At 71.4% G+C, this 55,534-nt stretch carries 55 protein-coding genes and 1 pseudogene (2 of these 56 only partly in view); 23 read left to right on the top strand and 33 right to left on the bottom strand.

The features are described 5' to 3' along the window. Both ABT137_RS16145 and ABT137_RS16140 read right to left on the bottom strand, forming a co-directional pair. Nucleotides 1-817, bottom strand: partial view of a DUF1259 domain-containing protein gene (locus ABT137_RS16145; RefSeq protein WP_351708680.1) — the 5' portion only. It extends 167 nt beyond the left edge of the window; only the first 817 of its 984 coding nucleotides appear in the window; it begins with the start codon at nt 815-817; its stop codon lies beyond the left edge, outside the window. A 154-nt stretch (nt 818-971) separates the two neighbouring features. Next, complete coding sequence (locus ABT137_RS16140; protein ID WP_351709223.1) at nt 972-2,876, bottom strand: AMP-dependent synthetase/ligase; 1,905 nt, start codon at nt 2,874-2,876, stop codon at nt 972-974. 458 nt (nt 2,877-3,334) lie between these two features. On the opposite strand from ABT137_RS16140, the gene ABT137_RS16135 reads away from it, so the two are divergent. Both ABT137_RS16135 and ABT137_RS16130 read left to right on the top strand, forming a co-directional pair. Then, entirely contained in the window at nt 3,335-4,174 is an 840-nt protein-coding gene (locus ABT137_RS16135) for a MaoC family dehydratase (protein ID WP_502984521.1), read from the top strand. 213 nt (nt 4,175-4,387) lie between these two features. Beyond that, a complete protein-coding gene (locus ABT137_RS16130; protein WP_351708677.1) occupies nt 4,388-5,680 on the top strand; it encodes a DUF6716 putative glycosyltransferase in 1,293 nt (430 codons plus the stop codon). Between the two features lie 13 nt (nt 5,681-5,693). Here ABT137_RS16130 and ABT137_RS16125 read toward each other — a convergent pair whose 3' ends face one another. From ABT137_RS16125 to ABT137_RS16090, 8 genes are all read right to left on the bottom strand, one after another. Beyond that, entirely contained in the window at nt 5,694-6,332 is a 639-nt protein-coding gene (locus ABT137_RS16125) for a TetR/AcrR family transcriptional regulator (RefSeq protein WP_351708674.1), read from the bottom strand. Nucleotides 6,333-6,371: 39 nt separating this feature from the next. Further along, on the bottom strand, nt 6,372-6,671 hold the full coding sequence (locus ABT137_RS16120) for a DUF4229 domain-containing protein (RefSeq protein ID WP_351708671.1): 300 nt from the start codon (nt 6,669-6,671) through the stop codon (nt 6,372-6,374). A gap of 80 nt (nt 6,672-6,751) precedes the next feature. After that, entirely contained in the window at nt 6,752-7,276 is a 525-nt protein-coding gene (locus tag ABT137_RS16115) for a GNAT family N-acetyltransferase (protein WP_351708668.1), read from the bottom strand. 211 nt (nt 7,277-7,487) lie between these two features. Then, the gene (gene mqnE, locus ABT137_RS16110) at nt 7,488-8,651 is read right to left on the bottom strand and encodes an aminofutalosine synthase MqnE (RefSeq protein ID WP_351708665.1); all 1,164 of its coding nucleotides are present in this window, start codon (nt 8,649-8,651) and stop codon (nt 7,488-7,490) included. A 38-nt stretch (nt 8,652-8,689) separates the two neighbouring features. After that, entirely contained in the window at nt 8,690-9,145 is a 456-nt protein-coding gene (locus ABT137_RS16105) for an Lrp/AsnC family transcriptional regulator (RefSeq protein ID WP_089099612.1), read from the bottom strand. 96 nt (nt 9,146-9,241) lie between these two features. After that, complete coding sequence (locus ABT137_RS16100; protein ID WP_351708661.1) at nt 9,242-9,886, bottom strand: UbiX family flavin prenyltransferase; 645 nt, start codon at nt 9,884-9,886, stop codon at nt 9,242-9,244. A gap of 85 nt (nt 9,887-9,971) precedes the next feature. Next, nucleotides 9,972-10,874, bottom strand: coding sequence for a menaquinone biosynthesis prenyltransferase MqnP (gene mqnP / locus ABT137_RS16095; RefSeq protein ID WP_351708658.1), 903 nt, complete (start codon nt 10,872-10,874; stop codon nt 9,972-9,974). Beyond that, entirely contained in the window at nt 10,871-12,322 is a 1,452-nt protein-coding gene (locus tag ABT137_RS16090) for a menaquinone biosynthesis decarboxylase (protein WP_351708655.1), read from the bottom strand. The genes mqnP and ABT137_RS16090 overlap by 4 nt, the downstream gene beginning before the upstream one ends. Nucleotides 12,323-12,385: 63 nt before the next feature. Between ABT137_RS16090 and ABT137_RS16085 the strand changes: the two genes are divergently transcribed. Then, the gene (locus ABT137_RS16085; protein WP_351708652.1) at nt 12,386-12,946 is read left to right on the top strand and encodes a TlpA family protein disulfide reductase; all 561 of its coding nucleotides are present in this window, start codon (nt 12,386-12,388) and stop codon (nt 12,944-12,946) included. Nucleotides 12,947-12,955: 9 nt separating this feature from the next. Here ABT137_RS16085 and ABT137_RS16080 read toward each other — a convergent pair whose 3' ends face one another. Next, nucleotides 12,956-13,420, bottom strand: coding sequence for a DUF3515 family protein (locus ABT137_RS16080; protein WP_351708649.1), 465 nt, complete (start codon nt 13,418-13,420; stop codon nt 12,956-12,958). A 157-nt stretch (nt 13,421-13,577) separates the two neighbouring features. Here ABT137_RS16080 and ABT137_RS16075 point away from each other — a divergent pair, with 157 nt between their 5' ends. Together ABT137_RS16075 and ABT137_RS16070 are read left to right on the top strand one after the other, a co-directional pair. Then, nucleotides 13,578-14,441: a maleylpyruvate isomerase family mycothiol-dependent enzyme gene (locus ABT137_RS16075; protein WP_351708646.1), complete on the top strand. Its 864-nt coding sequence runs from the start codon at nt 13,578-13,580 to the stop codon at nt 14,439-14,441. Between the two features lie 84 nt (nt 14,442-14,525). Beyond that, nucleotides 14,526-14,792, top strand: a complete 267-nt coding sequence (locus tag ABT137_RS16070; RefSeq protein WP_351708643.1) for a PLD nuclease N-terminal domain-containing protein — start codon at nt 14,526-14,528, stop codon at nt 14,790-14,792. Nucleotides 14,793-14,801: 9 nt separating this feature from the next. Here the strand turns inward: ABT137_RS16070 and ABT137_RS16065 are convergent, their stop codons facing one another. Then, nucleotides 14,802-15,749 (bottom strand): SDR family NAD(P)-dependent oxidoreductase, encoded by a 948-nt coding sequence (locus ABT137_RS16065; protein WP_351708640.1) that lies wholly within the window; start codon nt 15,747-15,749, stop codon nt 14,802-14,804. Nucleotides 15,750-15,850: 101 nt separating this feature from the next. Between ABT137_RS16065 and ABT137_RS16060 the strand changes: the two genes are divergently transcribed. Continuing rightward, nucleotides 15,851-16,696 (top strand): helix-turn-helix transcriptional regulator, encoded by an 846-nt coding sequence (locus ABT137_RS16060; protein ID WP_351708637.1) that lies wholly within the window; start codon nt 15,851-15,853, stop codon nt 16,694-16,696. A gap of 10 nt (nt 16,697-16,706) precedes the next feature. On the opposite strand, the gene ABT137_RS16055 is transcribed toward ABT137_RS16060, so the two are convergent. After that, nucleotides 16,707-18,410 carry a protein kinase domain-containing protein gene (locus tag ABT137_RS16055; RefSeq protein ID WP_351708634.1) on the bottom strand — a complete coding sequence of 568 codons (1,704 nt, stop codon included), beginning with the start codon at nt 18,408-18,410 and terminating at the stop codon, nt 16,707-16,709. 165 nt (nt 18,411-18,575) lie between these two features. Then, the gene (locus ABT137_RS16050; protein WP_351708631.1) at nt 18,576-18,926 is read right to left on the bottom strand and encodes a winged helix-turn-helix transcriptional regulator; all 351 of its coding nucleotides are present in this window, start codon (nt 18,924-18,926) and stop codon (nt 18,576-18,578) included. 128 nt (nt 18,927-19,054) lie between these two features. Between ABT137_RS16050 and ABT137_RS16045 the strand changes: the two genes are divergently transcribed. From ABT137_RS16045 to ABT137_RS16030, 4 genes are all read left to right on the top strand, one after another. Next, nucleotides 19,055-19,705 (top strand): FMN-dependent NADH-azoreductase, encoded by a 651-nt coding sequence (locus ABT137_RS16045; protein ID WP_351708628.1) that lies wholly within the window; start codon nt 19,055-19,057, stop codon nt 19,703-19,705. 127 nt (nt 19,706-19,832) lie between these two features. After that, a complete protein-coding gene (locus tag ABT137_RS16040; protein ID WP_351708625.1) occupies nt 19,833-20,075 on the top strand; it encodes a chaplin in 243 nt (80 codons plus the stop codon). A gap of 153 nt (nt 20,076-20,228) precedes the next feature. Beyond that, complete coding sequence (locus ABT137_RS16035) at nt 20,229-21,623, top strand: purine-cytosine permease family protein (RefSeq protein WP_351708622.1); 1,395 nt, start codon at nt 20,229-20,231, stop codon at nt 21,621-21,623. Nucleotides 21,624-21,768: 145 nt separating this feature from the next. Further along, entirely contained in the window at nt 21,769-22,800 is a 1,032-nt protein-coding gene (locus ABT137_RS16030) for an alpha/beta fold hydrolase (RefSeq protein WP_351708619.1), read from the top strand. Nucleotides 22,801-22,864: 64 nt separating this feature from the next. Here ABT137_RS16030 and ABT137_RS16025 read toward each other — a convergent pair whose 3' ends face one another. After that, a complete protein-coding gene (locus ABT137_RS16025; RefSeq protein ID WP_351709218.1) occupies nt 22,865-23,866 on the bottom strand; it encodes a CorA family divalent cation transporter in 1,002 nt (333 codons plus the stop codon). Between the two features lie 117 nt (nt 23,867-23,983). Continuing rightward, complete coding sequence (locus ABT137_RS16020) at nt 23,984-25,258, bottom strand: PucR family transcriptional regulator (protein WP_351708616.1); 1,275 nt, start codon at nt 25,256-25,258, stop codon at nt 23,984-23,986. 111 nt (nt 25,259-25,369) lie between these two features. Here ABT137_RS16020 and ABT137_RS16015 point away from each other — a divergent pair, with 111 nt between their 5' ends. The 4 genes from ABT137_RS16015 (at nt 25,370) to ABT137_RS16000 (ending at nt 30,542) form a co-directional block, all read left to right on the top strand. Further along, nucleotides 25,370-25,828 (top strand): nucleoside deaminase, encoded by a 459-nt coding sequence (locus tag ABT137_RS16015; RefSeq protein ID WP_351708613.1) that lies wholly within the window; start codon nt 25,370-25,372, stop codon nt 25,826-25,828. After that, on the top strand, nt 25,821-26,792 hold the full coding sequence (locus ABT137_RS16010; RefSeq protein ID WP_351708610.1) for an isopenicillin N synthase family dioxygenase: 972 nt from the start codon (nt 25,821-25,823) through the stop codon (nt 26,790-26,792). The genes ABT137_RS16015 and ABT137_RS16010 overlap by 8 nt, the downstream gene beginning before the upstream one ends. Before the next feature lie 94 nt (nt 26,793-26,886). Further along, nucleotides 26,887-28,995, top strand: a complete 2,109-nt coding sequence (locus ABT137_RS16005; protein WP_351708607.1) for a hypothetical protein — start codon at nt 26,887-26,889, stop codon at nt 28,993-28,995. Further along, entirely contained in the window at nt 28,995-30,542 is a 1,548-nt protein-coding gene (locus tag ABT137_RS16000) for a type 1 periplasmic-binding domain-containing protein (RefSeq protein WP_351708604.1), read from the top strand. The genes ABT137_RS16005 and ABT137_RS16000 overlap by 1 nt, the downstream gene beginning before the upstream one ends. A gap of 69 nt (nt 30,543-30,611) precedes the next feature. Here the strand turns inward: ABT137_RS16000 and ABT137_RS15995 are convergent, their stop codons facing one another. The 8 genes from ABT137_RS15995 to hemL all read right to left on the bottom strand — a co-directional run bounded on the left by ABT137_RS15995 (nt 30,612) and on the right by hemL (nt 39,005). Next, nucleotides 30,612-31,010, bottom strand: a complete 399-nt coding sequence (locus tag ABT137_RS15995; protein ID WP_351709216.1) for an SRPBCC family protein — start codon at nt 31,008-31,010, stop codon at nt 30,612-30,614. A 337-nt stretch (nt 31,011-31,347) separates the two neighbouring features. Next, complete coding sequence (ccsB, locus tag ABT137_RS15990) at nt 31,348-32,457, bottom strand: c-type cytochrome biogenesis protein CcsB (RefSeq protein ID WP_351708601.1); 1,110 nt, start codon at nt 32,455-32,457, stop codon at nt 31,348-31,350. Next, nucleotides 32,454-34,166, bottom strand: coding sequence for a cytochrome c biogenesis protein ResB (gene resB, locus ABT137_RS15985; RefSeq protein WP_351708598.1), 1,713 nt, complete (start codon nt 34,164-34,166; stop codon nt 32,454-32,456). Before resB ends, ccsB begins: the two co-directional genes overlap by 4 nt. A gap of 3 nt (nt 34,167-34,169) precedes the next feature. Beyond that, nucleotides 34,170-34,946 carry a cytochrome c biogenesis CcdA family protein gene (locus ABT137_RS15980; protein WP_351708595.1) on the bottom strand — a complete coding sequence of 259 codons (777 nt, stop codon included), beginning with the start codon at nt 34,944-34,946 and terminating at the stop codon, nt 34,170-34,172. A gap of 1 nt (nt 34,947) precedes the next feature. Continuing rightward, the gene (locus tag ABT137_RS15975; RefSeq protein WP_351708592.1) at nt 34,948-35,538 is read right to left on the bottom strand and encodes a TlpA family protein disulfide reductase; all 591 of its coding nucleotides are present in this window, start codon (nt 35,536-35,538) and stop codon (nt 34,948-34,950) included. A 67-nt stretch (nt 35,539-35,605) separates the two neighbouring features. Then, entirely contained in the window at nt 35,606-36,862 is a 1,257-nt protein-coding gene (locus tag ABT137_RS15970; RefSeq protein WP_351708589.1) for a polysaccharide deacetylase family protein, read from the bottom strand. A gap of 125 nt (nt 36,863-36,987) precedes the next feature. After that, nucleotides 36,988-37,680: a histidine phosphatase family protein gene (locus ABT137_RS15965; RefSeq protein WP_351708586.1), complete on the bottom strand. Its 693-nt coding sequence runs from the start codon at nt 37,678-37,680 to the stop codon at nt 36,988-36,990. After that, nucleotides 37,677-39,005, bottom strand: a complete 1,329-nt coding sequence (gene hemL / locus ABT137_RS15960) for a glutamate-1-semialdehyde 2,1-aminomutase (RefSeq protein ID WP_351708584.1) — start codon at nt 39,003-39,005, stop codon at nt 37,677-37,679. Before hemL ends, ABT137_RS15965 begins: the two co-directional genes overlap by 4 nt. A 302-nt stretch (nt 39,006-39,307) precedes the next feature. Between hemL and ABT137_RS15955 the strand changes: the two genes are divergently transcribed. Beyond that, complete coding sequence (locus tag ABT137_RS15955; RefSeq protein WP_351708581.1) at nt 39,308-39,991, top strand: hypothetical protein; 684 nt, start codon at nt 39,308-39,310, stop codon at nt 39,989-39,991. Nucleotides 39,992-40,308: 317 nt separating this feature from the next. On the opposite strand, the gene ABT137_RS15950 is transcribed toward ABT137_RS15955, so the two are convergent. Further along, nucleotides 40,309-41,304 (bottom strand): GNAT family N-acetyltransferase, encoded by a 996-nt coding sequence (locus tag ABT137_RS15950; protein WP_351708578.1) that lies wholly within the window; start codon nt 41,302-41,304, stop codon nt 40,309-40,311. A 304-nt stretch (nt 41,305-41,608) separates the two neighbouring features. Between ABT137_RS15950 and ABT137_RS15945 the strand changes: the two genes are divergently transcribed. Next, nucleotides 41,609-42,142 carry a GNAT family N-acetyltransferase gene (locus ABT137_RS15945; protein WP_351708575.1) on the top strand — a complete coding sequence of 178 codons (534 nt, stop codon included), beginning with the start codon at nt 41,609-41,611 and terminating at the stop codon, nt 42,140-42,142. A 222-nt stretch (nt 42,143-42,364) separates the two neighbouring features. After that, nucleotides 42,365-42,499: pseudogene (locus ABT137_RS15940) on the top strand (sulfite oxidase-like oxidoreductase); the annotation flags it as partial. A gap of 16 nt (nt 42,500-42,515) precedes the next feature. Here the strand turns inward: ABT137_RS15940 and ABT137_RS15935 are convergent. After that, nucleotides 42,516-43,175, bottom strand: a complete 660-nt coding sequence (locus ABT137_RS15935) for an MSMEG_1061 family FMN-dependent PPOX-type flavoprotein (protein ID WP_351708572.1) — start codon at nt 43,173-43,175, stop codon at nt 42,516-42,518. Between the two features lie 132 nt (nt 43,176-43,307). Then, nucleotides 43,308-45,293 carry a heavy metal translocating P-type ATPase gene (locus ABT137_RS15930; protein WP_351708569.1) on the bottom strand — a complete coding sequence of 662 codons (1,986 nt, stop codon included), beginning with the start codon at nt 45,291-45,293 and terminating at the stop codon, nt 43,308-43,310. Nucleotides 45,294-45,448: 155 nt separating this feature from the next. On the opposite strand from ABT137_RS15930, the gene ABT137_RS15925 reads away from it, so the two are divergent. Then, nucleotides 45,449-45,877 (top strand): ArsR/SmtB family transcription factor, encoded by a 429-nt coding sequence (locus tag ABT137_RS15925; RefSeq protein ID WP_351708566.1) that lies wholly within the window; start codon nt 45,449-45,451, stop codon nt 45,875-45,877. Nucleotides 45,878-45,900: 23 nt separating this feature from the next. Here the strand turns inward: ABT137_RS15925 and ABT137_RS15920 are convergent, their stop codons facing one another. From ABT137_RS15920 to ABT137_RS15910, 3 genes are all read right to left on the bottom strand, one after another. After that, nucleotides 45,901-46,689 (bottom strand): SAM-dependent methyltransferase, encoded by a 789-nt coding sequence (locus ABT137_RS15920; protein WP_351708563.1) that lies wholly within the window; start codon nt 46,687-46,689, stop codon nt 45,901-45,903. Between the two features lie 118 nt (nt 46,690-46,807). After that, nucleotides 46,808-47,497 (bottom strand): M24 family metallopeptidase, encoded by a 690-nt coding sequence (locus ABT137_RS15915; protein WP_351708560.1) that lies wholly within the window; start codon nt 47,495-47,497, stop codon nt 46,808-46,810. Beyond that, on the bottom strand, nt 47,487-48,413 hold the full coding sequence (locus ABT137_RS15910) for a winged helix-turn-helix transcriptional regulator (RefSeq protein WP_351708557.1): 927 nt from the start codon (nt 48,411-48,413) through the stop codon (nt 47,487-47,489). The genes ABT137_RS15915 and ABT137_RS15910 overlap by 11 nt, the downstream gene beginning before the upstream one ends. Before the next feature lie 101 nt (nt 48,414-48,514). On the opposite strand from ABT137_RS15910, the gene eno reads away from it, so the two are divergent. Next, the gene (gene eno / locus ABT137_RS15905) at nt 48,515-49,798 is read left to right on the top strand and encodes a phosphopyruvate hydratase (RefSeq protein ID WP_351708554.1); all 1,284 of its coding nucleotides are present in this window, start codon (nt 48,515-48,517) and stop codon (nt 49,796-49,798) included. Nucleotides 49,799-49,848: 50 nt separating this feature from the next. Here the strand turns inward: eno and ABT137_RS15900 are convergent, their stop codons facing one another. After that, entirely contained in the window at nt 49,849-50,946 is a 1,098-nt protein-coding gene (locus ABT137_RS15900) for a Ppx/GppA family phosphatase (RefSeq protein ID WP_351709214.1), read from the bottom strand. Nucleotides 50,947-51,179: 233 nt separating this feature from the next. Here ABT137_RS15900 and ABT137_RS15895 point away from each other — a divergent pair, with 233 nt between their 5' ends. Next, nucleotides 51,180-51,602: a TOBE domain-containing protein gene (locus ABT137_RS15895; RefSeq protein ID WP_351708551.1), complete on the top strand. Its 423-nt coding sequence runs from the start codon at nt 51,180-51,182 to the stop codon at nt 51,600-51,602. 37 nt (nt 51,603-51,639) lie between these two features. Here the strand turns inward: ABT137_RS15895 and ABT137_RS15890 are convergent, their stop codons facing one another. Beyond that, entirely contained in the window at nt 51,640-52,398 is a 759-nt protein-coding gene (locus ABT137_RS15890) for a nuclear transport factor 2 family protein (RefSeq protein WP_351708548.1), read from the bottom strand. Nucleotides 52,399-52,495: 97 nt separating this feature from the next. Between ABT137_RS15890 and ABT137_RS15885 the strand changes: the two genes are divergently transcribed. Next, the gene (locus ABT137_RS15885; protein ID WP_351708545.1) at nt 52,496-53,464 is read left to right on the top strand and encodes an AraC family transcriptional regulator; all 969 of its coding nucleotides are present in this window, start codon (nt 52,496-52,498) and stop codon (nt 53,462-53,464) included. Nucleotides 53,465-53,525: 61 nt separating this feature from the next. Here the strand turns inward: ABT137_RS15885 and ABT137_RS15880 are convergent, their stop codons facing one another. Further along, nucleotides 53,526-54,524 (bottom strand): cytochrome c oxidase assembly protein, encoded by a 999-nt coding sequence (locus ABT137_RS15880; protein WP_351708542.1) that lies wholly within the window; start codon nt 54,522-54,524, stop codon nt 53,526-53,528. 155 nt (nt 54,525-54,679) lie between these two features. Between ABT137_RS15880 and ABT137_RS15875 the strand changes: the two genes are divergently transcribed. Together ABT137_RS15875 and ABT137_RS15870 are read left to right on the top strand one after the other, a co-directional pair. Then, on the top strand, nt 54,680-55,249 hold the full coding sequence (locus ABT137_RS15875) for a hypothetical protein (RefSeq protein ID WP_351708539.1): 570 nt from the start codon (nt 54,680-54,682) through the stop codon (nt 55,247-55,249). A 171-nt stretch (nt 55,250-55,420) separates the two neighbouring features. Then, nucleotides 55,421-55,534, top strand: the 5' end (the start) of a protein-coding gene (locus ABT137_RS15870; RefSeq protein WP_351708536.1) for a hypothetical protein. It continues 549 nt past the right edge of the window; the window shows 114 of its 663 coding nt (coding positions 1-114); its start codon is at nt 55,421-55,423; its stop codon lies beyond the right edge, outside the window.

Genomic DNA, 55,534 nt, shown 5'->3' with positions numbered 1-55,534 from the left:
TCAGGACCGGCTGGATCTCGCCCGCGGTCATCACGAAGTCACCGTTGATCGCGGCCCTTCCCCGGCCGAGCGGCTGGAAGTTGATGGTGGTCACCGAGCCGAGGCCGGTCGGCAGGATCATGTCGCCGTCCACGATCTGCTCCGCGCGCGCCCAGACGCTCTTGTAGGTGCCCTCGTCCTGGGAGCCCTTGCTGCCGAAGGCGTCGTCGATGCCCTTGGTGTCCAGGTCGAGCCTCGGGGTGGTGGGCGGCTGGTCGAGCGGGGTGCCGGTGCGGTCGAAAGCCGCGCGCAGCCCCCTGGCGATGGGTACGGGGTCGTGACTGTGGGCGTGCAGGTGCAGCCACCACAGGGCGGGCTGGTGGGAGAGCAGATGCTTGTGTACGGCGTTGATGGCGATGTCGTGCGCGAGGAGCGCGTCGGTGAAGCCGTCCATTTCGTGCTCGGTGACCACGGCGTCGCCCATCAGCAGATGGCTGCCGTCCTTGTACCGGACGAAGGCGGTGTGGGTGCCGAGGGCCAGCGCGGTCTCGATCCGCACGCCCCGGGAGACCACCTTGAGGTCCCGGCGGGGCAGGCCGGTGTGGTACATGTACCGCTTCATGTCGCCCGGCCGCCCCAGGGCCTTGGTCACGTCCGCCCAGTCGGCGAGCTGGGTCAACTCGGGTTCGACCAGGGTGCGCGGGTGTTCGTGGGAGAGGGCGCGCGCGGGCGGGGTCGCCGCGCCCGCGAGGACGGGGGCCACGGCACCCGCAGCGAGGACGCGGCGACGGGTGGGGGCCGGTCTGGGGTGGGTTTCCTGCTGCCGGTCGTCAACCATGGTGCACCTCCTGGCGCGATGGAATCACGGGTCCCGGGCGGGTCCCGTGATTCCCTCGCGCCAGTGGGGCCAGGTGGACTAACACAAATCACCGGGCACGGAGGCGGACCACTCCGCGTGACGGCCGCGGATCACCTTCCGCGACGGCCGCGGATCACTTCGCGTACAGGCCCTCGATCTCCGTCGCGAAGTCCTTCATGACCGCCTCGCGGCGCAGCTTCATCGAGGGGGTCAGATGCCCGGCCTCCTCGGTGAAGTCGACGGGGAGCATGGCGAAGCGCCGGATGGACTCGGGACGGGAGACGAGCTTGTTGGCCTCGTCGACGGCGCGCTGCAGGACGGCCAGCAGCTCGGCGTCGTCCATGAGGAGTTCCGGCGGCACCGGGTGCTTGCCGTTCATCTGGCGCCAGTGCGTGAGGCCGTCCCGGTCGAGGGTGATGAGGGCGCTGACGTACGGCAGCCCGTCGCCGACCAGCATCACCTGGGAGATGAGGGGGTGCGAGCGCAGCCAGTTCTCCAGCGGGGCGGGGGCGATGGACTTGCCGCCGGCCGTGATCAGCATCTCCTTCTTGCGGCCGGTGATGGTGAGGTAGCCCTCGTCGTCGAGTTCGCCGAGGTCGCCGGTGGCCAGCCAGCCGTCCCGGGTCGTGGGGACGACACCGCCGGCCGCCGGGTCCCAGTAGCCGCGCAGGACGTGGTCGCCGGCGACCAGGATCTCGCCGTCGGCGGCGATCCGGACCTTGGTGCCGGGCATCGGCCAGCCCACCGTGCCGAGGCGGGGCTTGAGGGGCGGGGTGCAGGTGGTGGCCGCCGTGGTCTCGGTCAGGCCGTAGCCCTCGTAGATCTCGATGCCGGCCCCGGCGTAGAACGCGGCGAGGCGGCGGCCCAGCGGGGAGCCGCCGCAGATGATGTGCCGGACGCGGCCGCCCATGGCGGTGCGGATACGGCGGTAGACGAGCGGGTCGTAGAAGGTGCGGGCGGTCTTCAGGGCGCGGCCGGGCCCGCTGCCGGTGCCGGTCTGTTTCGCCTCCAGCGCCTCGCCGTAGCGCTGCGCGACCCCCGTGGCCCGGTCGAAGACGGAGACGCGGCCGCCCGCCTCCGCCTTCGCCCGCGCGGTGTTGAAGACCTTCTCCAGCATGTACGGGATGGTGAGCAGGCAGGTCGGCTTGAACCCGGCGAGGTCCGGGAGCAGGTCCTCGGCCTTGAGGCTGGGGGCGTGGCCGAGGCGGACCCCGGCGCGGACGCAGGCGATCGCCACCATGCGGCCGAAGACGTGGGACATGGGGAGGAAGAGGAGGATGGAGACCTCCTCGGCGTTGCGCGCCTTGAAGATCGGGTAGAGGAGTTCGATCGCGTTGTCGACCTCGGCGAAGAAGTTGCCGTGCGAGAGGGCGCAGCCCTTGGGGCGGCCGGTGGTGCCCGAGGTGTAGATCAGGGTGGCGAGGGTGTCGGGGCCCAGCATGCCCCGCCGTACGCTCACCTCGGCGTCCGGCACCTGCGCACCGGCCTCCGCCAGCCGGTCCACGTGCCCCTTCTCCATCACCCACAGGTGCCTGAGGTCGGGCAGCCGGTCGAGCTCGGGGCCGAGCGCGGCGGCCTGCGCGCTGGTCTCGGTGACCAGGGCGACGGCGCCCGAGTCGTGCATGATCCAGCGGGTCTGGAAGACCGAGGAGGTCGGGTAGACCGGCACAGTCACCAGGCCGGCCGCCCAGGCTCCGAAGTCGAGGAGCGTCCACTCGTACGTCGTCCGGGACATGATCGCGATCCGGTCGCCCGGCATCAGCCCCTCCGCGATCAGCCCTTTGGCCACCGCCAGCACTTGCGCGGCAAACTGAGCGGCCGTCACGTGCTCCCAACGGCCTTCGCCCTCGGCCGACTTGCGGCTGAGCACCACGGCACCCGGCTCCGCCTCCGCGTTCTCGAACGGCAGGTCGGCGAGCGAGCCGTGCCGTACCGGCGGCGCGAACGGCGGTACGTACGCCTCCCGCACCACCCCGTCCAGCCGCTGCACGAGGGGCTCGACCAGGATCGGGTTCCCGTCGTAGTCCGTGGCCTGGATCGCCGCACCCGGGGAGACGGGGGCAGCGTTCGGATAAGAGGACGTGGACACGGGGCGGCTCCTCGGGCGTGCAGCGGTGAACTGCTTGCTGCATGACGTACGTGCCTCGCGCACCGAGGCGTTCACCGGCACCGGGCCTCAGAAAGGGGTTACCGGCGGTTCAGGCTGGAGATCGTACGGGGCCGCTGTGGCGGGCTTGTGGGTTTTCGGGGGTTGTCCGGGGCCGGGCCTGTGCAATCCCGGAGGTTACGTGAGGCTCCTTCACGTTCGGCCCGTTTCCCGGCACTTGACAGCTGTGACATAGACTTACCTACGGTAACCTTACTCCAGAGTCAGGAATCTGGCGACATGGGGGGCGTGGCGGTTGTGGAGCGGGTGCGGGTGCGTGGGGGCTGGTCGCGCAGTTCCCCGCGCCCCTGGCGGGGCGCTTTTGCCGGCGGAGTGGAAAGGCAATCTCTGTGATCGTCCTTGACCGGGCTCCTTCCCTCGGCCCCCTGCTGGCCCTCGGTGCGCTGCGGTCGCCTTTCAAGAAGCCGGGCGCCGATGCCGCGTTCCCCCGCACTCACCTCGTACTACCGGGTGTCCGGCCCGACCTCGAAAAACTCGCCGCCTACGAACGCGTCTGCGGATTCGCCACCGGTGCCGACGGGCTGCCGATCACCTACCCGCACGTGCTCGGGTTTCCGTTGGCCATGCGGCTCATGAGCGCGCGGGAGTTTCCGTTGCCGCTGCTGGGGCTGGTGCACACCTCCATCGAGATCGAGCGGTATACCGAACTCCCGGGAGACGGGACGTACGACATAGCCGTCCACGTCGAGGAGTTGCGTCCGCACCGGCGGGGCACCGAGGCCACCGTCGTGACCGGGGTGCGGGTCGGCGAGGACGTCGTGTGGGAGTCGCGCAGTACGTATCTGGCGCGGCACCGTACGCGGCGCTCCGGCGAGGCGGCCCGGGACGAGCACGGCCGCCCGCTGCCCGTCGTCGAGGAGTGGCGGATCGCCGGGGACGTCGGCCGGCGGTACGGGGCCGCCTCCGGGGACCGCAACCCCATTCACCTGTACCCGCTCACCGCCCGCCTCTTCGGCTTCCCCCGGGCCATCGCGCACGGCATGTGGACCGTGGCCCGGTGTCTGGCCGCGCACGGGGTGCCGACGGCGGCGGACGTGCGGGCGGAGTTCCGGGCGCCGGTGCTGCTGCCGGGCACGGTCGAATACGCCGCCGAGGACGGCCGTTTTCAATTGCGCGGCGGAGACCGGGTGCACGTGGAGGGCAGCGTGCGTCCGCACGTTGCCCTCTGATCTGCCAACGCTGCACAAAGACTGTGTTTCGGCTTTCTGTGCGCCCCCTGTCACCGCTTTGCGAATCCGCAGGTCACAGCCTCACCCGAAGCCTTTCTCACACGGGACACCCAGCCCGCCCAAGGCTCCCTGAAGGAATCCCCCATGCTGCGCTCAGAATGCGTCCTTAATCTCTGCTCACTTTTATGATCCATTGCACGAAGGGCACTGAGCATGCCTCCCAGACGCGTCGCAGTAATCGCCGACTCTGACACCCGTTGGAAATGGGGGGCGTCGGTGGCCCGGCAACTCGCCCCCGACTGCGCGCTGGACGCGTACTTCCTGCGGGGCCGGTCCACGCCCACCGAACGACAGCTCGCCGAGATCGGCATCGAACCCGACAGCCGGCGCGAGGTGCCCGCCGCCGCACTGGTCGACGACGAGGAGCTGGCGAAGGCCGACATCGTGGTGCTGGCGGTCGTCGGCGGCACGGTCCTGGCGCTCGTGCACAGCCTGGGGCGCGCCTGGGAGGGCCGGCTGCACCGGCCGGTCACGGTCAGCGGGTACGTCGGCGTGGTCTACGAGAAGATGGTCGACGGCCTCATGACCCGGGCCGGAACGGACCTCGTGCTCGCCAACTCCGACCACGACAGCCGCCGTTTCCGCTCCGTCTTCGCGAGCGTCGGCGTCGACCCCGGCTCGGTGGTCGAGTGCGCGCTGCCCTTCCTGGGCGGCGCCCCCTACCGGCCGTCCGCCGACCGGCCGTTCACCGTCACCTTCGCGGCCCAGCCCTCCGTGCCCAAGGACCGCGCGTCCCGGCTCCGGCTCCTGGAGCGTGCCGCCGCCCACGCGCGCCTGTATCCGGAGCGGCTCGTGCTGGTCAAGCTGCGCAGCCTGCCCGGCGAACAGACCACCCACGTGGAGTCCGACCCGTACCAGGAACTGGTCGAGACCCTCGCCGAACCCGCGCCCGCGAACCTCCAGCTCGTCTACGGCCACATGGCCGACGTGCTGGACCGCACCGACCTGCTGGTCACGGTGAGTTCGACGGCCGCCCTGGAGTCGATGCACCGGCGGATACCCACCGCGATCCTCACCGACTTCGGCGTCCGCGAGGCCCACGGCAACCACTACTTCGTGCACTCCGGCTGCCTCGCCTCCTGGGACGACATCGACGCGGGCGCGCTCCCGCAGCCCGACCCGGCGTGGGTGGCGGCACAGGGCATCGGCAAGAGCGACCCGTACGCCGCGGCCCGGGCCCGCGTCGCCGCGCTGCGCGCCGCCGGCCCGTTGCAGCCGCTGCGCCCCTATTACACGCCGCAGACCGCCGCCACCTACCTCGCCGGCATCCTCCGCAACAACGGCTTCGACGAGCAGGGCCGCCCCCTGCCCGCGCCGCCGGGCGCCGGCGGCCGGGGGCGGGTGAAGAAGGCCGTACGGAGGGTGGCCGGGCGGGGTGCCAAGAAGTTGTACCGCGTGGGCCACCAGCGGCTGGCGCCCGCCCTGCGCCGCTGGGGTGCCGTGTGACGGACCGGGCCGGTCACGGCGGGGACCACGACCGGCCCTCCATCAGGTTGCCCAGGCCCGCCCAGGCGAAGTTCATCAGGGTCGCGGCCGCCTGACGTGCCGTCACTCCCGGGGTGGCGTTGGCCCAGGCGGCCAGGGACTCGGCGGCGCCCACCAGTGCCTCGGCGAGGCCGGCGACCTCGCCCTCCGGCAGGTCGGGGTCACGGTGGGCCGCGCGGGCGGCGGCGACGATGAGCTGGGTCACGAACGCGACGATCTCCTCGCGCATCGCCGCGACCTCGGAGGCGAACCGCTCGCCGTGCGTACGGGCCTGGAGGTGCAGCACCGACCAGCCGTCGGGGTGTTCGGCGGTGTACGTGAAGAACGCCCTCAGTCCGTCCCAGAGCTGCCGGTCGGCGGGCAGTTCGCGGTCGACACCGGTGCGGACCGCCTCGGTCAGGGCTCTCGCCTCACGGCGGATGCAGGCCGTGAACAGGTCGTCCTTGGAGTTGAGGTACAGGTACACCAACGGCTTGGAGACGCCGGCGAGTTCGGCGATCTCGTCCATCGACGCGGCCATGTAGCCGCGCTGGCCGAAGGTCCGCACGGCGGCGTCCAGCATCTGCTGCTCACGTACCGCGCGCGGCATCCGCTTGGTCTTGACGGTCCCCATGGGACAGAGCCTAGTTGGAGCCGGGGACGCGGGAGTCGCTCAGGAAGAGGTCTGGGCCTGGTCCGCCGCGTCGACCGCCGCGTCCTCCTGGCTGCGGTTGGCCTCGATGTTGGCCTTCATCCGGTCGACCCGCTGCGAGACCTTGACGGAGGCGCGGTCCCGCTCCCTGCGCAGCACGACGAAGCTGATCGGCGCCGACAGGACGAGGGAGAGCAGCAGGACCCACAGAAGGTTGGAGTCGCCGAAGCCACGCGGGAACGCGCCGGCGTAGACGAGGCCCCAGACGACGAGGAGGCAGCCCGCGAAGATACCGAGGCGCATCAGCGTGTAGCGGAGCATCTCAATCCAGTCTTCCGATGACGAAAAGGGGCACCGTCCAGTGAAGCACGCCGTGGGGCCGATCTTGCACCGGGGTCGGGTCAGGTCAGCGGGAGCAGCATGGTGATGTCGTCGCGGTCGTCGCCGGGGGCGACGCGGACCGCGGCGGGGACCCGGCCGACCTCCTTGTAGCCGCAGGAGCCGTAGAAGTTCTCCAGGCCGAGGCCGCCGCGGCAGCTGAGCCGTATGGCGTCGATGCCGTCGAAGCCGCGGGCGGCGTCGGCGGCGGCCGCGAGGAGGTCGCGGCCGTAGCCCTGTCCCTGGTGCCTCGGGTGCACCATCACCGTGTACAGCCACACCCAGTGCGTCATCAGCCGGTGCGTGTTGAAGGAGAAGAAGGCGGTGGCGGCGACCTCGCCGGCCTCGTCGTGCCCGACGAGGAGGCGGTGCCGGCCCTCGGCCATCGCGACGAGATGCCGGACCAGTTCCGGCCGGATCTCCTCGGAGGTCACGGGGGCGACGAAGCCGACGGCTCCGCCGGCGTTGGACACGTCCGTCCACAGGTCGAGGATGCCGTCACGGAGGGCGGGGGTGATGGCGGGGTCGAGGGCGAAGGTAAGGGGCATGGGGGGATCGTATCTATTACGGCGGAGGGTGGGTAGGAGCGATTTCGCCGTGGGGGCCAGGGCCGTTGTCGGGTGCGGGCCGGTGGGGGTTGATCGCGCAGTTCCCCGCGCCCCTGACGGGGCGCACTGCAGCGCCCGTTCTTTTAGGGGCGCGGGGAACTGCGCGACAAGCCCCCACCCACCCGCACCCGACAACGCAACCGGGCCGCCCTCACACCCGCATCGGCTGGGGGGACTCGCGGCGGGCCGGGTCCGGGCCGTCGTACTCGCGGATGATCTCGTAGCGCGTGTTCCGTTCCACCGGGCGGAAGCCCGCGTCGCGGATGAGGTCCAGCAGGTCCTCGCGGGTCAGCTTGTTCGGCGTGCCGTAGTTGTCGGCGTCGTGCGTGATCTTGTACTCGACGACCGAGCCGTCCATGTCGTCCGCGCCGTGCTGGAGGGCCAGTTGCGCCGTCTGCACGCCGTGCATCACCCAGAAGACCTTGACGTGCGGGACGTTGTCGAAGAGGAGACGGGAGACCGCGAAGGTCTTCAGGGCCTCCGCGCCGGTCGCCATCTGGGTCCGGGCCTGGAGCCGGTTGCGTACCTTGCCGTCCTTCACGTCCACGAAGTCGTGCTGGTAGCGGAGCGGGATGAAGACCTGGAAGCCGTTCGTCTCGTCCTGCAGTTCACGGAGGCGCAGGACGTGGTCGACGCGGTGGCGGGGCTCTTCGATGTGGCCGTAGAGCATCGTGCAGGGCGTCTTGAGACCCTTCTCGTGCGCCAGGCGGTGGATCCGGGACCAGTCCTCCCAGTGGGTGCGGTGGTCCACGATGTGCTGGCGGACCTCCCAGTCGAAGATCTCCGCGCCGCCGCCGGTCAACGACTCCAGACCCGCGTCGATCAGCTCGTCGAGGATCTCGGAGGCCGACAGCCCGCTGATCGTCTCGAAGTGGTGGATCTCCGTCGCCGTGAAGGCCTTCAGCGAGACGTTCGGGAGGGCCGCCTTCAGTTCGCGCAGCGACCGCGGGTAGTAGCGCCACGGCAGGTTCGGGTGCAGGCCGTTGACGATGTGGAGTTCCGTGAGGTTCTCGCCCTCCATCGCCTTGGCGAGCTTCACCGCCTCCTCGATGCGCATCGTGTACGCGTCCTTCTCGCCCGGCTTGCGCTGGAACGAGCAGTACGCGCAGGACGCGGTGCACACGTTCGTCATGTTGAGGTGGCGGTTGACGTTGAAGTGGACGACGTCACCGTTCTTCCGCGTCCGCACCTCGTGGGCGAGGCCGCCCAGCCAGGCGAGGTCGTCCGACTCGTACAGCGCGATGCCGTCCTCGCGGGTCAGCCGCTCACCGGCCCTGACCTTCTCCTCCAGCTCACGCTTGAGCCCGACGTCCATGCCCACACCTCTCTACGACGACTCCGACAACCGTACGTCTACGCTTCCTCGGGCAGTTCCCCGACCCGGTTCTCCCACTTCGTGGACAGCACGATCGTGGTACGGGTCCGGGAGACGCCCTTCGTCCCGGAGAGCCGCCGGATGGTCTTCTCCAGGCCGTCCACGTCGGTGGAGCGCACCTTGAGCATGAAGGAGTCGTCGCCGGCGATGAACCAGCAGTCCTCGATCTCCGGCAGGTCCCGCAGCCGCTGTGCCACGTCCTCGTGGTCGGCCGCGTCGGAGAGGGAGATGCCGATGAGGGCGATGACGCCGAGGCCGAGCGAGGCCGCGTTGACGGTGGCGCGGTAGCCGGTGATGACCCCGGCCGCCTCCAGCCGGTTGATGCGGTCGGTGACGCTGGGTCCCGACAGTCCGACGAGGCGGCCCAGCTCAGCGTACGAGGCCCGGCCGTTCTCCCTCAGGGCCTGGATGAGCTGCCTGTCCACGGCGTCCATGCGATCGAAGCCTTCCGCTGAAGATTCCCGAAGTAGATGAGAGGTGGTGCAGAGGTGGTGCAGAGGTGGTGCCGGGGGTGGTGCCGAGGGGTGGTGCTACTTGCTTCCGCCGCCGAGGTCCCCTTCCCAGCGGCGGTAGAGCCGGTGCCCGACGCCCGCCGCGTCCAGCACCCGCCCGGCGACGAAGTCGACCAGGTCCTGGATGTGGGTCGCGCCCGCGTAGAAGGCGGGGGAGGTGGGGACGACGACCGCCCCGAGGTCGTCCAGGGTGACCAGGTGCCGCAGGATCTGGCCGTTCAGCGGGGTCTCGCGGACGGCGACGACGAGCGGCCGGCGCTCTTTCAGGGTGACACTGGCCGCCCGCTGGAGCAGGTCCTTGGAGAGACCGAGCGCGACCCCGGCGACGGCGGCGGTGGACGCCGGCACGATCAGCATGCCCTTCGCCGGGTACGACCCGGAGGACGGCCCCGCGGCGAGGTCCCCGGCGCTCCAGTACCGCACCCGCGCGAGGTCCACCCGGAAGGTCCCCGGCTTGCCGTCGGCCCCCCGCGCCAGCCATTCCCCCAGGTCGTCCTTCCAGTGCGCGTCCCGGAAGGAGATCCCGGTCTCGTCCAGCAGCGTGAGCCGCGAGGCCCGGCTGACCACCAGGTCGACGCTCTCCCCGCCGTCCAGCAGGGCACGCAGCACAGCAGCGGCATACGGCGTTCCGGACGCCCCGGACACCCCCACGATCCAAGGCACGCGCTGCGTTTCTCCTGCGTTCACATCTTGAGCGTACCGGCGCGACCCGGCGAGTTCAGGACGGGTCCGCGGTGACCGACGGTACTCAGACGCTCAGGCCCCGGACCAGCAGGTCCAGCAGCGCGCACACGAAGAGGGCAATCCCGATGAACCCGTTGACGCTGAAGAAGGCGCGGTTCAGGCGGGAGAGGTCGTGCGGGCGGACGATGGAGTGCTCGTAGGCGAAGGCGCCGGCGACGATCACCAGGCCCAGCCAGAAGAACGCGCCGGCGTCGGTGACGACCGCGTACCAGACGAACAGGCCCGTCGTCACCGCGTGGCAGACCCGGGCGCCCCAGATCGCCGCCGGGATGCCGAAGCGGGCCGGGACCGACATCACGCCGATCTCGCGGTCGGTCTCGACGTCCTGGCAGGCGTAGATCAGGTCGAAGCCGCCGATCCAGATGCCGACGGCGAGGCCGAGGATCACCGCGTCCCACGACCACTCGCCGGTGATCGCCAGCCAGCCGCCGATCGGGCCCATGGCCTGGGCGAGGCCGAGGATGGCCTGGGGGAAGTTCGTGAACCGCTTGCCGTAGGGGTAGACCACCATCGGGATCACGGCGACGGGGGCCAGGGCCAGGCAGAGGGGGTTCAGCAGGGCCGCCGAGCCCAGGAACACCGCGACCGCGATCAGCGCGCCGGTCCAGGCGTGCTTGACGCTCATCGCGCCGGTGACCAGTTCGCGGTGGGCGGTGCGCGGGTTCCGGGCGTCGATCTCGCGGTCGATGATCCGGTTGACGGCCATGGCGAAGGTGCGCAGGCCGACCATGCAGATCGTGACCAGGAGCAGCCGGCCCCAGTGGATGTTCCTGTCCAGCTCGAACATCGAGGTCAGCGCGGCGATGTACGCGAAGGGCAGGGCGAAGACCGAGTGCTCGATCATCACCAGACGCAGGAAGGCTTTCGTCCGTCCCGGCTGCGGGAGGGCTGCGGAGGCGGAGCTCACAGGCCGTACTCCTTCCATCGGCGGTCCACGAGAGCCGCCGTATCCGGGTCCGACAGGACCATGTCCGGCCAGCCCCCGTCCCTGGTGTAGCCCTCCTCGGGCCACTTCTTCGTCGCGTCGATGCCCGCCTTGCCGCCCCAGAACTGCTGGTAGGAAGCGTGGTCGAGGTGGTCGACGGGGCCTTCCACGACCGTGAGGTCACGGGCGTAGTCGGTGTTGCCGAGGGCCCGCCAGGCGACCTCGTGCAGGTCGTGGACGTCGCAGTCGGAGTCGACGACCACGATCAGCTTGGTGAGCGACATCATGTGCGCCCCCCAGACCGCGTGCATGACCTTCTGCGCGTGCTTCGGGTACTTCTTGTCGATCGAGACGATCGCACAGTTGTGGAAGCCGCCGGCCTCGGGGAGGTGGTAGTCCACGATGTCCGGGACGATGATCTTCAGGAGGGGCAGGAAGAACCGTTCCGTGGCGCGGCCCAGCGGGCCGTCCTCCGTCGGCGGGCGGCCGACGACGATCGACTGGAGCAGCGGGCGCTTGCGCATCGTCACGCAGTCGATCGTCAGGGCCGGGAACGGCTCCTGCGGGGTGTAGAAGCCGGTGTGGTCGCCGAACGGGCCCTCGGGCAGCATCTCGCCGGGCTCCAGCCAGCCCTCCAGGACGACCTCGGCGTTGGCCGGGACCTGGAGCGGGACCGTCTTGCAGTCGACCATCTCGATCCGCCGGCCCGCGATGAACCCGGCGAACAGGTACTCGTCGATGTCGCCGGGGAGCGGGGCGGTGGAGGCGTAGGTGACGGCGGGCGGGCAGCCGAAAGCGATGGCGACCGGGAGCCGCTCTCCCTTCCGCGCCGCCACCTGGTAGTGGTTGCGGCTGTCCTTGTGGATCTGCCAGTGCATGCCGATGGTGCGCCGGTCGTGGCGCTGGAGCCGGTACAGGCCGAGGTTGCGGATGCCGGTCTCGGGGTCCTTGGTGTGGGTGAGCCCCAGGTTGAAGAAGGAGCCGCCGTCCTGCGGCCAGGTGAAGAGCGCCGGGAGCTGGTCCAGGTCGACGTCGTCGCCCTGGAGGACGACCTCCTGCACCGGAGCCTCTTTGACCTTCTTCGGCGGTACGTGCGTCATCGCGCCGAGCTTCCCGAACGCCTCGCGCACGCCGACGAAGCCGTGCGGCAGTTCGGGGCGCAGCAGCCCGCCGATCTTCTCGGAGATCTCGCCGTACGACTTCAGGTCCAGGGCCTTCAGCAGCCGCCGGTCGGTGCCGAACACGTTCATCGCGAGGGGCATGCCCGACCCCTTCACATTCTCGAAGAGCAGCGCCGGTCCGCCGGACTTCTGCACCCGGTCGACGATCTCCCCGACCTCCAGATACGGGTCGACCTCGGCCTTGACACGCTTGAGGTCTCCCTCGCGCTCCAGTGCCCGGAGCAGGGAGCGAAGATCGTCGTAAGCCATGTGTCCCAGTATCGGCCACCCGGGGTCCGGGCCCGGTCACCGCCCCCTGCATACTCGTCGGCCGTGAGACGTCATCGCCGGTTGCCGCTGCTCGCCCCGCTCCTCGCCCCGCTGCTCGTGCTCGCCGCCGCCTGTGCGCCGGCCAGGGAGGCCGCCGGCTCGCCCGTCTCCCCGCTGACCCGGATACCGGCCGCCGACCGGAAGACGGCCCCCGACCTCACCGGCAGCAGCCTCGACGGCAAGCCGGTCAGCCTCGCCGGCTACCGCGGCAAGGTCGTCGTCCTGAACGTGTGGGCGTCCTGGTGCGGGCCCTGCCGCGCCGAGGCACCCGAACTGTCCAGGGCACAGCGGGCGCTGGCGGCGAAGGGCGTCCAGGTGCTGGGGGTGGACACGGACGCCCGGCAGGACAAGGGGCGGGCGTTCCAGGACGAGCACGACCTGGTGTACCCGAGCCTGCACGACCCCGGCAGCCGCAAGCTCGTCCGGCTGCCGAAGGGGTACCTGCCGCAGGCGCTGCCGTACACCCTCTTCATCGACCGGCAGGGGAAGATCGCCGCGAAGTACCTGAGCCCTCTGACGGCGGCCGACGTCCGCACCATCACGCGGCCGCTGCTGGCGGAGTAGCAGGCCCGGTCAACTCCCGCTGCCGGCGAGGCACTTGTCGCCCTCCCGGATCGGCGCCACGAGGTGGCTCACCTCCACCAGCACCGCGTCGAGACCCGCCACGGAGCCGGCGACCGAGACCTCCACGGCGGGGCTGCGGCCGTAGGTGACCAGCTTCTTGCGGCCGTCCCCCGCCGTCTCCCGCCACACCCAGTCGACGCCGTCCACGCTGACGCACGCGTCCGTCGTCGGTCCCGGCGGGTTCACACCGCACCGCAGCTCCACCGTCCCGTGCCCCCACACGGCGAGCCCCTCGAAGGTCACCCGGTCCCGGGCGGCACCCCCGAGCCGGTCCGGGTACCGGTCGGCGAGCCGCGCACACGCCGGGTCCTGCGCGAACGGCCCCTGCGCCAGCCCGAACACCGGCGAGTCCAGCTCACCGGCGACCAGCCCGCCCCCGACGCCCAGCCCCGCCACGGCCATTCCGACCGCCACCCGGCTCCTGCGAGACCAGCCACGCACCCCCACCGCTTCCCCTCCCGTCGGAAGAGAACCATGATGCCCGGGTGCCGATCCGCGGCCTCGGGCACCCGCTGCCGAACGCGGGAGTATTCGATGGCAGGCCACGGCTCCTGGCTGACAGGCTGCGGCCATGAGTCCCGAGTCCGACGGCGAGTCCGGCGTATCCGGGGTGTCCGGCGGTTCCTGGCTGGGGCACCCGATCGACGCGCGGGCGCTGTTCGGTCCGGAGCTCAGGTCGCTGCTCGACACCCTGCGTGGTCTGACGCCCTCCGACTGGAACAGGACGGCGGCCGGGCACTGGACGGTGCACGACGTCGCCGCCCACCTCCTCGGCGACTACCAAGGCCGCCTCGGGGACGACCACCGCAACGGCTTCGCCGACGGCGAGACGCTGGAGGCGTTCATCCACCGCACGAATCAGGAGTGGGTCGAGCTGCACGCCGGTGACAGCCCCGCCTCGCTCCTCGACGCCCTGGCAGCGGCAGGCACCCGGCTCGCCGAGCGGTTCGCCGCGGCCGACCTCGGCGCGGTCGCCGACCTGAGTGTGTCGTGGGCCGGCGCCGACCCCGCGCCGGCGTGGCTGGACATCGCCCGGGAGTTCACCGAGCACTGGACCCACCGGCAGCAGATCCGCCACGCGGTCGGCCACGGCACCGACCCGGAGCCGCGCGCCCTGGCCCTGGTCCTCGACACCTTCATGCGGGCCCTGCCCCACACGCTCCGCCGCACGTCGGCACCGATCGGGGCACAGATCCAGGTGATCGCCGAGGGCCCCGGCGGCGGCAGTTGGACGGCGACCGCCACGGCGGACCGGTGGACGTTGGCCGAAGCGCCGGCCGGCCGGCCCACCGCGGCCGTCCTGCTGGACACGGAGACCGTCTGGCGACTGTCCACGCGCACCATCGATCCGGCGGACGCCCTGTCCCGCGCCCAGGTGCACGGACACCGGCGGCTCGCCGAAGCCGCGTGCCGGATCGTGTCCATCGTCTACTGACGTCCGCCGACGTCTCCCGATGACACCGGCCCGGCCGGCTTTCCGCACCGACATCACGCTGTCGACTTCAGTAGTCTGGCCGCCATGCTCAGGTATCTGCCCTACTTGCTGGTCCTCGCACTGTGGATCTACGCCTTCGTGGACTGCCTGAACACCCCCGAGGACGAGGTCCGCGCCCTGCCGAAGCTGGCGTGGGTGTTCGTCATCCTGCTCTTCGGCGAGGTCCTGGTCGGCCCGGTGGCCTGGCTGGTGGCGGGCAGGTCCCGGCAGCCGCGCGAGCGCTGGGTCGCCCCGGACGACAACCCGGAGTTCCTGAAGTCCCTGAAGCCGGACGATCCGCGCACCGACTGACCGTGCCGGTCAGGTGAGCGTGGCCGCGCCTTCGAGGAGTTCGGCGGTGGCGGCCCACAGCCGATGCTCCCGCTCGCGGTCCTTGGCGACGGGCTGGACCTCACGCACCTTGTCGATCACCACGAACGCGCCGTCGCGCAGATGCGCCCACTCCGCGTCGAGGGCGACCGAGGCCAGCCGGGGTCCGGAGCGCTGCGGGGTGGACACCCCGGGCAGCCGGGCGAGGCCCCGCCCGAACGCCTGGAGGACCGCGGGGGTCTCCCGGGCCAGCGCGGTGCCGGGCATCCAGCCGGGCTCGTACACCGAGACGTTGATGCCGGGCCCGGCCTGGCGCTGGAGTTCGTGGGCGTAGTACAGGATCGCCAGTTTGGCGTTGGAGTAGGCGATGCCGGAGGCCTTGAAGCCCGGCTTGCTGTCCGCGCTCGCGGGCCGGGCGATCTCCAGCGGGTCGCGCCACTCCGCGCCGGGCACGCCCATGATCCGCCGCGGGATGTTGGCGTAGTAGGTGTTCGAGCCGACCAGCACGATCCGGGCGGGCGCGGCGAAGGAGCCGAGCAGGTCGCCGATGAGCTGGGCGTGGGCGAGGTGGTTCACGGCGAAGGTCAGCTCGTAGCCGTCGGCGGAGGCGGTGCGGGTGTCGGCGTTCATGGTGCCCGCGTTCGCGATCAGCGCGCGCAGCGGCCGTACCGCCCCGGTGTCGAGCAGCTTCCGGGCGACCGCCGCCGCGGCCCGGACGTCGGCGAGCCGGGACAGGTCGCAGCCGATCTCGTGGACGTTCGCTCCGCACGCCCGGGCTTCGTCGGCGACCTCGGCGAGTGCCGGTCCGGCCCGGCCCACCAGCAGCAGGTCGGGGCGCCGGCCGGCGGGGCGGCCGGCCATGGCGAGGGTGGTGATCCGGCCGAGGCCCCGGGTCGCTCCGGTGATCAGGACGGTTCCGTTGTCGTCTGTGGTGGTCATGCTCCGAGCGTCGGAGAACCCGGGACCGTCAGCCAGCCGCCCCCTTGTCATAGGACTGCCGGGGCCAGGACAAGGTCCGCGCCGCCCCGCACACTGAACATGTGGAGGACTGGGAGTTCGGCCGGATGGTGCGCCGCTGGCGCGACCGTGTCCCGCCCGAGGCCGTCGGCGTCCCGGCCGGCCGTCGCCGCCGGGCGAGCGGGCTCCGGCGCGAGGAGCTCGCCCAGCTCGCCGGGATCTCGGCCGACTATCTGACCCGGCTGGAGCAGGGCCGGTCGACCGCGCCCTCGACGCAGGTGGTGGAGGCCCTCGCGCAGGCCCTGCGGCTGTCCGACCCGGAGCGTGACCTGCTCTTCCGGCTGGCCGGGCACACCACCCCCGGGCCCGACGTCGTCCCGTCCCGGGTCACCCCGAGCGTGCACCGGCTGCTGGACCGGCTCTCGCACACCCCGGTCGTCGTGTACGACGCCACCTGGACGCTGCTCCTCGCCAACGCGCCGTACGACGCGCTCATGGGCGAGACGTCGTCCTGGCGCGGGATCGAGCGCAACGCCGTCTGGCGCAACCTCGCCGGCTCCGGGAACCGGGTCGTGCACACCCCGCAGGAGCAGGCCGATCACCAGGCGCGGCTCGTCGCCGACCTGCGGCTGACCGCCTCCCGGTACCCGGCCGACCGGGCGTTGCGCCGGCTCGTCGGCGAACTCACCGCCCGGAGCCCGCGGTTCGCGGAACTCTGGGACTCCGGCGCGCCGCCCCCGCTCCCCGACCCGTCGAAGCACAAGGTCGTCGACCACCCCGCGGTCGGCCGGATCACCCTGGACTGCGACACGCTCTTCGTCGTCGGCGACGATCTGCGCATCATGATGTACACCGCCGAACCGGGCACCGAGGACGCCGAGCGTCTCGCGCTCGCCGTCGTCCTGGGCACCCAGTCGCTCGTCGAATGACGGGGAGCCGCTACAGCAGCGCTTTGACCTGTGCCGCGGTCAGCGCCCGCTGGAACACCTGGACCTGTTTGATCGAGCCGGGGAACCAGTCGGCGGGGGCGCCGCCGGTGGTGGCGCGGCCGATCACCAGGGGGCCGTGCGCGGCGACGGGGTTGCTGTCGTTGATACCGGCCTCCTGAACGCCGTCGACATACAGGAGAAGCTGGTTGCGGAGGCCCTCGTAGACGCCGACCAGGTGGGTCCAGACGTCCGGCTTCGGGACGGTGAACGACAGGGCGCGCAGGTCGGGGCGGGCGAAGGCCCAGCGGTTCTCGGCGGCCGAGTACTGGAGGTAGAAGCCGCTGACGTCACCGGCGTCCTGGCTGACGGCGGTCGCGAAGAACGACGGCACCGTGCTCAGGGCCACCCACGCCGAGACGGTGAAGCTGCGGCCCTTGGCGGTCCTGAGCACCGGCCCCGCGGTCATGATCTGGCTGGTGCCGCCGTCGAACAGCGCGGCCCCGTCCTTGCCCCGCCTCCATCCGACCGCGGTGGCGGTGCCGTCGTACCGGCCGGTGTCGTCGGCGGCGACCGCGCCCGAGGCCTCGTCCAGCGGCCAGGCGTCGAGCGGCGAGGGGACGGAGACGGAGACCGGACCGCCGGAGTGCCGCGGGGACTTCTCGGCCCCGCCCCGGTTGACGAGGTGGGCGACCGGTACGGCCGCGATCGCGGCGACGGCGAGCGCTCCCCCGGAGACGAGCAGGGTACGGCGGCTGGTGCCCGGGCTCCGCCGGTCGGGCACCGGCTGCGGCTGCGGCGCCGGGGTGAGCCGGGTGACCGGGCGGGTCGCGGCAACGGGCTGCGGGGCCGGGCGCGTGGAACCGGCCCGGGGGTCGGCGGCGGGTCTCGCGAGGAAGGCGGTGGCGTCGGCCGCCGGCCCGATCCGGGCCAGGATCTCGCGCGGGGTGGGCCGCCCGGCCGGGTCCTTGGCGAGGCAGTCGGCGACGAGGGAGGCGAGGGCCGGGTCGGTGACGGCGGTGATGTCGGGGTCGTCGTGGACGACGCGGTAGAGCAGGGCGGGGGTGGGCCCGTCGCCGAAGGGGTTGCCGCCCGTGGCGGCGAACGCCAGCACCGCACCGAGCGAGAACACATCGCTCGCGCCGGTCACCTCGCTGCCCGCGACCTGCTCCGGTGACATGAAACCGGGCGAGCCGACCATGAGCCCCGCCTGCGTGATGGTCGCGGACTCCACGCTCCGGGCGATACCGAAGTCGATGACCCGCGGCCCGTCCTCGGCGAGCAGCACGTTCGACGGCTTGAGGTCCCGGTGCACCAGCTGGGCCGCGTGGATGGAGGTGAGCGCCTCGGCCAGCCCGGCTGCGAGATCGAGAACGGTGGCGGCGGGCAGCGGCCCCCGCTCGGCGACCGCGTCCTGGAGCGAGGGCCCGGCGATGTAGCTGGTGACCAGCCAGGGCAGCGGAGCGTCCGGATCGGCGTCCACGACGGGTGCGGTGAAGGCCCCGCTCACCTTGCGGGCGGCCTCCACCTCACGCCGGAACCGTGATCTGAACTCGGGCTGTCCCGCGACCAGTTCGGCATGGACCACTTTCACGGCAACGGCCCGGCCGCCCGGGGAACGGCCGAGGAACACCCGGCCCATCCCGCCCGCGCCGAGCCGCCTCAGCAGCTGGTAGTCCCCGACGGAGCGCGGATCGCCGGGCTGCAGAGCTGCCACGACCCCTCCCGCACCGCTGACTCCCGAAGACCCGGTCAGCATAGGACCGCCGGCACCGGTGGTTGGCCGATTCCGGTTCCCTCGGGGCAAGTTGCCCCCGGGTCTGCCCTTGCGGACAAGTGGGAGGCCGTCGTCCGCGGCACCGCGGACGACGGAACAGAGCACTCAGCAGGGCGAGTCGGGAAGGTGCTCCCGCGCCCACTCCCCCAGCGCCTTGAGCGACGGCTCCAGTGCGGCGCCCGCCGCGGTGAGCCGGTACGAGACCCGCAGCGGCGGCCCCTCGTCGACCTCGCGGACCACCAGTCCCGCCATGGCGAGTTCGCCGAGCCGGTCGGAGAGCATGCGTTCGCTGATGCCGGGGATGGCGCGGCGCAGGTTGGCGAAGTGCGTCGGCTGGTCGATCAGGACGGACAGGATCGGGCCGTTCCAGCGCTTGCCGAGCACTTGGAAGACGCGCGTGATGCCGGCATCGACACCTTTGCACGCTTCCGGGTCATGGACCTGCTCCACCGCCATGGCATCAGGGTACAGCCCCACCGAAAGGAAGGGGGTGAAAAAAAGTAAGCACCTGTGTTATCTATAGCTGAGTACGAATACTCAGCCCCTGCGGCCCTGCCCTGGGCCCGTGCATCCGGAGACCTCTCATGGCCACGCTTCTCCACCTCGACTCGTCCCTCCTCCCGGGCGGGGCCTCCTCCTCCCGTGCCGTCACCGACGCCTTCCGTACGGCCTGGCTGGCGCAGCACCCCGACGGCAAGGTGATCTACCGCGACCTGGCGGCGGACCCCGTACCGCACCTGACCGCGGCCGGACACACCGCCGGTTTCGCCGACCCCGCCACCCACACCCCCGAGCAGGCGGACGCCTTCGCGGTCCGGGTGAAGCTGATCGAGGAGCTGGAGCAGGCGGACGCGCTGCTCATAGGCGCCCCGATGTACAACTTCACGATCCCGTCGACGCTCAAGGCGTGGCTGGACAACGTGGTCCTGTTCAACCGCACGATGGGCGAGAACCCCTCCGCCAAGGGCACGCCGGTCACCGTGGTCGCCAGCCGCGGCGGCTCGTACGCGCCGGGCACCCCGCGGGAGCCGTTCGAGTACGTCCAGAACTACCTGACCGCGCTGCTCTCCGACGGCCTCGGCCTGGACGTCGACTTCATCGTGCCGGAGCTGACCATGGCCCCGCAGAACCCGGCGATGGCCGAGCTCGTGCCGCTCTACGAGGCCTCCCGCGACCGCGCCCTGCAGGACGCGGCCAGCAAGGCGAAGGAACTGGCGGACCGCCTCGCCGCGTGACGTACGCACCGGCCCCGGGCCCCCGGTCCGGGGCCGGTTGCGCCGATCGGCCCAGCAGCGCATGCGGGTCCGGTGGCAGGCGGTTGTGATGGACGCGTTCTGACATCCCGACACCTTGGAGACTGGCATGCGCATCCGTTCCCTCGCCGTCACCGGCGCCCTCGCCGCCACCCTCGCCCTCGCCGGCAGCACCGCCGCGTTCGCCGACAACGGCGCCGACGCCACCGGTACCGCGTCCAACAGCCCGGGTGCGGTGTCGGGCAATGTCATCGAGGTCCCGGTCAGCATCCCGGTGAACGTGTGCGGCGACAGCATCAGCGTCATCGGCCTGCTGAACCCGGCGGCGGCCAGCGCCTGCACCAGCAGCTGACCCGGGCCTGCCCGGAGGTATCGTCCGAGGACTTCCGGAGGCACCGAGCCTCCGGAAGTCCTCGCATGCGTGCAGGTTGTACGCCGGTGAGCCGCCCGAAGCGGACAGTGCGCCCCTGGGCCGCACCGGGAGCGATCCCGACACTTACCTCGTATGACGACTGCTCCCGCCGGTTCCACCACCAGCATCGCGCCCGAGTACGGCGACCGGGTCATCGCCGTGGAGGCGGCGGGCTCGGAACCGATCCCCGACGCCGAACGCCACGGCAGCCCGCTCCAGTTGCTCTGGACCTGGGCGTCCCCCAACATCGAGTTCGCGACCGTCTACATCGGCGTGATCGCGGTCCTCTTCTTCGGCCTGGACTTCTGGACGGCGACCGCCGCGATCCTGCTGGGCACCGCGATCGGCGCGGTCACCCAGGGCCTGCTGTCGCTGGACGGGCCGCGGTTCGGCGTCCCGCAGATGGTGATCGGCCGCTTCTCCTTCGGCTTCCTCGGCAACATCCTGCCCTCCGCCGCCAACGGCCTGCTCGCGGGCGTCGGCTGGTTCGCCGTGAACAGCGTGAGCGCGGCCTTCGCCCTGAACACACTGACCGGGCTGCGCCCCCTCCCCTCCCTGCTCCTCGTCGTGGTCGCCGAGATCCTCATCGGCTTCATCGGCCACAACTTCGTGCACACCTTCGAGAAGTACGCGTTCCCGGCGCTCGCGGTGGTCTTCCTGCTGGCCGGGGTGTGGACCTTCAAGGACGCGGACCTCGGCGGGGGCGGCTCGGGCGGCGGCGTCGGCGGCTTCCTGCTCGCGTTCAGCGCGGCCTGGGGCTACGCGGCCGGCTGGAACCCGTACGCCACCGACTACTCCCGCTACCTGCCGCGCACCGCGAACAAGGCGAAGACCGTCCTGTGGCCGGCCGTCGGCCTGTTCGTGTCGGTCTCGATCGTCGCCGTCATCGGCGCGGCCTCCGCCACCATCATCGCCCCGAAGGACGCCACCCCGACCGCCGCCTTCACCGGCCACCTCCCCGGCTGGCTCGGTGACCTCGTCCTGCTCGCCATCATGCTCGGCGGGGTCTCGGCGAACGCCCTCAACGTGTACTCCGGCGCGATCTCCATCGCCTCCTTCGGCCTGAAGCTCCCCACCTGGCTGAGCCGCAGCGCCCTGGTCGTGGTGTCGGGCATCGTCGGCACGGCGGCCGCCTGGGCCTCGCTGGACGACGCGGGCGCGGCCTACGAGGCGTTCCTGCTGGTCATCGCGTACTGGGTGGCGCCCTGGCTGGGGGTCGTGCTGGTGGAGCGGTGGCTCCAGCGCCGTACGGCGACGGACGAGGAACTCTCGGCCCGCCTGGCCGACCGCTCCTTCACCAACTGGCCCGGCCTCGCCTCGCTGCTGATCGGCGTCGCGGTCTCCGTCCCCCTCTTCTCCAACCAGGAGGACTACGTCGGCTGGGTACCGAAGCACCACCCCGCCTTCGGCGACATCACGCCGGTGGTCGGCTTCGCGGTGAGCGCGGTGCTGTACGCGACGCTGCGGAAAAGCTCCCGGACCGCCTAGAAAACGAGGCGACGGGAGGGGTGGTCGACCACTGTTGCGGGGGTCCGCCAGCGGGTGTTGCATGGCAGAGGAGAGGCGCCGGCGCGCCTCTGCGCAGCGCCATCCGTGTTCTGCCGGTGCCACCTCGAAACAGGGAGATTCACCGATGGAAACGCACGGGCCCATGCACAGTCGTCGTCATTTCCTGGGTGCCGCCGCCACCGCTGCCGTGGCGGGCCGGTTCGGTATGAGGGGACACACCCAGGCGGGGGCTCACCGCACGGTCGGTTCCGCGGCCCCGCCATCGTTCGGTCCGGTCAAGCAGATCAACGCCGGGGATCTGAACGTGGGGTACGTCGAAGCCGGACCTGCGAACGGCCAGCCGGTCATACTCATGCACGGCTGGCCCTACGACATCCACAGCTACGAAGCGGTCACACCATTGCTCGCGGCGCAGGGATACCGGGTGGTCGTCCCCTATCTGCGCGGCCATGGCACCACGCGTTTCCTCTCGGACAAAACACCCAGGAACGCCCAGCAGTCGGCGTTCGCCGTCGACATCATCGCCCTGATGGACGCCCTCAAGACAGAGAGGCCCGTCCTCGCCGGATACGACTGGGGATCGCGGACGGGCGACATCATAGCCGCGCTCTGGCCGGACCGCTGTAAAGCTCTGGTCTCCGTGACCGGATATCTGATAGCGAACGTCGAAGCCAACAAAATTCCGTCGCCCCCCAAGAATGAATGGGCCTGGTGGTATCAGTACTACTTCGCCACCGAAAGAGGTGTCCGCGGACTCGACAGGTACCGGCGCGATCTGGCCGAACTGGTCTGGAAGTTCAACTCTCCGACATGGCGGTTCGACAGCGCGACATTCGATCGCACAGCAGCGGCTTTCGACAACGTGGATTACGTCGGTATCGTCATCGACAATTATCGGTGGCGGCTCGGTCTCGCAGAAGGCGAGCGCCAGTATGACGACCTCGAAAAGCGCCTCGCCGCAGCACCGGTAATAAAAGTGCCGACGATCACCATCGACGGAAAGCACGATCCGTTCACACCCCCGGGAAACGGATCGGCCTACCGCGAGAGGTTCGGAGGCACATACGAGCACCGGACCCTGGACGCGGGACACAACGTTCCGCAGGAGGACCCGACGGGCTTCGCGGCGGCCGTCGTGGCGGTCAACGGGTTCTGACCGTGCCGGGACCTACGAGGTCTGCTCGGAAGCGCGGACGAGGATCTCTTGACGGAGACCCCTCCTAGTCGTCGTCCCGCAGCCGCCGCCAGATCCGGCTGCGGTGCAGCAGGAACAGCGAACCGACCACGGCGACCAGCTGAAGCCCCACGGCGAGCAGCCAGAACTCGTCGCGGGTCTCCAGCCGGTTCGTCAGGAACTCGAAGTTCATGCCGAAGAAGCCGGTCAGGAACGACAGCGGCAGGAAGATCACCGACACGATCGCCAGCCGGTTGATCACGCCGTTCTGCTCGCCCGCGACCAGCGAGCCGTAGCTGCCGAAGGCCCGGCGGGCGGCGTCCTGGAGGGACTCGATGTCCGCGAGGACCAGGCGCGCCGCCCGCTGGAACTCCCGGGCCAGCCGCTGCCGTTCCACCGGGAAGTCGGGGCTCATCATCCTGCGGGTGACCACCTCCTCGACCGCCTGGAGGTAGGGCAGCAGCGAGTGGTGCAGCAGGGCGGACCAGCGGCGCTGCTGGGAGAGGAGATAGACCTGCTCGGGCCGCCGGCCTTCGAACATGTCGTCCTCCAGCTCCTCCACCCGCAGCAGCGCCCGCACCGCGGCCCGGCGGAACGTCGTCAGCGCCTCCTGGAGCAGCAGGAACAGCGTGGCCACGGCGTCGTGCGGCCGTTCCCGCCGCAGCTGGGCGGTGATGTCCGCCGCCAGGATGGGCCGGCCCCAGTGGACGACCACCAGGAAACGCTCGCCCGCCAGGACGTGCACATGGTCGACCTCGCGGTCACGGACCACCGGCACGACGAACGCGGCGGTCTCCCCGAGAAAGTCGGCCCGCGCGGACTCCCCCCGGCGGCCGAACCACTCCAGCTCCGCATCGTCAAGACCGAGCCGCCGGACGACCGGCTCTTCCCCCGGCTCCTCCTGCTCCGGCTCCGCCCGCTCCGGCTCCTCCTCCGACAGCTCGATACGGAGGAACAGAAAGGGGTCGGTGGCGAGCCGCCGGCGCGCCTCGGGCACGGAGACCGTCGTCGTGCCCCCGTCCGGCACCGACACCACCGTCACGATCATCGCCACCCTGCCAGCGTGCGTGCGGCCCGCGGGGCGCGCACTCGGATGCACGCGTGTGCCACGCGGCACGGCCCCGGACGGGTGAGGCCAGGCAGGTGCGGCGGGACCCCGGGCCGCTCAGGCCGCCGCCGTTCGCGCCCCGCCCGCCACCGCCGTCCCGGTCCCCGCGCCCGTCCCCCGCACCACCCGGTGCGCGCAGGCCGCCGTCAGGAGTTCGCCCAGCAGGTCCGGGTCGTCGACCTCCAGGCCGAGGAGGGACTCGATGCGTTCCAGGCGCTGGTAGAGGGACTGGCGGCCGATGTGCAGGAGGGCGGCGGTGCGGGTCGGGGAGCAGCCGTGCCGCAGGTGCACCTCCAGGGTGCGGACCAGGTCGCTGGGGTGGGCCGCCTCCCAGGCCAGCAGCGGGCCGAGGGTGTGCTGGACGAGCGCGGCGAGACGGTCGCGGTTGGCGGCGACCCCGCCCCGGGTCAGCTCCCGCTCCAGGGCGAGGGCGCGGGCCGAGGTCACCGACGGGCCCTCGGGCACGGCCGGTTCGGCGGGCGGCACGGTCAGCGCGAGTTCGAGGGTGGTGCGGGCCGCGCGCAGCGTCTCGCTCCAGTGCAGCCAGCCGCCGGGGCCGACCGCGTGGCCGACCGCGACCGTGGCTCCCGCCTCGGCGGCGCCCCGGAACGCCTCCTGCACGGCCCGCACGGGATCGCCGGGGACCGCGGCCGGTACCGCGAGCAGCGCCAGGACGTCCCCCGGGAACGCGGCCCGCAGCACCCCGGCCCCGCCCAGCGCCCGGACCGCCCGGTCCACCGCGCCCACGCCCCGGCTGCCGTGCAGCGAGACGCCGAGCAGCCGGGCGCCGGGGCCGGGGTGGAACCCTGCAAGGGCGGCCCGCGCCTCCACCTCGGGCTGGTTGAGGGCCTGCCCGTCGGCCAGGTCGGCGAGGAGCGCCGCCGCGTGGTCGTCGCCCCAGGGCCGGACGACCGTACGGCGGCCGGACAGGCCCCGGGCCACGATCGCCCGGTTGGCGGCCTCGGTGATCCGCACGAAGGGCACCACCCGGTGCAGGGCGAGCAGCGGCAGGCCGAGGCGGCAGGCCTCGTCGGTCACCTCGGGCGGCATGCCGGGCAGCGCGCGCCCGACCTCCACCGCGAGCCCGGCCGCACCGCGCGCCGCCAGCTCCCGCACGTACCGGCGGCGGACCTCGTCGCCGGCGTCGGTGAGCCCGAAGCCGTTGGTGAGGAGGAGTTCGCCGCCGTCGAGGAAGTTGGCGCCCTCGTAGACCTCGCTGGAGTGCACCCAGCGCACGGGGCGGTCCAGGGAGCCCTCCCCGGCGAGCAGTTCGGGGCGGGCCGCCCGCACCGGGTCGAGGGCCAGGACTTCGCGGAGGGTGAGTGCGGGCACGGCGACCTCCAGGGGACGGTCCCGGCCGCTGACATTTCGTCCGGCCGGGGGTTGCCCGGAGGGTACTTTCCGCACGTTGCCCTCGTGTTTCGGCCACGGGAGAGTGACGTCATGGATCATCTGGAAGCCCGTACCGCCCGTACCTGGCTCGCCACCGCCGTCGCCGAGGCCCGTGCGGGGCTCGCCGAGGGGGGCATCCCGATCGGTGCCGCGCTCTACGGCGCCGACGGCGCACTGCTCGGCCGCGGGCACAACCGGCGGGTGCAGGACGACGACCCCTCCATGCACGCGGAGACGGCCGCCTTCCGCGCGGCGGGCCGGCAGCGGTCGTACCGGGGCACCACCATGGTGACGACCCTGTCGCCCTGCTGGTACTGCTCCGGTCTGGTCCGCCAGTTCGGCATCTCCCGGGTCGTGATCGGCGAGGCGGCCACCTTCCACGGCGGCCACGAGTGGCTCGCCGAACACGGTGTGGAGATCGTCCTGCTGGAGAACGCCGAATGCGTCGCCCTGATGCACGACTTCATCGAGAACAACCCGGCTCTGTGGAATGAGGACATCGGTGAGTGAGCCCAGGCCCCGTATCCCCACCATCGATCTGCGTCCCTGGCTGGACGGTGACCCCACGGCCCGCGAGGACCTCGCCCGGACCGTCGACTCCGCTCTGCAGACCGCCGGCTTCCTGCTCGTCACCGGGCACGGGGTCGACGCGGAACTGCGCACCGCCGTACGGGAGGCCGCGCGCCGGTTCTTCGCCCTTCCCGCCGAGGTCAAGCAGGCGTACGAGGTACAGGTCGGCGGACGCGGCTGGCTCGGGCCCGGCGCGGAAGCCAACGGCTACTCGGAGGGCACCGAGACGCCGCCCGACCTGAAGGAGTCGCTGACCTTCGCGACCCACGAGCCGTTCGAGGACCCGGTGGTCAACGCGGAGTGGTACGCGCCCAACGTGTGGCCGGCCGAGGTGCCGGAGCTGCGGACGCTCTGCGAGGAGTACCTGGACCGGATGGCCGAGCTGGAGAAGGAGCTGCTGTCCCTCCTCGGGTACGCGCTCGGGCTCGAACGGGACTTCTTCTCCCGGCACATGGACCATCCGACGTACGGCTTCAACATCAACTGGTATCCGGGGACCGAGGTGCTCGGCGAGCCCGAGCCGGGGCAGTTCCGGATCGGGCCGCACACCGACTTCGGGACGGTGACCATCCTGGACCGGCAGGCCGGCAAGGGCGGGCTCCAGGTGTACACGGACGAGGGCGGCTGGGAGGACGCGCCCTTCGACCCGGCCGCCTTCACCATCAACATCGGTGACCTGATGGCCCGCTGGACCGGCGACCGGTGGCGGTCGGGACGGCACCGGGTGCTGCCGCCGCCCACCGAAGCGCCCGCCGAGGAGCTGATGTCCCTCGTCTACTTCGGCGAGTGCACCCCGGGTACGACCGTCGAGTCCGTCCCGGCGCCGGTCGGCAGGGTCGCCCACCCGCCGGTCGACTCGCACGTCTATCTGCGGGAGAAGCTGGACTCCATCACCGTCGGCTGATCTCACAGCGTCAGGATTCGTAACCCAACAGTCATCACTCGATCTGGCCCGAAGCAACTCCCCCTTCCTACACTTGCGTTGAGGGGGGACTGCCTTGCACAGACGGCTGCACGGGCGCGGGGCGCTGTTCGACGTCGAGCCGGCCGGGCTCGTGCCGAGAATCGTCGGGTTACGGCCGTACCAGCATCGTGCCCTTCCTCTCGAACACCCCGGTGAGCTGCCGTTCGTCGTGCTGACCGGGGCCCGGGGGCTCGGCAAGAGCGCGGTGCTCGGCGAGTTGCGGGACGCGTACAAGGGGCACACCCCGGTCGCGCTCGTCGACTGTGCGGAGGCGCAGTTCGCGGGCCCGCCGCCGGAGCGGCCCGCCGAGTCCTGGTCGCCGGTCGCGCAGGCGCTGCTGGTCGTCGCCGAGCAGCTCGCCGAACCGGTGACCGGCGCCGGGCGGATCGCCTTCCCGCGGCTGATGTCGGGTCTGGTCGCGGTGGCCGCCGGTGGCTGGGGCGACGCGGACTCGGAGCGGATCCGGCGCGAGGTGGAGCGGATCCTGCTGCTGAACGAGAGCGGTTCGTGGATCAGCGGCTTCGCCGGGCGGTGGGCCGGGAAGGTGACGGCGAAGGTCGTCGCCGCCGCGACCGGGACCGGGCCGCTGGTCTCCGGCGCCATCGAGGCCACCCTGGAATCGATCGCCGAGGGCTTCGCCAGCCGCCGCCACCAGAAGGCGTCGGTCTGGTACCGGACGTACCCCAACGCGGGCGGACACGCCCAGCGCGGGCTGATCCTGCTCTCCGGGCACTTCCGCGCGGGCGGCACCTCCCGCGAGCACGCCGAGCGGTACCTGGTGCGGGCCCTGCTCGCCGACCTGACCGAGGCGTACGCGGGCGTGCTGCCCCGGATGCAGCGGCTCGGCCGGCCGCTGGTGCTCGTCGACAACGTGCAGGCCGGGCCGGGTCCTGGCCTGCTGGACGCGGTGCTCAGGGACCGCGCCGAGGGCATCGCCGACCAGGTGGCCTTCGTCGCCGGACTGCGCGGCGACGGCCGCGAGCTGCTGCGCGGCGGGGTGCGGCGGGAGCTGGCCGGGGTCGCCCGGCGCAGCGAGTGGACGCCGGACCCGGCCGTGCCCTCCTCGCGGGCCCTGCTGGTCGGGCTCCCGCCGCTGACCCCCGACGACACCCTGCACCTGGTCGGCGCCCCCGCCGCACCCCAACTCCCGCACGCCGTCCACCGGCTGACCCGCGGCAACCCGCTGGGCATCGCCCTGCTCGCCGAGGCCGCGGCGCAGCATCCCGAGCGGGCGGGATCCCTGGGCGACCTGCTGACCGCCGACGTACGGCCCGTCGAGGACGGCCCCGCCGCCCCCGCCTACCTCCGGCTCCTCGACCGGCTGGTCCCCGCCGACCGCCTCGACGAGCTGACCGTCCTCGCCGCCGCCCACGACCACGACTCGGCGTGCGCGCTGGCCGGCGCGCTGCTCCCGGACGACTTCGGCCCGGCCGACGTACGCGCCCTGCAGAACCGGCTCGCCCAGGAAGGGCTGCCCGCCGTGCCCGGCCAGTTCGTCGGGGACCCCTTCGTACGGACCCTGCTGCTGCTCCGGCTGCACCTGCGGGACGCCGACCACAGCGGCTGGCGCACCGCCCACGAGACGCTGATCGCGTACTACACCGAGGACCGGCCGGACGGGCACGCCCGCTTCCGGCTGCACCACCAACTGGCGCTGGGACAGACCGGACCGGCCGTCGCCCACCTGCGCGAGAGCTTCCCGGTGCTGGACACCCGCAGCTGGCTGCAGACCCTGCGGTTCATCGCCGCCGCGCCCTACTTCCACGCCCATGACGCCGAGGGCCGCGACTTCACCGGCCACGGCGACCGGCGGGCGGCGGTGGCGCTCGGCCGCACGGACGCCCAGCAGCGCGTTCCGGACGGCGTGGACGCCGTACTGCATCTGCGGATACGGCGGTTGCTGCACGCGGTGTGGCTGCTGACCGACCCGCTGGTGCTGCCCGACCCGAAGGTCGGCGACCGGCTGCGCTTCGAGCTGGAGCAGCTGTCCAACCTGCGGCCGGCCGGCAACGCGCTGCTGTGGCGGGCCTCCCGGGACTGGCCGGCGGCCGCGCTGGCCGGGCGCCCGCCGGCGGCGGACGGGGAGGACGGGGACGACGACGAGGGTGACGCGGGTGACGACGAGCGGAGCGGGGTGGCGTGATGGCGGGGCGGGGCGTGGGCACGTGGTTGCGTGAGGGCGTCTGGGAGATTCCGCTCCGTCGCTATCTGGCCCTGCTGGTCACGGCCGCGGTGCTCGCCGGGCTGGTCGTCGGGGTACGGGCGGTGGTCCACGACGACCGGTCCTGCGCGCCGGGGGTGGCCCGCCCCGAGGGCAGCGACGAGTGCGTGGGCGTGGCGACGGCCGCGTACGACTTCGGGCAGCCGCGGCTGCGGAACACCGTGCAGGCGATCGCCCGGGAGAACTCCCGCCTGAAGCCCGGGAGGTACGTCACGGTCGCGGTGATGCTGCCGTACACCGCGACGGCCGCGGCCAGCCTCGCCGACATCCAGCACGAGCTCCAGGGCGCCTACCTCGCCCAGTACCAGGCCAACCACGACTCCAACGGCCAGTCCCCGGCGATCCGGCTGGTGCTGGCCAACCCCGGTTCGACCAGCCAGTACTGGCAGCGGATGGTCACGCAGCTGGCGGGCATGACCGGCGGCACGGACCGGCTGCGGGCGGTCGCCGGGGTCGGGCAGAGCACCGACAACAACAAGATGGCCATCAAGGAGCTGACCCGGCTGGGCATCCCGGTGGTCGGCTCGTCGATCACCGCCGACGACCTCGCCAACGGGCAGGGCGGCAAGGACCCCTACCCCGGGCTGGCCCGGGTCTCCCCCACCAACACCGACGAGGCCCGCGCCCTCGCCTCCTTCGCGAAGGTCGGCGCGGGCCGGGCGCTGCTCGTCTACGACAAGCCGGGCGACCCGTACACGCGGACGCTCCAGACGTCGTTCGCGGCGCTGATCAAGGGCTCGCCGTACGAGCCGCAGCCGTTCACGCCGCCGGCCGACCGCAGCCAGGAGGGGACCACCGCGAACACCTTCCGGCAGATCACCAACCTGGTCTGCGACACCTCGCGGTCGACGGACACGATCCTCTTCGCCGGCCGCCACACCCAGCTGCGGCAGTTCATCAACGCGCTGGGCGGACGGGGCTGCCAGGACCGGAAGTTCACGGTGCTGACCGGGGACGAGGGGTCGTACCTGACCGGTGAGGCGAAGCTGGACCGCAGTGCCCTGCGGCACAACCTCGCCGTCCGCTACACCGCCCTCGCCCATCCGGACGCGTGGGACGAGGGGAGCCCGAAGACGGGCGGTTCGGCGGCGGACATGGCGGCGCTGACCGGGCTGCTGAAGAGCGCGGAGAAGGCGCCGGTGGGGCCGATCGGGCCGGTCGCCCTGGAGGACGGGCAGCTGATCATCGCCTACGACGCGATGCGGCTCGCGGTGCACGGCATTCGCGAGGCGGTGCCGGCGGGGAGGTCCGTGCCGGCGCTGGCCGACGTGGGGTTGCAGTGGCCGCAGGTGAAGGGGTCGCTGCGGGTGGACGGGGCGAGCGGGTGGATCTGCCTGGACGCACACGGGAATCCGTATGACAAGGCGGTGCCGATCGTAGAGCTGCGGGCGGAGGGTGGGTCACGGTTCGTGACCATTGCGTGGCCGGAGGGGAAGCCGCCCAGTGGGGAGTGTCTGCCGCCGTCGTGATCTGCGGGTGCGTGGGGGCTGGTCGCGCAGTTCCCCGCGCCCCTTTCGGGGCGCTTCAGCCGAGGCGCCTCAAGAGTTCAGGGTGTCGATCAGACGCTCGAATCTGGCCCGCCACGCCGGCTCCGTCTCGCCCTCGCCCTTGAACTCGTGCGTGAAGCGCAGGGCGCTGCCGGTGGCCCCGTCGCGCTCCAGGTGGAAGCGGATTCTGCCGCCGCCCTCCACCGTGTACTCCGCGATCCGGTCGACGTCCCAGGCGGTCACCGTGCCCGTGCCCAGATCACCGAGGGTGACCGTGCCGCCCAGTCTCGGTTGCAGGACGTCGACCGGGATGAACCAGGCGGCCAAGCCCTCCGGGGTGGAGAGGCTCGGCCAGACCTGGTCCGTCGATCTCGGCAGTCGTACCAGGAAGTGGAGGATGTGCGTTCTCCCGTGGGTCTGACTGGTGCCCTGTTCTATGGAACCGGCCATGACACCAGCCTGACCCCGGCCCCCGGGATCCGCACCCCTAGGGACGTTCCCCGGCCTTGTCGACCACGGCCCGCCGGATGATCGACGTGCCGCCCAGCGACCTGCCGTGCAGGTCGTACACCCGCTCACTTCCTCGGCGGTGGTCCAGTCTCCGGTCAGGCGGTAGGCGTGGTTGTAGACCGAGCGCGCGTACGTGTCGAACAGGGCGGCGAAGGCGTCGTGGTCTCCGGCACGGATGCGTCTTCGCAGATGTGTGTCCACGTCCTCTTGCCTGTCGTACGACGAAGGCCGGTTCCCGTGACCTGGGTCACGGGAACCGGCCTCGGCCGCAACGGGGTCAGACGCCCGCGTACGAGTGCTTGCCGGTCACGAAGATGTTGACGCCGTAGTAGTTGAAGAGCCAGCAGCCGAAGGCGATCATCGCCAGGTAGGCGGCCTTGCGGCCCTTCCAGCCGGCGGTGGCGCGGGCGTGCAGGTAGCAGGCGTAGGCGACCCAGGTGATGAAGGACCAGGTCTCCTTGGGGTCCCAGTTCCAGTAGCGGCCCCAGGCGCTGCCCGCCCAGATCGCGCCCGCGATGATCGTGAAGGTCCACAGCGGGAAGACGGCCGCGTTGACGCGGTAGGCGAACTTGTCGAGCGAGGCCGAGGCGGGGAGGCGCTCCAGGACCGAGGTGGCGAAGCTGCCGGGCCTGCCGCCGTTCTCCAGCTTGCTCTCGTAGGCGTCCTTGAAGAGGTAGAGGATCGTGGCCACCGCGCCGACGTAGAAGACCGCGCCGCAGAAGATCGCCGTCGAGACGTGGATGTACAGCCAGTACGAGTGCAGGGCCGGGACCAGCGGCTCGCTCGCCGTGTAGAGGACGGTGACCGCGAGGCCGAGGTCGAGCAGGACCGTGGTGATCAGGAAGAGGCCGAGCCAGCGGACGTTCTTCTTCAGGGCGAGGAGCGTCAGGTAGACGGCGACCGCGACCGTGGAGAACGTGATGTTGAACTCGTACATGTTGCCCCACGGCGCCCGCTGCACGGAGGCCGCGCGGGTGACCACTCCCGCCAGCTCCACGAGGAAGGCGAGGACCGTGAGGGAGATCGCGATCCGGCCGTAGAGGTCGCCCTGTTCGTCGCCGCCGTGCGCGCCGGGCCCGTCCGGCACGTCCCGCGAGCCCGCCGCGGACCGGACGACCACCTGCGGACGCTCCAGTACGGCGGTGCCGCCGGCCTTCTTGACCGTGACGGCGGGCGCCTTCTTCGCCTCCGCCTGGGTGGTGAGCGCGTTGGCGGTGCGCGCCACCCGGCTGCGGCTGCCGAGCAGCCACTCGAAGATGTAGGCGAAGAACGCCAGCGTGTAGACGGCCATCGAGGAGTAGACGAGCGTGTTGCTCATGCTCGCCAGATGCTCGTTGGTCGCGGCGAGGGTGGTTGCGTCGAGCGCGGTTGCGGCGGCGGAAGTCATCGCTTCTCAGCCCCTTCGGCAGGTACGACTTCGGGGTCGGGGGATTCTGCGGGGTCGTCGTCAGTGGTGTCGTCGGGCTCGGGGGCGCCCGGCGCCTGGTCGTAGAGGATTCCGGCGAGGTCGCCGAGTTCCTCGGGCACCTTCGCGGACTCGCTGCGGCCCAGCCCGCCCATCTCGACCACCGTCACGCCGTCGGGGCCCTGCACCGCGCGCACCCACACGCGGCGGCGCTGGATGAACAGCGAGGCGGCCAGACCGAAGATCGCGGAGAGGGCACCGCCCAGCGCCCAGCCGCTGCCGGGCTCCTGGACGATCTCGAAGCCGGCCCATTCCTTGACGTCCTTCTCGAACGTCACGGACCCGGCGCCGTTCGGCAGCTGCATGGTCTGGCCGGGCTTCAGGTTGTCCCGGTACTGCGCTCCCTTGGAGTCCTTGAACTCCTTCATGTGGGTCTTGTCGAGCTGGTACACGCTCTGCGGGATGCCCGAGTTGACGCCCAGGTCGCCGTGGTACGGCGTCAGGTTCAGCACCGGGTTGTCCAGTGCCGGGAAGCTGGAGAGCACCGAGGAACCGCCGGCGTAGGTCGGCAGGAAGAACAGCGAGATGCCGAGCTGTTCGCCGACGCCCTTGGCGTTCTGGTAGCCGTCCATCACCTTCACCACGCCCTGGGAGGTGACGTTGCTGTCGAGCGGGAGCAGCGGGACGGCGTCGTGGTAGACGACCTCGCCCTTGCTGTCGCGGACGGTGATGACGGGCGCGTAGCCGTGGCTGACGAGGTAGACCTTGGCGTCGTCGATGTGCAGCGGCTCGTTCACCTTGATGGTGGTCCGCTTCGACTTGCCGTAGGCCCCTTCGCTGTAGTCGACGTCCGCGGCGAAGGAGACCGCCGTGCCCTTGCTGGGGCCGCTGGTCTGGTAGGTGGCGTGGAAGTTCTTCAGGTCGAAGCTGAACGGCACCAGGTCGTCGGTGCTGAACATGGAGCCGGACTTGAAGTCGTCGTACTGGAGGATCGAGTTGGCGAACCCGTCGCCCTCGACGACCAGCTTGGTGCCGTCCGACTTGTACATCTGGCCGGAGGCGAAGGCGATCAGCAGCACGATCAGCGCGATGTGGAAGACCAGGTTGCCGAACTCTCGGACGTAGCCCTTCTCGGCGGCGACCGCGTCCCCGGCGAGGTGTGAGCGGAAGCGCCGCTTCTTCAGCAGCTTGAGGGCCGCCTCGCGGACCTCCTCCGGCTGGGCCGTGGTCCGCCAGGTCGTGTACGCGGGGAGCCGGTCCAGCCGCTTCGGGGCGCCCGGCGGGCGGCCGCGCAGCTGGCCCACGAACTGCCAGGCGCGGGGGATGATGCAGCCGACGAGCGAGACGAACAGCAGGATGTAGATCGCCGAGAACCACACCGAGCTGTAGACGTGGAACAGGCCGAGCTTGTCGTAGACCGGCGACAGCGTCTTGTGGGCCTTCTGGAATTCGGCGACCTTGTTGATGTCGGCGCCGCTCTGCGGGATCAGCGAGCCGGGGATCGCGCCCAGCGACAGCAGCAGGAGCAGCAGCAGCGCGACCCGCATCGAGGTGAGCTGCCGCCAGAACCAGCGGGCCCAGCCGACGACCCCGAGCCCGGGGGCGGCCGGCGGCTCGGCGGGGGCGGTGGAGAGCTGGGAGCCCGCCGCGCCGAGGTCCGGCTCGCTGTTGTCGGTTTCGGTCTTGCTCATCGATCAGATCCCCACAGTGAAGCCGGCGGACCAGGACTGCATGTCCTGCACGAGACGGTCCCAGGCGCCCGTCAGCAGCAGCAGACCGGTCACGATCATCATCGTGCCGCCGATCCGCATCACCCACACGTAATGACGCTTGACCCACCCGAAGGCGCCGAGTGCCTTGCGGAAGGCGATCGCCGTGAGCACGAAGGGCACACCGAGGCCCAGGCAGTAGGCGACGGTCAGTATGGCACCGCGGCCCGCGCTGCCCTGCTGGGAGGAGAGGCTCAGCACGGCGGCGAGCGTCGGGCCGATGCACGGGGTCCAGCCGATCCCGAAGAGCGCGCCGAGCAGGGGCGCCCCGACCAGACCTGCCACCGGCCGCCTGTGGAAGCGGAACTCGCGCTGGGTGAACCAGGGCATGAGGCCCATGAAGAACAGGCCCATGGCGATCATCAGGACGCCGAGGACCTTGTTGAGAGTCCCGGACTGTTCCTGGAGGTCCTGGCCGAAGTAGCCGAACAGGGCCCCGCTCGACACGAAGACGACGGTGAAGCCGAGCACGAAGAGCGCGGCACCGGTGGCCATCCGGCCGCGCCGGGCCTCGGCCAGGTCGGTGCCGGCGACGCCCGTGACGTACGAGAGATAGCCGGGGACCAGGGGCAACACGCACGGGGAGAAGAAGGAGACGAGCCCGCCGAGCAGGGCGATCGGCAGGGCGAGCAGCAGCGCGCCGTTCATGACGGTCGCGTTCGGTCCGTCTGTCGCGGCCGCGACCGTGAGGAGTGCGCTCACGTCACTTCTCCGCGACGACCGGCTTGACCATCTTCAGCAGGCTCTCCTCGCTGAGCGCCGCCAGCGAGCGCGCCGCGATCTTCCCCTGCCGGTCGAGTACCAGGGTGGAGGGGATGGCCTGCGGATTGAGCGTGCCCTTCTTGAAGCGGAGCATCAGCTTGCCCGTCGGGTCGTACAGGCTCGGGTAGTCGATGCCGTTCTGCTTCTCGAAGGCGACCGCGGAACCGGTGCTGGTGTCGCGGGTGTTGATGCCGACGAACTGGACGCCCTTGCTCGCGTACTCCTTGGCGACGGCGGCGAAGTTGGGCGCCTCGGCCCGGCAGGGGCTGCACCAGGAGCCCCAGACGTTGATGACGACGACCTTGCCCTTGTAGTCGGCGACGTCCAGGGTGCTGCCGTCGATGGTCTTGCCGGACAGGTCGGGGGCCGCCGCGCGGTGGCCCTCCGCAACCGTGTCGATGCCGTCCTTGCCGGTGACGAAGTTGGTGTTGCCGCCTCCGCCGGAAGTGCCGCCGTTGCCGCACGCGGACAGGGTCAGGGCCGCCGCGGCGGCCGTGGCGCCGAGCAGGAGGGCGCGGCTACGGGTACTCATGTGAAAAGTTTCGCATGCCCGTTCTGAGGATCTTGCGCACCCCCCTGGGTCCGGGATTCGCCCCGTTTCAGGCCGCCGCACCCTGCTTGAGGAAGGTCTTCCAGCCACCGGCCGGCTGCTGCCCCACGTCCAGCGTGCGCAGCTTCGCCAGCACCTCCGGCTTCTGTACGTCCATCCAGTCCACGAACTGCCGGAAGGAGACCAGGCGCACGTCGGCGCCCTTCTCCTTCTCCCGGGCGATGTGCTTGAAGGCCTGCTCGACGGCGTCCATGTAGATGCCGCCGTTCCACTGCTCGAAGTGGTTGCCTATGAAGAACGGTGCACGGTTTGTCGTGTATGCCCGCTGGAATCCCGCTATGTACGCCTGGGCCGACTGGGTCCGCCAGCCCGGGTAGTTGTAGGCGGGGGCCTTGGTCGAGTTGACCGACTGGTTGGCGAGCATGTTGTAGTCCATGGAGAGGACCTCGAAGGAGCGGCCCGGGAACGGTATCTGCTGCAGCGGCAGGTCCCAGATGCCCAGCTTCTTCTCCGGCCAGACCTGGCGGCCGCCGGGCGAGGAGGCGTCGTAGCGCCAGCCGAGCTCGCGGGCGGTGGGCAGCAGGTTGTTCTGGCCGAGCAGGCAGGGGGTACGGCCGCCGACCAGCTCCTTGTCGTAGTCGAAGGGGAGCGGGGGCAGGTCGGTCCAGCCGGAGTTGGTCCGCCACTCCTTCACGAACGCCTTGGCCTGGTCTATCTCGCTGCGCCACTGCTTGGGCGTCCAGTTGCCGACGGTGCCGTAGCCGCCGCAGAAGTGGCCGTTGAAGTGAGTGCCTATCTCGTGCCCCTCAAGCCAGGCCCGGCGGACGTTGGTGAGCGTCGCCTTGATGTGCTCGTCGGTGAGGTAGCCGATGTCGGAGGCGCCGCGGGGGTTGTTCGGGGGGTCGTAGAGCCGCTTCTTCGACTCGGGGAGCAGGTACAGCCCCGAGAGGAAGAAGGTCATGGACGCGCCGTGCTCCTTGGCCAGGTCGAGGTAGCGCGGGAAGAGGCCGGTGCCGACCTCGCCGGCGCCGTCCCAGGAGAAGATCACGAACTGCGGCGGGGTCTGGCCGGGCTCCAGCGGCTCGGGGGCGCCGGGCTGGTGGGGCTGCTTGCCGGTGTTGGCGGTGGAGCCGTCGCCGAGGGGGCGGGCGTTGGGCTTGGGCTTTCCGGAGGGCGTCCCGCTGGAACCGCCGGCATGGGTCGTCCCGTCCGACGATGTGTGAGTGGTCCCGCAGCCGGCGAGGCCCAGTCCGGCCGCGGCACCTGCGCTGACGCCGAGCATTCCCCTTCGGGTGAAGGTCCGCATGGTTCCCCGATTCGTCACGTCCTCTGGTGGTCACCCACTCAGAGGGCGGGACGAACAGGGAGGTTCCACAAGGAACCACATATTTTCAGACTAATCTCATGAAGCCGGTTTGAGCGGCGCGGAGTTCAGGCCCCGAAGGCCTTGTCCTTCCCCTTCACCGGCTTGGCGCCGGCGCGGAGGTGGGCCGGGACGAGGTCGATGGCGGGCTCGGAGTAGCCGACGGAAACGATCCTGTCGCCCTCGTATGTGAAAGTCGTCAGGGAGGCGAGGGTGCACTGCCGCTTGCGCGGGTCGTGCCAGAGCCGGCGGTTCTCGACGAACGACCGCAGGATCCAGATCGGCAGCTGATGGCTGACCAGCACGGCCTCGTGACCGCGCGCGCGGTCCTTGGCCGTGTCCAGCGCGGTCTTCATCCGCACGACCTGGTCGACGTACGGCTCGCCCCAGGACGGCCGGAACGGGTTGACGAGGTACTTCCAGTTGGCGGGCTTCTTCAGCGCCCCGTCGCCGACGCCGAAGGTCTTGCCCTGGAAGATGTTCTCGGCCTCGATGAGCCGCTCGTCGGTGGCGAGGTCGAGCCCGTGCGCCTTGGCGATCGGGGTGGCGGTCTCCTGCGCCCGCTCCAGCGGCGAGGCGACGACGTACGTCACGTCCCGCGGGGCGAGGTGCTCGGCGACCCGGTCGGCCATCTGCCGGCCGAGCTCGGAGAGGTGGTAGCCGGGAAGTCTCCCGTACAGCACCCCCTCCGGATTGGCCACCTCCCCGTGCCGCATCACATGCACGACGGTGATGTCCTGCTGCTCGCTCTGCTCGCTCATGCTGCCGTGGCCTCCGCGGCCGCTCGGGCCGCCGCCGGAAGGGCGTCGGCGATCTTCTGGATGGCCCGCTCGTCATGGGCCGTGGAGACGAACCAGGACTCGAAGGACGACGGCGGCAGGTAGACGCCGTCGGAGAGGAGGGAGTGGAAGAAGGCGGTGAACCGGAAGGACTCCTGGCCCCGCGCGTCCTCGTAGTCGCGCACCGGACGGTTGGTGAAGAAGACCGAGAACATGTTGGAGGCGGCCTGCACCTGGTGCGCGACGCCCTCCTTGTTCAGCGCCTCGCCGACGAGCCCCCGGATCTGCTCCGACACGGCGTTGACCTTGTCGTACGCCGCGTCGTCGAGCAGCCGCAGCTGGGCGAGCCCGGCGGCGGTGGCGACGGGGTTCCCGGAGAGGGTGCCGGCCTGGTAGACGGGCCCGGCCGGGGCGAGGTGCGCCATGACGTCCGCCCGCCCGCCGAAGGCGGCGGCCGGGAAGCCACCCCCCATGACCTTCCCGAAAGTCATCAGGTCGGGCACGACTCCGTCGATCCCGAACCACCCGGCCCGGCTCGTCCGGAACCCGGTCATGACCTCGTCGGAGATGTACAGGGCGCCGTTCTCGCGGCAGGCGTTCTTCAGCCCCTGGTTGAACCCGGGCCCGGGCGGCACGACGCCCATGTTCCCCGGCGAGGCCTCGGTGATCACGCAGGCGATCTCCCCCGGGTGCCGGTGGAAGGCCTCCTGCACCGCCTCCAGGTCGTTGTACGGCAGCACGATCGTGTCGCCGGCCTGCGCACCGGTGACACCGGGGGTGTCGGGCAGCGCGAAGGTGGCGACACCGGACCCGGCGGCGGCCAGGAGGCTGTCGACGTGTCCGTGATAACACCCGGCGAACTTGATCACCTTGGTGCGCCGGGTGAACCCGCGGGCGAGCCGGATGGCGGACATGGTCGCCTCCGTCCCGCTGCTGACCAGCCGCACCTGCTCCAGGGGCTCGATCCGGGCGACCATCTCCTCCGCGAGAGCGACCTCGCCCTCACCGGGGGTACCGAAGGAGGTACCGCGGGAGACGGCTTCCTGGACGGCGGCGATGACCTCGGGGTGCGCGTGCCCGAGGATCATCGGCCCCCAGGAGCACACAAGATCGACATACTCGCGCCCGTCGGCGTCCGTGAGGTAGGCCCCCTTGCCGGAGACCATGAACCGGGGGGTGCCGCCGACGGCGCGGAAGGCGCGCACCGGGGAGTTCACGCCGCCCGGCGTGACGGCGGAGGCGCGGTCGAAGAGCGCCTGTGAGACGGGCGCGTCGTAGGGATAGGGCGTTTCGCTCTGGGCACTCATGACGTGCGGCTTCTCCGACTTCTCGGACTCCGGATGCTGGGTGACCTCCTCAGGGTAGGCGGAGGAGGGCGGTCCTCTCACAGCGGAGGACGGCGGTCCCCGCACAGCGCCCGGGGCATCTGCGAGACTGTGACCCGATACACCCAGCTCATCCGGTACGCAGGCGGCCGGAGGCTGTAAAGATCCTGCGGACTGATGTTTCGACGCACGTTTCGGCGGGCGGCCGTGGGGGAGGTCACTGACACGATGATCGGGTTGCGCGGCGGGGGCCACGCGTCCTAGAAAAGCAGTCGGGTGGAGATATGCATCGCGGTGGCGGACTGGGCGAGGGGACCGATGACCTGGGTCCTCGACGTGCCCAACGGGGAAAGCACCGGCGCGACGCGGAGGAATCGACCGAATCAGCACGTCATGAACAAGGCGTCCAGAGTGAGTCGGAGCGGCGCGACCGACGTATCGATCAGCGGGACCGCGATCAGAGGGATCGGGACCAGCGGAGCGATCGGCGGATCGACCGTCTGCAGACCGGGAGCAGGAATGGTGGTCGGGTGGGGGTGACGTACAAATACTTCGGCGCACCGGACGGCGCGACCGCGGCCCGGGTCCCGATCTCGATGCGCCCCGAGGAACTCGGCGGCGACGAGCTCGGCATGAACGGCATGTTCACGAAGATCAAGCCGGAGACGATGGCCGCGATGGTGCTGACGGGCATCGAAGGCGTGCCTCTGCACAAGGTGCCGCCGCTGGAGCTGGTCGTCCTGCACCCGGACTACGCCGTGGTCAAGCTCCCCATGACGGTGGTCGACCCCCTGCGCGGCATAGGCGAGGAAGCGGTCGGCGCGGCCGCCTTCATCTGGTCGACGGTCCCGGACCGGGGCGGCCCGAGGGACGCGTTCAACGTGTACCAGCTGCTGCACGAGTGGCAGGACTTCTCGCATCGGCTGCATGAGGCGGGGCATCAGCCTTATTGCCTGGTGTGGCCCTGATCTGGGGTTTCTTGCGGGGTGGGCGGGGTCTTCGGGCCTCGCCCTTTTTGGTGGCGGGGGTCTTCCGCCTCGGCTTCCGTGAAGGCGTGTGCGAGCCGTTCGCGTGGGCGGGCCAGCGCCGGTGGGGCGGGGTGTATCGGAGACACGGCGGCTTTTCCAGCACATCACCCGGTCCCCAAAAGGGACGGCGCCGGCCTGAGCCTCTACCAGGCCACCCGCGAACTTGCAGTCAGTCCTCGCGGCCTGGGACCAACGCCTGCCCCATCTGTCTTCGGCAATCCGCACCGTCAGGGTGCTGCGGAGTTTCCTCTGTCGGATCAGACGGCGATCGACTTGCGGTAGCGGACGTACTCGTTCTGGCGCCGGAAGCCCACGCTCTCGTAGAGGTCGTAGGATCGGTGCGGATTCGCGGTCCCGGTGTACAACCGGGCGGTCTTCGCACCGTGCTCGCGAAGACATCGCACCCCGTCCAGCAGCAGGGCCCGCCCAAGGCCCAGACGCCTTGACTCTGCCCGGACGCTCAGTTCTTCGACTTCGCCCACAGTTGGGTCGTGCCGACGGATGGAACACAGGGCGACCCCGGCCGTACTTTCCCCATCCCGAGCAGCCCGCCAGCAGGTTGGGTCGGCAGTGGCGAGGAAGCTCTCGAACGTCCACCGCTGGGTGAAAGCGGCATCTGCGTACGAATCGACGACCGTCTTCCAGGCCGCGCGGTAGTGGCCCGGATCGACCGCACCGATTCGGATGCCGGCCGGCAACGTCCTTTCGTCGGGGAGTTGTCGAAGATCGGACAGCTCCAGCTCCACCAGACTGAAGACACGCCGGTATCCAGTTTCGAGCAGCAGCGCCGTTGCCTCCTGTTCGGAGGTCATGGCATTCGCACCGATCACAGCCGTTTGTGCGGTTCCGTGCTGATGCACGAGCCGGCGGATACGGCTTTCTGCCCAGTTGAGCATGGCCGAGCCGATGCCCTGGCCGCGGTGCTCGGGCAGCAGGTAGCCGCGGTGCAGGTACAACCACGTCCCGTCCCGCTCCTGCCACCACCTGATCGTCGAGTAGCCGACGACGCCACCGTCGTGCTCCACCAGGACCTGGTTCTCGGACGGGTCGTCCAGCTTGGCGCAGGATTCGGCGATCTCGGCTGCCGTCGGGAGCCCCTCCACAACCGAGCGGGCGTCGGTCCGATCCCGCTGTGCACAGCCCAGCCGCACAGCGGCCATCGCGCCATGGTCGTTGTGGCCGCGATACGGCCGGAAGACGTAGCCAGGCAACCGTTCCCACGATGCAAGGCCGCTGCCGCTGTTCACGCCCACACCAAGGCCCCCATTCCGTTGGATATGCGGTGTCATCGATCACGGAAGCGTAGGCCGTGCCGATCAGACGGCAGAACTCGATTTCCGCAGCATGACCGTTCGCGGCATCGGCGCGGACGCTGCCGTCCACATACCGGCCGAGCCCTGCGCTCGACACGTGTGCGGCCGCCGCCATGTGGCCGCACACGGTCGGCAGGCACGTGCGAATGTGCTGCTCGTCCGGGGTCCGGGCCGTTCCGGACCCCGGCGGCACGGGTCGGCGGCGATTACCCATGAGGCCGTTGCCTTCGGCAGGATGAGCGCCATGACCGAGATCCGTACACCCCGCCTGCTCCTCCGTCGCTGGCATGACGACGACCTCGCGCCCATGGCGGACATCAACGCGGACCCTCAGGTCATGCGCTGGATCGATGACGGCTCTGTGCGCGACCTGGACCACACCGCAGAAGCCATCGAGCGGTGGGAGGAGGAGTGGGACGAGGAGGGCTTCGGACTCTTCGCCGTCGAGCTCCTGGCTTCGGGGGAGCTCGCCGGCTTCACGGGTCTGTCCGTGCCCGAGTTCCTGCCGGAGGTACTGCCCGCCGTGGCGATCAGCTGGCGGCACGGTTCACAGTTCTGGGGTCAGGGATACGCGTCCGAAGCCGCCCATGCCACGCTGGAATTCGCGCTCCAGGACCGCGGCCTCGACCGCGTCATCAGCATCAACCGGCTGGGCGACGACGCCTCCGAGAACGTCATCCGCAAGCTCGGCATGGCGCCGGAGCGTGAGACGGTGCACCCGGTGCACGGCTATCCGCTGCGCGTTCACGCCATCGATCTCACCGAGTTCCAGGCGTGAGCCGGCCGAGCCGTCGATCATCCCAAGACGGCCGGCCACCGTCCCTGCGTCCCCCACCGCATTGACCACTGCGGAGTTTTCAGGAATCCGAGCGCCCAGTCAGGCTCAATGCCAGGTGGCCCGACGTGTTCCAGGGGCACAGAGCTGTGCCGCCTGATCGAGGACAGCCCGATCCGTGAGCGCCGGTCGCCCGATCCAACAGCACGACGTGCCCGGGCCGTGATCGAGTACATGACCGCGGACCGGCGCGGGTTCTGGGAGGAACGCGGGTACCACAACCTCGCCGACCCCTGGAAGGCACAGCGCTACTCCTACCAGGAGGAGGAGTCGGACGGGCCGCACGAGCCGGGTTCCTGATACCCCGCCCGGTCCGTCACTCGTACCGGTACTTCAGCGAATCCGCCTCCGCCTGCTCGATGTCGGCGATCGTCAGCTCCGGCATCCGCAGCTGGGCCAGCGTCACCTCGGCCGAGGTCGGCTGGGCATCCGCGGCCGGCCACTGCTCCGGCTTCCAGGCCCCGCTGCGCAGCAGCGACTTGGGGCAGTGCGGGTAGACCTCCTCGATCCCCACCACCAGCGCGCTGGCCGGCGGCTTGCCCACGGCGGTCAGCTGGGACAGCAGCTCCGGGCGGGTGGAGACGCAGGCCCGGCCGTTCACCCTGAGCGTCGTGGTGCGCCCCGGGATGACGAACAGCAGCCCGGCCCGTCCGGTGGCGACGACGTTCTGCAGGGTGTCCAGACGCTTGTTGCCGGTCGCGTCCGGTATCGCCACCGTCCGTGCGTCCAGGACGGCGACGAACCCGGCGGGACCGCCGCGCGGGGAGACGTCGCAGTTGCCCTCCGCGTCCGCGCTGGCGACCAGGACCAGCGGCGAGCAGCCGATCAACCGCCGGGTCTGCTCGGTGAGTTCGGTCATCTGCTTGCGCACGGCCGCGTCGCTGGGCAGTGCGTAAGCCCGGCGCAACGTCTCCTGGTCGGGCACGGCGTCGAGGCGGAGCGAGTCGAAGGCACTGCCGGCAAGGGGTGTCGTCATGCCGCCGACCCTAAAGGGCCGGCCTGCGATTGATCTCGGTCGGTGAGTGTGGGGGGCACAGAGGCAGGGCTCTCCCGGAAGCAACGGCATTCCGGAGATCCGTCCACCCGCCCGATGACGTCCTGCGGCGGCTCACCGGGCAGCCCGCTTCCAGGCGGCCTCGCGCAGCAGGCGGAGTCCGTTGAGGCCGACGACGACGGTGGAGCCCTCGTGGCCCGCCACGCCGAGTGGCAGGGGGAGGGTCCCGGCCAGGTCCCAGACGACCAGGGCGGCGATGAACACTCCCGCGATCACCAGGTTCTGGACGACGAGCCTGCGAGCCCGCCGGGACAGCGAGATCACGGCCGGGACGGTGGCGAGTTCGTCGCGGACGACGACCGCGTCGGCGGTCTCCAGCGCCAGGTCCGAGCCCGCCCGGCCCATCGCGACACCGGTGTGGGCCGCGGCCAGCGCGGGCGCGTCGTTGACGCCGTCGCCGACGACCATCACCTTGCGTCCGGACTCCTCCAGTTCCCGGACCGCTCGCACCTTGTGCTCGGGGAGCAGCCCGGCGCGCACGTCCCCGATGCCGACCTCGGCGGCCAACAGGGCCGCGGCGCGCGGATTGTCGCCGGTCAGCAGGAGAGGTGCCGTTCCGGTCAGCGCCGTGAGGGAGGCGACCGTGGGCGTGGCGTCCGGGCGAAGACGGTCGGCGATCCCGAGGACACCGAGAGGCTTGCCGTCCGCCATGACCAGGACGGCGGTCCGGCCGCCGTCCTCCAGCTCGGCGCCGAGGACCGACGCACGTGCCGAGTCGGCGTCCCCGGCACCGGCGAGCAGCCGCGCGGGAGACCCGACCACGACCGCGCGGGAGCCCACGGTGGCCCGGACTCCCACGCCGGGCGTCGAGCCGAAGCCCTCGGCCGCCGGCAGGGCCAGGCCCCTCTCCCGTGCCGCGTCCACGACGGCACGGGCCAGCGGGTGTTCACTGGGGTGCTCGGCCGCGGCGGCCAGGGTGAGCAGCTCGGCCTCGTCCGGACCGGAGCCCGGCAGCGGCCGGACGTCGGTGACGCGCGGGGTGCCCTCGGTCAGCGTGCCGGTCTTGTCGAGGGCGACCGCGTCGACCTCGCCGAGCCGCTCCATGACCACCGCGGACTTGACCAGCACACCGTGCCGTCCCGCGTTGGCGATCGCCGACAGCAGCGGCGGCATGGTGGCGAGGACGACCGCGCACGGCGAGGCGACGATCATGAAGGTCATGGCCCGCAGCAGCGCGCCGGCCGGCGCGGCGCCGAAGGCGAGCGGCACGAGGAAGACGGCGAGGGTCGCGGCCACCATGCCGAGCGAGTAGCGCTGTTCGACCTTCTCGACGAACAACTGGGTGGGTGCCTTGGTCTCCGACGCCTCCTCGACCATCCGCACGATCCGGGCGATCACCGAGTCGGCGGCGACGCGCTCGACCCGGACCCGCAGCGCACCGGTGCCGTTGAGGGTTCCGGCGAAGACCTCGTCGCCCGGCTCCTTGGCCACCGGCAGGGGTTCGCCGGTGATGGTCGCCTGATCGACGTCACCGGCCCCGTCCACCACCCGGCCGTCGGCCCCGATGCGCTCGCCGGGCCGTACCAGGACCGTGTCGCCGACGCGCAACTCCGCCACGGCCACGGCGGCCTCGGTGCCGTCGCCCCCGATCCGGGTGGCGGTGGCCGGAGCCAGGTCCAGCAGACCGCGCACCGAGTCGGCGGTGCGGGCGGTGGCCAGCGACTCCAGGGCGCCGGAAGTGGCGAAGATGACGATGAGCAGCGCGCCGTCCGTCACCTGCCCGATCGCCGCGGCACCGAGCGCCGCGACGACCATCAGCAGGTCGACGTCGAGGGTCTTCTCCTTCAGGGCCTGGAGCCCGGCCCAGCCCGGTTCCCAGCCGCCGGCCGCGTAGGTCAGCGCGTACAGCGGGCCCCAGGTCCAGGCCGGGGCGCCGGTCAGCCGGAGGGGCAGCGCCGCCAGGAACAGCACCAGGGCCACCGCCGCCCACCGCGCCTCGGGCAGCGCGAGGACCCGGGTACGGCGCCGGGGCACCGCGGCTCCGTGCGCGTCGGCGGTTCGGCCGGCCGGGACCGGCGGTGTGACGAGGGTGGAGGTCATCGGGGTCCTTCACGACGGCATGGCGGATCGGGCCCTTCACGAGGGCATGACGGATCTGCGGGCAACCGGAAACCCGGCACCGCTCCCTCCACCGTACAGGATCACATGAAGACCCATTCATACGTTCATGGATGGTTCTCCGTAGGATGAAGCCCATGGGTCATGGAGCTGACGGACGGACCACCGACACCGCCACCGCACGCGAGCGCCTGGAAGCCGTCGGCGCCGGCGATGTGGCGGCCACGCTCCAGGCGCTGGCCACCCCGTCCCGGCTGCGCATCCTGGCCCGCCTCCAGGAGGGACCGTGCGCGGCGACCGAACTCGCCGACGCCGTCGGCATGGAGCAGTCCGCCTGCTCCCACCAGCTGCGGCTGCTGCGCAACCTCGGCCTGGTCACCACCGAGCGCCGGGGCCGCTCGGTCATCTACGCCCTCTACGACAACCACGTCGCCGAACTCCTGGAGCAGGCCCTCTACCACGTCGAGCACCTGCGCCTCGGCCTGCACGACACCCCGGCCACGACGCACACCGCGGCCACGACGCACACTCCGGCCACGGAACACACCGCGGCCGGGGTGAACTGAAGGACTGTTCCCCGCAGGCAGGTTCAGCGGATGCGGGCCACCCCCGAGTAGATGCCGCTGCCCTCCGGCTCCGGGGCCGGGGTGCCGGCGAACCACTCCGTCGCCGTGACCAGGCCGGGGCGGACCAGGTCCAGGCCGTCGAAGAAGCGCTCCACCTCGGGGCGGGTGCGGAAGGCGAGCTTGATGCCGCCCCTGGCGTACTCGGCGACGACCTGTTCGACGAGTTCCGGGTACAGGTCGGACGCGGCGTGCGAGAGGATCAGGTAGCTGCCCGACGGCAGGGTGTCGACCAGGGCACGGACGATGCCGTGGGCGCCCTGCTCGTCGCTGATGAAGTGCATGAGAGCGATGAGGGAGAGGGCGACCGGGCGGTCGAAGTCCAGGACGTGCCGGGCGTGCCGGACTATCGCCTCCGGGTCGCGGACATCGGCCTGGATGTAGTCGGTCGCTCCCTCGGGGCGGCTGATCAGCAGCGCCTCGGCGTGCCGGAGGACGATCGGGTCGTTGTCGGTGTAGACGACCTTGGCCGACGGCACGACGTTCTGCACGATCTGGTGGAGGTTCGGCTCGGTGGGGATTCCGGTGCCGATGTCCAGGAACTGGTCGATGCCCTGCCGGGCGAGCCACGCGGCCGCCCGGTGCATGAACTGACGGTTCTGCCGGGCGGCGTCCCTCGCCTCGGGCGGCAGCTTCTCACCGACCGCCTCGTCGACCGGGTAGTTGTCCTTGCCGCCGAGCAGCCAGTCGTAGACCCGCGCGGGGTGTGCCTTGCTGGTGTCTATCGGCAGAGACGGCTGTGGGTTGGTGGTCATGGCAACTCCATCGCGCCGGGGGGAGACGGTGAGAGACCGAGGTCGTGGTGATCGTACTCGGGCGTCTCATCTGCCTTGCCCACGGGGCGACTTGGGTCCATGACGGCGGGTGGGCCGGTCAGAGGGTGAGCAGTTCCTCGTGGAAGCCGCCGAACTGCCGTTCCGGGATGAGGAGATGGATCTCCAGGATCCAGTGGCAGGTGCGGCCGGCCTTGTCGGTGCGGCGCAGCGGGGTGTCGTTGCCGGGCGTGATGTACGACTCGACGTCGGCGCCGTCGATCGTCTCGTGCGGGAACTCGCCGACCAGGTGCCCGGCGTGCCAGCCGCCCAGCTGCCACCCCGCGTCCTCGGCGAGCCGCTCGACCTCGGCGTACAGCCCCGCGCCGGTGATCTCCGGGTCGGCCTCGAAGAACCGCCGGCCGGCGGCGAACACCCGGGGGAGGTCGGCGCGGAGCCGGTGCTTGACCGGGTCGTCGCCGAGGACGAAGGTACGGCCGAAGTCGGCCTCGTACTCCTCGAAGATCGGCCCGAAGTCGGCGAAGACGATGTCGTCCGTGCCGATCACCCGGTCCGGCGGGTTCTCCCGGTAGGGCAGCACGGTGTTCGGGCCCGAGCGCACGATCCGCTTGTGCCAGTGCCGGACCGTGCCGAACAGCTCGTTCGCCAGGTCCCGGATCCGGTCGCTGACCGCCCGCTCCCCCTCGCCGGGCGCGACGAGCCCGCGCTTCTCGATCTCCGCGAACAGCCGTACGGCCTTGTCCTGGGCCTCGAGCAGGCGCGCCGCGCGCGTGGGTTCGTCATCCGCCATGGGCCGAACCTAGCCAGCCCCGGTCGTCCCCGGCAACGGGGTTCCGCAGGACCGCGGCCAGCCGGAGGCTCTCCTCGACGGCGTGCGGGATGTCGGTGACCGGGAAGAGCGTGTGGCGTACGGTCCGTTCGGCGTCGACGACCAGGATCAGCCGCTTGTGCCGCAGCCGGCCGGCGCCGCGGAAGACCGGCAGGCGCAGGGCCGCGGCCAGGCGGTGGGCCGCGTCGGAGAGGAGCGGGTACGGGAGCCGCTCGGTGCGGGCGAACTCCTGCTGCTCGTAGGGGAGTTGGGTGCTGACGCCGCGCACGTCGACACCCGCGCGGCGGAAGTCGGGCCAGGCGTCCCGGAAGAGCCGGTTCTCCAGGGTGCACCCGGCGGCCCCGGGGATCGGACCCCATTCGATTCCGGTGCCGGGGTAGGCGAACAGCACGGTGGCGGCGGCGTCGGGTGAGACGACGGGGAGGTCGGCGCCTTCCGTTCCGGGTTCGGTCCCCACGGTCGCGGGCAGTGCGAGGCCGTCCGGCAGACGGGTGCCCGGCAGGGCGTGGACACGGGCGTGTTCGGCGCCGTCGGCGTCGGCGGTCGCGGTGAGCGTGCCGTCGCCGAGGGCCCACCGGTCACCCCAGTCCTGCATGGCGACGAGCACCGGGAGCAGTGCCGTACCGGCGTCGGTGAACAGATACTCGTAGCGCACCGGACGCCGCTGGTACAGGGCGCGCCGCAGGACGCCCTGGGCGACCAGCCCGCCGAGCCGCTCGGTGAGCACCTTCCGGGACAGGCCGATCTCGGCGGCCAGGGCGTCGAACCGGACGTGTCCGCGGGCGACCTCCCGCAGCACCAGCACGTTCCACCAGTCGCCCAGGACCAGGGCGGCCCGGGCGACGCCACACGTCTCGTCGGCGTTGTGCATCCTCATGCACCCATAGTAAGTTCCCTTTCGGGACTCACTTTGTTTCCGATTGGAACTTAAAGCCCGCCGGTGAGAAGAACCGCGGGCCCAGCGTGAGGAGTTGCACCGTGACCGCCATCAGCCGCGTCGTCGCACGGGAGATCATCGACAGCCGGGGCAACCCCACCGTCGAGGTGGACGTGGAACTCAGGGACGGCTCCCTCGGCCGCGCGGCCGTCCCGTCCGGGGCCTCCACCGGCGCCCGGGAGGCCGTCGAACTCCGCGACGGCGACCCCGGCCGCTTCCACGGCAAGGGGGTGCTGCGGGCGGTCGACGCCGTCAACGAGAGCGTCGCGGACGCCGTCGTCGGCCTCGACGCCGAGGACCAGGCCACCGTCGACCGTACGATGATCGAACTGGACGGCACCGACACCAAGTCCCGCCTCGGCGCCAACGCCCTGCTCGGCGTCTCCCTGGCCACCGCCAAGGCCGCGGCCGCCGCCCACCGCCTCCCGCTGTACCGCTACGTCGGCGGGGTCGACGCCCGGCTCCTCCCGGTCCCGATGATGAACATCGTCAACGGCGGCGCCCACGCCGACAATCCGCTCGACTTCCAGGAGTTCATGATCGCGCCCATCGGTGCGGCGACCTTCGCCGAGGCCGTCCGGATGGGCTCGGAGGTCTTCCACACCCTGCGCGGCAACCTGCTCGCCGCCGGCCACAGCGTCAACGTCGGCGACGAGGGCGGCTTCGCCCCCGACCTGCGCACCGCCGAGGAGGCCCTGGACTTCGTGGTCCGGGCCGTCGAGCAGACCGGCTACAAGCCGGGCACCGACATCACCCTCGTCATGGACCCGGCCAGCTCGGAGTTCTTCCGGGACGGGGTGTACGACTACACGGGCGAGGGCGTCCGCCGCTCCCCCGCCGAGCACGCCGAGTACCTGGCCGCGCTGGTCGACCGCTACCCGGTCGCGTCGGTCGAGGACCCGATGGCCGAGGACGACCACGACGGCTGGCGCGACCTGACCGCCCGGCTCGGCGGCCGCTGCCAGCTCACCGGCGACGACGTCTTCTGCACCAACGAGACCCTGCTGCGGGCCGGCATCCGCGACGGCATCGCCAACTCGGTCCTGGTGAAGGTCAACCAGATCGGCACCCTCACCGAGACCCTGGCCACCGTCGCCACCGCCCACCGCGCCGGCTACACGGTCGTCATGTCCCACCGCTCCGGCGAGACCGAGGACACCACCATCGCCGACCTCGCCGTCGCCACCGGCTGCGGCCAGATCAAGACCGGCTCGCTGTCGCGCGCCGACCGCACCGCCAAGTACAACCAACTCGTCCGCATCGAGCAGGAACTGGGCCCCCAGGCCCGCTACGCGGGCGCCGAGGCGCTGGGGCTGCGCCGCTGAAGAGGGGGCCCTCCGGGCAGGGCCACGTGGGCGGGGTCAGGTAGGCGAGGTCAGGCGGTCGGGGTCGGCGGGGTGCTCCGGAGCGGCAGCGGGCTGACGGCGTTCGCGGCCGACCCGTCGCGGTCCCCGTCGCGATCCCGGCTGGCCCGGTCCCCGTCGCGATCCCCGCTGGCCCGGTCCCCGTCCCGGTTCGCGCCGTGCGCCGCCTCCGTGTCGGCCCACCAGTCGGCGCCGTCCTCCAGATAGCGCAGCAGGATGCCCTCGCGCAGGGCCCAGGGGCAGATCGCGAGGCTCTTCACGCCGCTCAGTTTCATCGCGGTGTGGCCGACGACCGCTCCCGCGAGGCTCTGCCGGGCCCGGGGCGCGGAGATGCCGGGCAGGCCGGAGCGCTCGGTCACCGGCAGGGCGGCCAGCCGGTCGACCGCGCGGCGCAGGTCGCCCCGGAACAGGATCCGCTCGGCGAACGGGCCGTTCCGCCCCGGGGCCGCGCCGCACAGCCGGGCCAGCTGCTGGAAGGTGCGGGAGGTGGCGACGACGGTGTGCGGGTGCTCCCAGCGGATGCGGGCGGTGGCGTCGCGCAGCTGATGACGGGCCCGGCGGCGCAGGGCGCGCAGTTCGTCCGCCGTCGGCGGGCCGTCGTGGCCGACGAACTCGTTGGTCAGCCGGCCCGCCCCGAGCGGCAGGGAGACCGCGAACTCCGGCATCCGGCCCCGCCCGAAGGCCACTTCGAAGGAGCCGCCCCCGATGTCGAAGACGGCCAGGGGCCCGGCCCGCCAGCCCATCCAGCGCCGGACGCCGAGAAAGGTGAGCTCGGCCTCCACCTCGCCGGGCAGCACGCACAGCCGTACCCCGGCGTCCTGGGCCACCGCCCGCAGGACGGCCGCGCGGTCGGGTGCGTTGCGGACCACGGCGGTGGCGAACGCCAGGGGTTGCGGGGCGCCCCACCGGCGGGCGACCTCGACGGCCTTGCGGAGCGCCTTGACCAGTTGCTCGGTGGCCTCTTCCCCGAAGCGCCCGTCGGCTCCGACCTGTTCGGACAGGCGGAGCTTCCACTTGGCGGTGTGCACCGGCAGCGGCACCCCGCCCGTCGCGTCGGTCACCACCAGCCGGACCGTGTTCGACCCCGCGTCCACCAGGCCCACTCTCATGGGCTTCACGTACCCGGTGCGGCCGGGGTGATGCGGTACGTGCGTGGAGGTGTGCGCGCGGGGGTGCGGAGGCATGTGCGCAGCACGGTGGCCTCCTGCCCGCCTACGGATGCTCCGGTGGGCCGGGGGCGGTTCCTGCCGGGCACGCCGCGCACGACCGGCTAACTTGTGGAGTCGACGGCAGGATGAATCCGAACATTCCACCCCTTTTCTCTCCCGTGAGGCGGCCCGCCATGAGCCTGAGCATCCGCAACCAGATCCCCGGCACCGTCACCGCCGTCACCCCGGGCGAGGTGATGGCGACCGTGAAGGTCCGTCTCGACGGCGGCCAGGAGCTGACCGCCGCGATCACCCTGGAGGCGGTCCGGGAGCTGGGGCTCGCCGAGGGTTCGGCCGTACGCGCGATGGTGAAGTCCACCGAGGTCGCGCTCGCCACCGGCCGGGTGCCCGGCGTGTCCATCCGCAACCAACTGCCCGGCACGGTCAGCGACGTGGCCACCGGCGGGGCGATGGCCACGGTCAAGGTCGCCGTGGAGGGAGGCCAGGACCTCACCGCGGCGATCACCAGGGACGCGGTCGGCGATCTCGGCCTGACGGCCGGTGCGCCGGTCGTGGCGCTGATCAAGGCGACCGAGGTGTCCCTCGCGACCGCGTGACCGCACGCGGTTCCCGACGGCCCGGCGGAACAGCTCGTCAGAACAGCCCGTTGGAGTGCGGGAGTTCGGCCGGGACCGGGGCGATGACGTCCCAGTGCTCGACGATCCTGCCGTCCGCCACCCGGAACAGGTCCCAGTAGGCGACCGGAACGCCGAACTCGCCCTCGGACTGGAGCAGGACCAGGTCGCCCTCCGCGACGATCTGGTGGACCGTCCGGTAGACGAGGTTCTTGCCCTGCTCCGCCCACTTGGCGGCCGCCGCGCCGAAACCGTCCAGGCCGTCGGCGGCCTCCGGGTTGTGCTGGCGGTAGGTGTCGGTGGAGATGTAGTCGGTCAGGACCGAGTAGTCGGCGCCGACGAGCACCTTCTGCGCGAACTCGGCCACCAGCGTGCGGTTGGCCTCCGTCCGGTCCAGGTCCGACGGCGCGGTCGGACCGTCCGTCTGGGAGCGGCCCGAGGCGGTGTCCGTGACCACCGGCGTCAGCGCGTCCCAGTGCTCGGCCAGCCGGCCGTCCGCATCGACCCGGAACAGGTCGAACGCGACCAGGGGTGCGGGACCGAAGCCGTGGTACGTGCCGTGCAGCGCCACCAGGTCACCGTCGGCGATCACCCGCGCGCCCTCGTAACGGAAGTCCTCCGGCAGGCCGGCGACCAGAGCGCGCAGCGCCTCCGGGCCGTCCGCCGCCAGACTGCTGTGCTGACGGTAGTCAGCGGCCACCCAGCGGTCCACCGCGCCCGGGTCACGGTCCCCGAACAACTCGCCGGCCGCCTTGAGAACGATGTCCTTGCTGCTCATAACCATGTCTCCGATCTGGGAATTCTCACCGGTGCCTGTCCGTCGGCACGCCCCCACTCTTCCGGCGGGCCCGGTCCCGCGCACGGTAGAGTCAGGCATGGTCATGGTCGAAACGGGACAACCTTCGGCGCCGTTGGTGCTGGAACGCGGGTATCGCAACCCCACCCGGCCCGGACTCGGCCTGGAGCTGCTGCCCTTCGCCGACCTGCGCCGCCGGCTGCCCGGCGACGAGTACCGGCGGGTCCACCGGCCCGACTTCCACCACCTCACCCTGGTCCGCCGCGGCCACGGCACCGCCATGGTCGACTTCGTCGACCGTCCCTGCCGGCCGGGCACCCTGCTGCACATCCGCCCCGGCCAGGTGCAGCGGCTGCCCACGGCGGCCGACGGCACCCCCGCCGGCCTCGACGCCACCCTCGTCCTGTTCACCCCGGACTTCCCGCCCCGGCTCCCGGCGACCGCCCGCGTCACCGACGACCCGTTCGGCCCGGCCGCCTGGCAGCTCGGCCCCGCCGACCACGACCGCCTCGGCCGCGCGTTCGCCGAACTGGCGGCGGAATACGGCGCGTACACCGCGGACGACGAGGACTCCGAGATCACCAGAGAGCTGCTCCGCCAGCTCCTCGCCGGCGTGCTGCTCCGCATGGCCCGCCTGCCCGGCGGGCCCTACGGCACCGGCAGCTCCGACGGCGGTTCCGGCGACGGTTCCGACGGCTCCGACGGGTCCTCCCAGACCCCGGCGGCCGCGCAGGAGACGTACCGGCTCTTCCAGCACGAGCTGGAGCGGTCCTTCACCACCCTGCGCCAGGCCCACGACTACGCCGCCCGGCTCGGCTACTCGCTCAAGACCCTCAACCGCGCGTGCCGACGCGCCACCGGTCACACCGCCAAGCAGCTCATCGACGCCCGGGTCACCCTGGAGGCCAAGCGGCTGCTGGCCCACACCGACCTGCCGGTCGCCGCCGTCAGCCACCGGCTCGGCTTCAGCGAACCCACCAACTTCGGCAAGTTCTTCACCCGCGAGACCGGCCGCACTCCGGGCGCCTTCCGCACCGACCAGCGGTAGAACCGGCGAGCGGAAGAACCGGCGAGCGGGAGAACCGGCGAGCGGTGGACGGTGCCGGTCGTCACTTCTCGCCGTGCTGCCGTCGGACCCTCGCGGCCACCTCGTTCTCCTCCGTCTCCCACCAGGGGCGGACCCGTTCGGCGGCGGGGGCGGTCGGGGCGGCGGGGCCGGGAGCCGTAACAGCCGCAGGCGCCGCGGGAACCACGGCGAGCCGCTCGTCCAGGTGGCGGTCGAGGGCCGCCGCCTGGACGCGCTCCGCCCGCGCCCACTGGAAGAGGAGCGCCAGCAGGAACGGCAGGGCGACCAGCTCGGCGATGCTCAGCATCGCGCCGCCGCCGATCTGCTGGTCGTGCCGGACGTCGGGAGCCCAGGACGGGTGGTGATGCAGGTACCACGCGCCGGCGATCAGCGTGCCGTGCGTCATCACGACGACCCCGGGGATCGCGTCGATCACACCGTCCAGGAAGACCAGGGCCGCCCGCACCGGATGGGTGCACCAGGCCGGCAGGGTCTCCTCGCGGGTCAGGACCGGTACGACGAAGAGGCAGCCCGCCACCAGCAGGTGCAGGTACATCAGCTCGTGCAGCCAGCCCACGCGCAGCGCGGTGGCGAAGTACGGGGTGAAGTAGACCGTCAGCTCGGTGGCGAGGACGAGGGCCGTGCTGACCAGCGGGAAGGTCAGGAGGCGGACCACGCGCCCGGTCATCGCGCGGCGGAGCCGCGCCGCCGCACCCTCCGGCAGCGCCTCCACCGCCAGCCGCAGCGGGTCGCCGAGGGCCAGGCCGAGCGGGGCCAGGAGGTCGAGCAGGATGTTCTGCACGGCCGCGGGCCAGAACAGCACATGGTCGTAGACGGCCAGGCCCGACATCGTCGCGACGACCAGCGCCCCCAGGCCCAGCACCACGAAGGCCGCGGAACGCGCCGGAGACCAGGACCCGCCCCCGGCGCGCACGCGCCGCACGCCCCAGCCGTACAGCCCGCCCAGGGCCACGACCAGCAGCAGCGCCGGCACGTCCGGCTGCCACGACGTCAGCAGCCGGCCCACGGTCAGCTCGGCCATCCGGCTCACCCTCCTTCGGTCGGGGACGAAACGGGTCACTTCAGGTCCACTGCGCGACGCTATACCTGTCCTGCTCCGCCGCCGCATCGGGGCTCGTGCAGAATCGGCGCGATCACCGAGCGGTGATCGGCGCGGTTGTCGAGGGTGGGGGATTCATGTTCGGAAAGCGGCTCATAGTGAGCGGAGCCATCGCGATGCTGATCGGCGTGCTCGGTGCGTGCTCCGGGGGCGGGGACGGGGACGGAGTCGACAACGGCATCACCTACGGACAGGACGACACGGGCTCCGGGACCGGGACGGGCTCCGGCTCCGGCTCCGGCGGCACCGCGTCCGCCCAGGACAACTCCGTCCACGGCCTGAAGGACACCGTCCGGCACATCACCGCGAAGACCACCCGGGCCACCCGCCCCCGCCTGGTCAAGGAGTGCTCCACCGCCACGCGCCGGGTCCGGCACACCTCCAGCAGCGGGACCGGCAGCAGACGCAAGACCCGTACCTGGTACACGACCGAGCGGTCCCGGTCCTGCACCAAGGTCCACAGCGGCACCGAGACCTACCGGAAGACCGTCCGCACCGAGAAGTGGTGCGTGGAACTGGACGACGTGAACGGCGACAAGCGGCGCGACGACGTCTGGTACCGGGTCGGCAGGTCGGTCTACGGCGATGCCCTTGCCGCGGACGACCACGCCCGGCTGGAGTTCTCCCCGCTCGCGGACGGCTGCTGAGCCGTCCGCGGCCGCGTCACAGTTCTGTGCCGGGCCAAGGTGATCCTTGTTCACTTTCGTTCGACCGTGCCTAAAGTGATCACCGCGGCTCGCGGATCCTGACCAGCTCCGCCGCCGCACAGGGGACGCAGAGATCATGGGGGCCTTGTCATCATGGGGGAACGATCCGTCATGCCCCGGCGCCTGCCGACGCGGCCGGTCGCCGCGGTGCTGGCCGCCGCCGGGGTCGTCGCCGGGATACTCGTCGGCAGGCCGGGGCTGGAGTCGGTGGCGGGGTGCGGGACG

This window comes from Streptomyces sp. NPDC001980, assembly GCF_040296885.1.
GTDB lineage: Bacteria > Actinomycetota > Actinomycetes > Streptomycetales > Streptomycetaceae > Streptomyces.
Note: the sequence above shows the minus strand (reverse complement) of the source record. Positions and strands in the feature narration are given on the sequence as shown.

Bases quoted from the DNA above. Each gene is read 5' to 3' on its own strand.
- ABT137_RS15910 (WP_351708557.1), bottom strand. From the start codon at position 48,413: ATGAGGATGCACAACGCCGACGAGACGTGTGGCGTCGCCCGGGCCGCC.
- mqnE (WP_351708665.1), bottom strand. From the start codon at position 8,651: ATGGACGTCGGGCTCAAGCGTGAGCTGGAGGAGAAGGTCAGGGCCGGT.
- ABT137_RS15880 (WP_351708542.1), bottom strand. From the start codon at position 54,524: ATGGCCGAGCTGACCGTGGGCCGGCTGCTGACGTCGTGGCAGCCGGAC.
- ABT137_RS15955 (WP_351708581.1), top strand. From the start codon at position 39,308: ATGCATCGCGGTGGCGGACTGGGCGAGGGGACCGATGACCTGGGTCCT.
- ABT137_RS15995 (WP_351709216.1), bottom strand. From the start codon at position 31,010: ATGGCCGGTTCCATAGAACAGGGCACCAGTCAGACCCACGGGAGAACG.
- ABT137_RS15930 (WP_351708569.1), bottom strand. From the start codon at position 45,293: ATGACCTCCACCCTCGTCACACCGCCGGTCCCGGCCGGCCGAACCGCC.
- ABT137_RS15935 (WP_351708572.1), bottom strand. From the start codon at position 43,175: ATGACGACACCCCTTGCCGGCAGTGCCTTCGACTCGCTCCGCCTCGAC.
- ccsB (WP_351708601.1), bottom strand. From the start codon at position 32,457: ATGACTTCCGCCGCCGCAACCGCGCTCGACGCAACCACCCTCGCCGCG.
- ABT137_RS16040 (WP_351708625.1), top strand. From the start codon at position 19,833: ATGCGCATCCGTTCCCTCGCCGTCACCGGCGCCCTCGCCGCCACCCTC.
- ABT137_RS16015 (WP_351708613.1), top strand. From the start codon at position 25,370: ATGGATCATCTGGAAGCCCGTACCGCCCGTACCTGGCTCGCCACCGCC.
- ABT137_RS15875 (WP_351708539.1), top strand. From the start codon at position 54,680: ATGTTCGGAAAGCGGCTCATAGTGAGCGGAGCCATCGCGATGCTGATC.
- ABT137_RS16090 (WP_351708655.1), bottom strand. From the start codon at position 12,322: ATGGCTTACGACGATCTTCGCTCCCTGCTCCGGGCACTGGAGCGCGAG.
- ABT137_RS15915 (WP_351708560.1), bottom strand. From the start codon at position 47,497: ATGGCGGATGACGAACCCACGCGCGCGGCGCGCCTGCTCGAGGCCCAG.
- ABT137_RS15925 (WP_351708566.1), top strand. From the start codon at position 45,449: ATGGGTCATGGAGCTGACGGACGGACCACCGACACCGCCACCGCACGC.
- ABT137_RS16000 (WP_351708604.1), top strand. From the start codon at position 28,995: ATGGCGGGGCGGGGCGTGGGCACGTGGTTGCGTGAGGGCGTCTGGGAG.
- ABT137_RS15945 (WP_351708575.1), top strand. From the start codon at position 41,609: ATGACCGAGATCCGTACACCCCGCCTGCTCCTCCGTCGCTGGCATGAC.
- ABT137_RS16025 (WP_351709218.1), bottom strand. From the start codon at position 23,866: ATGATCGTGACGGTGGTGTCGGTGCCGGACGGGGGCACGACGACGGTC.
- ABT137_RS16035 (WP_351708622.1), top strand. From the start codon at position 20,229: ATGACGACTGCTCCCGCCGGTTCCACCACCAGCATCGCGCCCGAGTAC.
- ABT137_RS15920 (WP_351708563.1), bottom strand. From the start codon at position 46,689: ATGACCACCAACCCACAGCCGTCTCTGCCGATAGACACCAGCAAGGCA.
- ABT137_RS16070 (WP_351708643.1), top strand. From the start codon at position 14,526: ATGCTCAGGTATCTGCCCTACTTGCTGGTCCTCGCACTGTGGATCTAC.
- ABT137_RS15965 (WP_351708586.1), bottom strand. From the start codon at position 37,680: ATGAGCGAGCAGAGCGAGCAGCAGGACATCACCGTCGTGCATGTGATG.
- ABT137_RS15885 (WP_351708545.1), top strand. From the start codon at position 52,496: ATGGTCATGGTCGAAACGGGACAACCTTCGGCGCCGTTGGTGCTGGAA.
- ABT137_RS15890 (WP_351708548.1), bottom strand. From the start codon at position 52,398: ATGAGCAGCAAGGACATCGTTCTCAAGGCGGCCGGCGAGTTGTTCGGG.
- hemL (WP_351708584.1), bottom strand. From the start codon at position 39,005: ATGAGTGCCCAGAGCGAAACGCCCTATCCCTACGACGCGCCCGTCTCA.
- ABT137_RS16115 (WP_351708668.1), bottom strand. From the start codon at position 7,276: ATGCCCCTTACCTTCGCCCTCGACCCCGCCATCACCCCCGCCCTCCGT.
- ABT137_RS16065 (WP_351708640.1), bottom strand. From the start codon at position 15,749: ATGACCACCACAGACGACAACGGAACCGTCCTGATCACCGGAGCGACC.
- ABT137_RS16075 (WP_351708646.1), top strand. From the start codon at position 13,578: ATGAGTCCCGAGTCCGACGGCGAGTCCGGCGTATCCGGGGTGTCCGGC.
- ABT137_RS16030 (WP_351708619.1), top strand. From the start codon at position 21,769: ATGGAAACGCACGGGCCCATGCACAGTCGTCGTCATTTCCTGGGTGCC.
- resB (WP_351708598.1), bottom strand. From the start codon at position 34,166: ATGAGCAAGACCGAAACCGACAACAGCGAGCCGGACCTCGGCGCGGCG.
- ABT137_RS15900 (WP_351709214.1), bottom strand. From the start codon at position 50,946: ATGAGAGTGGGCCTGGTGGACGCGGGGTCGAACACGGTCCGGCTGGTG.
- ABT137_RS15970 (WP_351708589.1), bottom strand. From the start codon at position 36,862: ATGCGGACCTTCACCCGAAGGGGAATGCTCGGCGTCAGCGCAGGTGCC.
- ABT137_RS16125 (WP_351708674.1), bottom strand. From the start codon at position 6,332: ATGGGGACCGTCAAGACCAAGCGGATGCCGCGCGCGGTACGTGAGCAG.
- ABT137_RS16120 (WP_351708671.1), bottom strand. From the start codon at position 6,671: ATGCTCCGCTACACGCTGATGCGCCTCGGTATCTTCGCGGGCTGCCTC.
- ABT137_RS15975 (WP_351708592.1), bottom strand. From the start codon at position 35,538: ATGAGTACCCGTAGCCGCGCCCTCCTGCTCGGCGCCACGGCCGCCGCG.
- ABT137_RS16050 (WP_351708631.1), bottom strand. From the start codon at position 18,926: ATGGCGGTGGAGCAGGTCCATGACCCGGAAGCGTGCAAAGGTGTCGAT.
- ABT137_RS15895 (WP_351708551.1), top strand. From the start codon at position 51,180: ATGAGCCTGAGCATCCGCAACCAGATCCCCGGCACCGTCACCGCCGTC.
- ABT137_RS16045 (WP_351708628.1), top strand. From the start codon at position 19,055: ATGGCCACGCTTCTCCACCTCGACTCGTCCCTCCTCCCGGGCGGGGCC.
- ABT137_RS16130 (WP_351708677.1), top strand. From the start codon at position 4,388: ATGCCTCCCAGACGCGTCGCAGTAATCGCCGACTCTGACACCCGTTGG.
- ABT137_RS16105 (WP_089099612.1), bottom strand. From the start codon at position 9,145: ATGGACGCCGTGGACAGGCAGCTCATCCAGGCCCTGAGGGAGAACGGC.